Below are 57,671 nucleotides of genomic sequence, written 5' to 3'. Positions count from 1 at the left end.
CTGGCAGAGAAGTGCCGGGAGAAATACGGCGACGATGTGGTAGTTGATTTTGCCATGCGCTATGGGCAGCCGTCCGTGGCGTCTGCCATCGACAGAATGCTCAGTCAGGGCGTGAGAAAGCTGGTAGTACTGCCGCTGTATCCGCAATATTGTGCATCCACCACTGCGTCGACTTTTGATGCTGTGGCAGCCGATTTTACCCGCCGCCGCTGGATGCCGGAATTGCGCTTTGTCACGCACTACAATGACGAACCCGCTTACATCGAAGCGCTGGCTGCAAGTGTCAGGCAGCATTGGGAGGAAAACGGCAAAGCTGATTTGCTGGTTATGTCCTATCACGGGATCCCGAAGCGTTATCTGACCAATGGTGATCCATACCACTGCGAGTGTCATAAAACATCAAGATTGCTGGCTGAAGCGCTGGATCTGAAATCGGACGAATACATGACCACCTTCCAGTCCCGTTTTGGCCGCGAAGAGTGGCTTCAGCCGTACACTGACGAAACCATGAAAGGATTGCCGGGTAAAGGCGTGCGGTCCGTGCAGGTACTGTGCCCCGGGTTTTCTGCGGACTGCCTGGAAACCATTGAAGAAATCGGTGAGGAAAACAAAGACTACTTCATGGAAGCGGGCGGAAAGCGTTTTGAATATATCCCTGCGCTAAACGACTCACCGGCACATATAGATACGTTAATGACGCTCATCGAACGTAATCTGCACGGCTGGCAGGCATCTGCACAAAACCGTAAACGGGAAGCACTGGCGAAAGCCCTCGGTGCAGACAGGTAAGCTGTCCGGTGATAAAAGCCGGATCAGCCCGGCTATTTATCGTTGAACAGGAGAATGACCATGGACAGTAATGTAAAAGCTCCGGAAGAGCTGCTCAAGGCACAAAAATGGGCAAACATGCTGGATACGGCGATAAAGTTGCCTGTTATTCCCTTCCGTATCGGGCTTGATTCTATTATCGGTCTCATCCCGGGCGCCGGTGACGCAGCCATGCTCATTGCCGGTTTTCGTATTATCTCTCTTGGAAAAAAGATGGGCATGCCATCCGGCTTGCTTAAAACTATGGTACGTAATTCTATTATGGACTTCGCTCTCGGCTTCATCCCGTTTGTTGGCGATATTGCCGACTTCTTTTATAAATCTAACAGTAAAAATGTGCAGATTATGGAGAAGTGGTGGATAAGTAATAATAAGGCTGCGGTCGACCGCGCCACGCAGGAAAAATTGTCAGCCTGGCAGGAGCAACTCACCGACTGACCCGGCGTTCCGGCCCGGAACTGTAAACAAACCTAATCGCTTTTAGCTTTCCCGCCGTAGCACACCTTACCAGCTAGTAAACGTAAGGAGCGACAGAACGGAATGAAAGCCTCAGACCTCTTTGTTAAAGCGCTTGAAGCTGAAGGTGTGGAATACATCTTCGGTATTCCGGGTGAGGAAAACCTCGATTTACTGGAATCTCTCCGCACATCTGACATTAAACTTGTGCTGACCCGCCACGAACAGGGAGGGGGATTCATGGCCGCCACCTACGGCCGGCTCACCGGTAAAGTTGGCGTGTGTTTATCTACCCTCGGCCCCGGCGCAACGAATTTAGTGACGCCCGCCGCCTATGCGCAACTCGGCGCTATGCCGGTGTTAATGATCACTGGCCAGAAGCCGGTAAAAACCAGCAAACAGGGGCGTTTTCAGGTCATTGATGTGGTAGATATGATGCGTCCTATCACTAAATACACAACCCAGATTGTCAGCGGTGACCGTATCCCGTCTGTGGTGCGTGAAGCTTTTCGTCTTGCATCAGAAGAACGCCCCGGCGCAGTGCACATTGAATTGCCGGAGGACATTGCTGATGAAAGCACTTCAGCGTCCCTGTTGAAGCCCAGTTATACCCGCAGACCGATAGCAGAGTATAAAGCCATCCGCGAAGCTGTTGAGATGATTGAAAGGGCTGCGTCTCCATTGTTACTTATCGGTGCCGGCGCAAACCGTAAACTCACAGCAAAAATGCTCAGAGAGTTTGTAGATAAAACAGGGATCCCGTTTGTCACCACCCAAATGGGAAAAGGGGTGCTTAATGAAAGTGATCCTCTGTTTGCCGGAAACACTGCGTTATCCGACGGTGACTTTGTCCACCGTGCCATCAGCCGTGCTGATCTCATTATCAATGTAGGCCATGATGTGGTTGAGAAGCCGCCGTTTTTTATGCACGACGACGGAAAGAAAGTTATTCATACTAATTTTGAGCCGGCCGCTGTTGACCCTGTGTACTTCCCTCAGGCAGAAGTTGTCGGCGACATCGCTAACAGTATCTGGCAAATAAAGGAAAAGGTATCGCCTCAGTCCGGCTGGAAGCTGGATTTTTATAAAGATGTGCACGATGCCTATGTCAATCACAGGCGGGAAGCGGAAGATGATGACCGGTTTCCGGTTCTGCCGGAACGTTTTGTCCGCGATATCCGCAAAGTGATGCCGGATGAAGGTGTTGTGACGCTGGATAACGGCGTGTACAAAATCTGGTTTGCCAGAAACTATCCGGCCTACCACCCCAATACTTTACTGCTTGATAATGCCCTTGCCTCTATGGGGGCCGGTCTGCCTTCTGCTATTGCTGCAAAACTCGTTAATCCTGACAAGCCCGTAATCAGTGTATGCGGTGACGGTGGCTTTATGATGAACAGTCAGGAACTGGAAACTGCCGTCAGACTCAATCTCGATCTGACTGTCATTATTCTCCGGGATGACGCTTACGGCATGATCAAATGGAAACAGGCTCATATGTCTTTCGACAACTTCGGGCTGGACTACGGGAATCCTGACTTCGTGCAGTATGCCAACAGCTATGGCGCCAAAGGCTGGCGCATCGAAGATACCGCCTCACTCAGCGAGGTTATCACCCGGTGCATTAATACGCCCGGCGTTCATGTGGTGGACTGCCCGGTTGATTACAGCATGAATGATGAAACGCTGAATCAGACAATCCGCGAATTAAGTGACAAGCTTTAAGGAGTTCTTACATGTTGAATGAAAGCTATCCCTACTATCTTGCAAGCAAGCCTGTGTTTGCTAACACCGATCTGGACGTAACGAACAAGTATACCGGTGAAGTGGCAACCAGAGTGGCCAAAGCCGGTGCTGATGTTATCGACAAAGCCATTGCTGCGGCAGAAAAGACGCAACCAGCCATGGCGGCTATGAAGCCCTATGAACGCAAAGCGGTACTGGAACATTGCGTAAAACGCTTTACGGAACGTAAGGACGAGTTGGCAAAGGCGCTGTGTATTGAAGCCGGAAAACCGATAAAAGATGCGCAGGGAGAAGTAACCCGCCTGATTGATACTTTTCAGATAGCGGCTGAAGAATGTGTGCGTATAGAAGGTCAGGTACTGAATCTTGAGATATCCGCCCGCGCTTCCGGTTATCAGGGCATGACAAAACGGGTGCCCATTGGTCCCTGTTCGTTTATCTCACCGTTTAACTTTCCGTTAAATCTGGCCGCGCATAAAGTTGCGCCGGCGATTGCTGCCGGTTGTACGTTTGTTCTGAAACCTGCTTCAAGAACACCCATCGGCGCGTTGATTATCGGTGAAGTGCTGGCAGAAACAGATTTACCTGAAGGGGCATTTTCCATTCTGCCATGTAACCGTGACGGTGCGGATTTGTTTACTACTGATGAACGGTTAAAGCTGTTGAGTTTTACCGGCTCCCCCGATGTGGGCTGGGCACTTAAAGCCAAAGCCGGTAAAAAGCCTGTCGTACTGGAACTTGGCGGTAACGCTGCCTGCGTCGTGGATGAAGATGCTGATATTGATGATGCTATTAAACGCATTATCGTTGGCGCCTATTACCAGTCCGGTCAGAGCTGTATTAGTGTGCAGCGTATACTGGTACACAAAAACATTTATGAAACCTTCCGTGAAAAATTCGTTCACGAAGTATCGGCGTTAGTGGCCGGCGATCCTGCAGATGAAAACACGTTTATCGGCCCTATGATTTCAGAGTCTGAGGCGGAAAGGCTGGAGGATTGGATCCACGAAGCCAGAGAGGCAGGGGCAACGGTTCTGTGTGGTGGCACGCGAAAAGGCGCTATGCTCGATGCCACCGTTATGGAAGGCGTACCGGCAGACTGCAACGCCAGTGCTGAAGAGGCATTCGGGCCGCTTTCGGTATTAGTGCCCTTCGACGATTATGACGAAGCCTTAAAAGAGGTTAATAACAGCCGCTATGGTTTGCAGGCAGGTATTTTTACCCGTGATCTGTATAAAGCTCATAAAGCGTGGGATGTTCTGGAAGTCGGCGGCGTAGTGATCGGCGATGTGCCAAGCTGGCGGGTTGATAATATGCCCTATGGCGGAGTGAAGGATTCCGGCCTTGGCAGGGAAGGGATCCGCTATGCCATCGAAGATATGACCGAAACCAGGCTGATGGTTATCAGAACACCCTGATCCACCGTCAGTAGGGGAATAAACCCGGGCCGGTGTCACAACCGGCTGTAACCCTACGTGAGATTTTTTTCATTTGCTATCATCCGCCAGGCTGATTTAATAAAAGAAAAGTTGTCTCTATTATCCCTGATAACAGTGAACAGGCCTCAATATGTTAGATAAAAGTCAGTTAAGCCCACCGGTTGCTACAGCGAATGTGAACGCTCAGGAAATCGCCCGCTTTGATGCGCTGGCTGATGCATGGTGGGATCCTGACGGTAAATATAAAACCGCGCTGTCTTTCAATGCCGCGCGGGTAGATTTTATCGAACAGGCAATCAATAAGCATTTTCGCCCAAAGGGATTGGCCGATGCATTGTTTGAGGGCTTATCAGTATTGGATGTTGGCAGTGGCGGCGGGTTGATTTGCGAGCCTCTGGCTAAGCGTGGCGCAGACGTGACCGGCATTGATGCCAGTGCGACCAGTGTCGAAGTTGCAAGACGGCATGCACTGAAGCAAAACTTGCCGGTAAGCTACCACCATTGTCTGGCCGGTGAATGGGCAGATAAAGGACAACAGTATGATGTGGTCATCAATGCTGAGGTGGTAGAACATGTACCTGATCAGCAAACGCTGATTCAGGAATGCGCCTCCATGGTTAAACCGGGCGGGTTACTCATTCTGGCAACCTTAAACCGTACTTTTCGCAGTTTTATTGTTGCTATTGTGGGGGCCGAATATGTTATGCGCTATCTGCCGGTGGGTACGCACAGCTGGTCAAAGTTCGTGAAACCTGAGGAGCTTGACAGTTGGACAGGCAGTCAGTTTGTACGTCACACACAAAGCGGGTTTAAGCTTAACCCGCTCACCGGACACTGGAAAACCACGCCTTCCATGGCGGTAAACTATCTCTGCTGCTATAAAAAGCAGACCTGACAGTGCGGTCTTCCCGTCCGGTAGTGGGTTGGTCAGCTTAGCAGCTCAGGTTGGGTGAACCTGGCGGTATGGACACTGGCTATGTGCACATCTTCCGATGAAATAGTGCTTACGTATAACCAGTTAGCCTCTACCACCTGTGGTGTAAAGGTTACTGTCATGTATCCTCTCAGGTTCAGATTGCAGTATTCCAGATCCTTCACCAGCAGCGGCAGAGCCTGTGCCAGGCGGTGTGCCTCATTGTTATCCATCGTCAGATAACTCTCCATACCGGGAGACGAAACACTGGATGTGCCGAACTCTATACCCACGGCCTGATTGTCGCCGGTAGTCAGCTTGTTGCACCAGCCGTTGTGCGTATCGCCGGCAAAGACGATTGCCGCTTTCCCTTTTTCCCTGAACTGCTTATAAAGTGTTTCCCGCTCTGCCGGATAGCCGTCCCATGCATCGAGGTTGTATGCCATCGTGGTGTTTAGCCGCGCGGTTTCCTCATCGCTCACCGGTTGTCCGGCCATTTGTTTGCGGCGGATATCAGCAAGAGCATGGATTTTTGAAGGGATTTCTTCCCGTGGTGTGCTTGAGAATATTTCTGCCGGGAAGAACATTTTTCCCATTAATACCTGTTGCCCCAGCACCTGCCAGGTCGCTTTACTCTTTTCCAGGGATTCAAGTAACCAGTCCCGTTGTTGCAAGCCCAGTATAGTGCGGTCTTCTGCCATCAGCGCGGCAGTGAAGCCGATGTCATCAAACTGGCCGGTCTCTTCGTCAGTAAAAGCGGCGTAACTAAGTTGCTTATCCCGTCCGATAATACGGGTGTCCAGCATGTACAGTGACAGCAAGTCACCAAATTCGAATGTACGGTAGATTGTCGGATCGGTGTCGCTCACCGGTGGCCGGATGGGCAGCCACTCATAGTAGGCCTGTACCGCAGCGGCGCGGCGTTTAAAGAAGTCGCCTTCATCCGGCTGGTGGTTTTCGGCACCTGTGGTGTATGTATCGTTTGCCACTTCGTGGTCGTCCCACACTACAATCCAGGGCTTATTCTGATGCAGGGCTTTTAAGCCTTTATCAGTGCGGTAAATCGCGTACCGGTTCCGGTAGTCCGCAAGGGTGATAATTTCTTCATCGTTATCAGTGGCAAAGGTGCGACCTAATTCAGCTGCACGCTCTGTGGCGTAGCCGTCCCCGGCATATTCGTAAATATAGTCACCGAGATGCAATACAAAGTCGATACTCTCATCTGCAGACGCTGCCAGATAGGGGGTGAAAAAACCGGCAGGGTAGTTTGAGCAGGAGAACAATCCGAGTTTGACGTTGTCGACCTGTCCCGCCGGTAAAGTAAGTGTTTTCCCCACAGGTGATGTTTCTGTGGCAGTTGAAAACCGGTAAAAATAGCGGGTGGACGGTGATAACTCCCGTACATCAACTTTTATTGTGTAGTCACGGGCAGCGATGGCTTTGGCATGTCCCGAACGGATGATATCTGAGAAGTTACCGTCTGCTGCGATTTCCCAGAAAACCGTTGCCGAAGGGGAGTCGCCGGCAGGAACCGCTCTGGTCCATAAGATAATACTGTCCGCAGACGGGTCACCACTGGCAACACCATGAGAAAAAGAAACCGGATTCTCCGGTAAGCCTGCAGTTGCACTGCACCCGGTTAAACCGGTAGAAATAACCATACTGCCGCTTAGTGCGGCGGATAATTTAAGAAATAAACGGCGGTCCATGTGTCATCCTGAGCCGGGTAAAAGCTCATACTAGTCAGCATATATGACGAATTCGTGGCAGGTGGAGTTGGATAACTGTTGAACAGTGCAATGCTTTTGGCAAATAACTGTTATAATGGCGCCAAAGCAAAATCAATAAGTGAGTACATGAGCGACGATCCCCATTTTCAGCGAGAAAAAGAGAAATACGATAATCCGGTAGCCAGCCGTGAGTATTTAATGTCTGTCATGAAAGAGCAGGGCAAGCCCTTGTCTTTTTTAGAAATCTGCTCGCTGGTGGACGCGTTCGAAGAAGACAGCCGGATTGGCATTCAGCGCCGTCTGCGCGCCATGGAACGTCAGGGCCAGGTGCAGTTTACCAAGCAGAAGAAATATGCGCTGCAAAACCGTGATGAACTGATCCGTGGCCGTATTATCGGTCACCGTGACGGTTACGGCTTCCTTCGCCCTGAAGACAACAGCGGCGATTTATTTATCAGTACCGGACAGATGAATCTGTTCATGCACGACGATTTCGTTGAAGCCCGTGAAAGCGGTACTGACCGCCGTGGACGCCGGGAAGCTTTCATCAATCAGGTTATTGAGCCCCGCAGTGAGCCCATTGTCGGCCGGTTCTTCGTAGAAAAGGGCATTGCCGTTGTGATGCCTGATGACAGCCGTCTTCAGCATGAAATTGTGATCCCGCCGGAAGCAACGAAAGGTGCCCGTATGGGGCAGGTGGTGGTTGTTGAGATCACTCAGCGTCCCCGCCGCCGCATCAGTCCTGTCGGAAAAATTATCGAAATCCTCGGTGACCACATGGCGCCCGGCATGGAAATCGAAATGGCCCTGCGCACTTTCGATATCCCTCATGTCTGGCCTGACGCCGTTGAGCGCTACGTTAAACGGTTCACTGAAGACGTACCGGAAGAATCTAAAGAAGGACGCATCGATCTGCGTCAGTTACCACTGGTAACGATAGACGGTGAAGATGCCCGTGACTTCGATGATGCTGTGTTCTGTGAGCCGCTGGATGAAGGGGGCTGGCAACTGTGGGTGGCTATTGCCGATGTGAGTACCTATGTGAAGCTGGGTACGGCCCTCGATAAAGAAGCACAGAATCGTGGTAATTCCGTGTATTTCCCTGATCAGGTGATTCCCATGCTGCCGGAAGTGCTGTCGAACGGGTTATGTTCACTGAATCCGGAAGTAGACCGCCTGTGTATGGTCTGTGAAATGACGATTACTGAGCAGGGAAAGCTGGATAAGTATCAGTTTTATGAAGCGGTGATGAACTCTCACGCCCGTCTGACATACACCAAAGTGTGGCAGATTCTGGAAGGTGATAAGGAACTTCATCAGCGATACGAGGCTCAGGTGCCTCATCTGCGTAACTTGCATGATTTGTATCGGGCATTGAAGCGTGCCCGTGCCCAGCGTGGTGCCATTGAGTTTGAAACGCAGGAAAGTAAATTCGTTTTCAATGCTCAGCGCAAGATAGAAAATATCGTACCGGTAGTCCGTAACGACGCGCACAAAATGATTGAAGAGTGCATGATCATGGCGAACGTCAGTGCGGCAAAAATACTGGAGAAGCATAACCAGCCTGCATTATACCGGGTGCATGACAAACCTGATGCAGACCGTTTGACGGCATTTACCTCCTATTTAGGAGAAGTAGGCATTCCCCATCGTATCACTGAAGGGGCAAGCCCTGCAGATTTCACCGATGTGGTAGATAAGATCAGAGCCCGTCCGGACCAGGAGCTTATTCAAACCATGCTGCTTCGCTCTATGAAGCAGGCGGTTTACGATTGCGATAACGTAGGACACTTTGGTCTTGCGCTGGACGAGTATGCGCACTTTACCTCGCCAATCCGCCGTTATCCGGACTTAGTGGTGCACCGCGCCATTAAAGCGATTCTTAAAAAGCAGAAGCAAAAGGTTACCGGCCCTAAAGCGTATACCGTTGAGGAAGTGGAACAACTCGGTGAACAGTGCTCCATGACCGAACGTCGTGCCGATGATGCTACCCGTGATGTGGCCGACTGGCTCAAGTGTGAGTTTATGCAGGATCACGTGGGTTCTACCTTTGAAGGTGTTATCAGTTCAGTGACTAACTTCGGTTTGTTTGTGCGTATTACGGACTACCATATTGATGGCCTGGTTCACATTACGTCTCTGGACGATGATTACTACCGCTATGATGATGTTAAACAAACTTTGCAAGGTGAGTCCGGCGCACGGCAGTTCCGCTTAGGCGATACCTTATCGGTGAAAGTGGCAGCGGTGAACCTGGATGAAAGAAAGATTGATTTAATTCTCGACGGCACTATGCTGCGCGGCCGCGGTGGCAAAAAAGTACAGGTAAGAACGGCAGCATCAAAATCTGCCGGCGATCGCAGAAACACGACTGACCGCAGAGATGGCGGTAAATCGTCTGCCACCGGAAAAGGGCGTAAATCGCGGGAGAAAGGTAAAACCGAACGCCGTTCTGATAGTAAGAAGCCGGCAACCCGTGCGCCGAAGAAATCCCGTAGTAAATCAGGTAAAGGTAAGAAAAAGTAAATGGCGCAACAAGAATGGTTATATGGTCTGCATGCCATGCAGTCGGTATTGGAAAACGAGCCGGAGCGGGTACTGGAAGTACTGGTACTCAAAGGCCGTGATGACGACCGTCTCAAGAATATTATTAATCAGGCCAGACGGTTTGGGATCAGCGTGCAGTTTTGTCAGCGCAAGGTACTCGATGATAAAGTGCAGGGCGAACAGCATCAGGGCGTGGTTGCACGTGCCAAGCCTGCACGGGCGCTGGATGAAGCCGATCTTGATGCTATCCTGAGCCGTCACGCAGAACCTTTTCTGCTGGTGCTTGATGGTGTTACCGACCCTCATAACATTGGCGCCTGTTTACGTACCGCCGACGCTGCCGGTGTGCATGCGTTAATCGTACCCAAGGATAAATCCGGTGGCCTTACTGCAACAGCCAGAAAAGTTGCCTGTGGTGCCGCAGAGTCTGTTCCACTTATTCAGGTTACCAACCTTGCCCGTACGCTCAAGCATTTGCAGGAAAAAGGCGTGTGGATTGCCGGTACTGCCGGAGAAGCAGAACAGCTGATTTATGATGTCGACCTGAAAGGGCCTACAGCGCTGGTAATGGGCGCTGAAGGCAAAGGCATGCGCAGGCTCACCCGTGAACATTGCGACCAGTTAGTCAAATTACCCATGGCCGGCGCTGTGTCGTCACTCAATGTGTCGGTGGCGACGGGGGTGTGTTTGTACGAAATAGTCAGGCAACGCCAGAGCTGATTTTCAAATCAAGGCCACATTTTGTGGCCTTTTTTACACCCGCAGCCCGCACTCTTTCGGGTATTTACTCAAGTCTAATATTCACTTATTTTAAATATTTAATTAAATAGTTCTTAAAAAAATACTGAGAATCATTATTATTACCGCGTCAGGACCAACCAACAGGTAATAATCATTGTGAAAAAGTCTATTTTGTCACTCAGTATTCTCTCCGCCCTTTGTGTGTCAGGTAACGTCGTTGCTCAGGAACAGGCTAAGGTTGAGGCGCAGGAAGAAAGTGTAGAACGTATCACTATCCGCGGTGCCTTCTTCGGCCAGCAGGTCGCAGACGCGGTGAAAACACCCACGTTATTGCTGAATGTGCCGCAGTCAGCATCTATTATCGGTGAAGCACAAATTGAAGAGCAGGGTCTGTTCAGCGTTGCTGATGCTATGCAATATACCCCGGGTGTCAGTATCGGGTTGGGTGAAGATCACCGGGACCAGATCACTATTCGCGGTCAGAACACCACTGCTGACTTCTTTGTTGATGGTTTACGGGATGATGTGCAGTATTTCCGTCCGCTCTATAACGTAGAGCGTATTGAAATCATGCGCGGTTCCAATGCACTGTTATTTGGCCGCGGTGGTGGTGGTGGTGTGGTTAACCGCGTAACCAAAACCGCTGATGTATCATCAGACTTCACAGTTCTGAGCGGGAATATCGATACGTTCAGTGCCGGCGGTATTACCCTTGATACCAATGTCGTTATCGATAAAGACCAGGCATTCCGTCTGAATGCAGCGGCAGACAGTGTTGATAGTCACCGCGATTTCAAAGAGGGCAACCGTTATGCTTTTAATCCGACCTGGTATCTTGCGCTGAGCGACGTCACTTCTCTGAATGCATCTTATGAGTATGTGAATGATGACAGGCTGGTGGACAGAGGGATCCCGTCGTTGAACGGAAAGCCGTTAAACGGCGTTTACGATACATTCTTCGGTGATAAAGATTTCAACAACACCACGCTGGAAGCTCACATTGCCCGCGTAAAGCTGGATCATAAATTATCAGCTGAGTGGTCAGTGAATACTACTGTGCAGTTTGCTGACTACGATAAGGCTTATCAGAACTTGTATCCCACTGCCTTCGATGATGAATCGCAGTTTGTCACTCTCGACGGCTACCGCGATACCACACAGCGGGAAAACTTCCTGTGGCAGCTTAACGCTATTGGTCAGTTCGATACCGGGGCAGTTTCTCACACTGTACTGGCCGGTGCTGAATATGCTGATCAGAGCACAGAGAATGCGCGCATGGACAACCAGTTCCTTGAAAATGGCAGTGACAAACTGTCATTTATGTTCAGCGATCCCCTTGTTGTTCCGGCACACACATTAACGGCTCCGGTACGAGACCGTGCGTCTGATGTCAGTGTGGTTTCTGCATTTGTGCAGGATGAAATCGGACTGGGTGAAAACTGGGTACTGGTTGCCGGTTTGCGATACGACAGCTTTAATATTGATGTCACCGAGCAGATTGAAATTAACGATGGCGCAGAAGATGGCAACAACGGTTTGCTGTCCAGTGATGACAGTGAAATCTCTCCCCGCTTTGGTGTGATTTTTAAACCGGCGGAAGATATTTCACTGTACGCCAGTTACAGTGTGTCGTTCCTGCCACGCTCCGGCGATCAGTTCCTTACCTTGTCATTGAGTTCTGCGGCTCTGGATGCTGAAGAGTTCAGGAATACGGAAGTGGGCTTTAAATGGAACCTGACTGATTCACTGAACCTTTCTGCGGCCGCATTCAAAGTGGAAAGAGAAAACGGTGCCACAGTGGATCCGGACAATCCTGAGGTGTCACAACTGACCGGCACAGAAACACAGGGCTTCGAGTTGCAGTTGTCGGGATATATCACAGATTCATGGTCTGTGACCGGCGGTTACAGCTACCTCGATGGCAACCAGACCAGTGTTTCCGGCGCCGGTTCCGGTGAAGGTCAGCGACTGGCACAACTGCCGGAGCATATGTTCAGTGTATGGAACAAATTCCTGATTGACGAGAAGTGGCAATGGGGACTGGGTATTGTTCATCAGTCAGAGCAGTATGCGTCTTTGAGTAACAATGTGACTTTACCTTCCTTTACACGCTTTGATGCTGCTGTGTTCTATATTCACAGCGATGCATTGTCATTGCAGCTCAACGTCAATAACGTGCTTGATACGCAGTATTTCCCCTCAGCACACAATGACAACAACATCAGTACAGGCGCACCGCTGCACGCAAGAGTTGCAGCGGCTTACCGCTTCTGAGCTGATTAATAAGCTTATTTTCAGCATACAGTGAAACGGCCGGTGTTTACCGGCCTTTTTGTTGCATAAATGGATCAAATTGTTCGATTTTTCAGTTCAATGTAAACAGTGCAAAGATTGCGTAAATCGTCGAACTGACGCGGGTTTCAGAGAGACTTAACGGGGTAAAATAACGACGTTCCGGTTAATCCGGACATCAATCACTACTTTCAGTTAAGGATTTACGTTTTTATGGTATCCCGCACACTTAAGTCGCTTATTAAGTTGTTTGCTGCCGTTGGCGTTGCTGTTGGCCTGACCGCCTGCGGCGGGTCAGACAGCAGTTCAGACTACTCGTACGCATACATTCAGTTTTACAATGCTTCACCTAACGGGGCAACTGTCACAATGCGTGAAGTTGACGGCGACGATTTAGGTTCTGCACAATTCGGTGACACAACCTCACTGATTTCAGCTGATTCCGGTGACCTGGAATTGGAATTCATCCGCACCGATTCTGACGATCAGGAAATCCTGCTTGAAGAGATGACGGTCAACCTCAGCACCGGTTACAAAACGTTGATCGTTCTGAGCGGTGATTTCAGTCAGCCTGAATTCATCGAATACAAATTTGAGCGTGAGTCTTTAGATGACCACTTCCGTCTGTTCGTTACCAGCATGTTGGTGGATGAATCTCAGTACGATTTTTACCTGGCAGAAGACGGCGACCCGTTTGAAGCGGCAAACTATCTGGGTACTGTGTCTTATCAGGAATTGTCTGAAATGACTTTCTGGGATCCGGATGACGACAGTGAAGATTTTGATTCAGATGAATACACGATTTACCTCACAGAACCGGGCTCTACCGACGTGGTTTTCGAATCACAAACACTGGATTTCACTTACGATACTGAGTATGTGCTAGCTATTCGTGACGTCAGTGGTGCTATTCAGGCAGGTATGTCTATTGATACTATTTTGAATTCTTCATATGTGACAAATGTGACAGACGTAGATGCTGATGCACAATACCGTATCTACAACAGCACAGAATCCACATCACCGCTGACGGTTACCTTCGGTGGCAATGACGGTGAAGAAGACACAGAATTCACATTGTCTGCCGGTGAACTGTCTGATTTTACTGAAATCAAATACGGTGACTACCGTGTCACTGTGCAAACTGAAGACGGCAGTGCAACAGCGCTGACTAACAAGCTGATCACCCTTAATCAGGGCGAAAGTAAGGCGATTATGATTTACGAAGCTGACGGCAAACTGGCTGCAGCGACGTTTGTTGAAAGTGGTCTGCCCCAGTCTTACGACAAAACCGTTAACTTCATCAATCTGGTAAGCGATTTCGATAATATCGATTTCTATCTGGTGCGCAGCGATGAAACTATCGACACTGCCGATTACTACACCATGAATCTTGAGCTTGCTGAAAGCAGCACGCTGGTTCTGCCTTCTGACTACTACGAAATCATCGCAGTATATGAAGACGAAAACGATGAACAGGTACTGCTTGACCGTACTGCACTGTATGGTTTCACAGAAGAAGAAAACTACATCGTTACTGTAGAGCCTGCAGATACAGCAACAGGGTATGAAATCAACGTATTGTACTGATACGTGATTAACGAAAGCACCGGCGCCCCTTTCCGGTGAACAGCGGGGTGGAAACAGGGAATGTTTCCACCCCGTTTTATTTTGTGTGTTAATCTTTAAGGAGAGTCCTAAGCGTTCAAACGGGGCAATATGAAACTGATAAAAGCGCTACATGCTATTTCTGCAGACGGTAAAAGCTCGACTGAAGACAAATTAAAGCGGCTGTTACAGCTTGGTCTTGATGCCTTCGACATGGAGCTTGGCATTGTTAGTCATATCAAAGATGGCGTCTATACGGTCGTTTCTGCCCTTTCTCCAGAAGATGCGCTTCAGAAGGGCGACAGTTTTGAGCTGAAAAATACTTACTGCCGTGACACCCTGGCAGCTGACGGTATTGTCGCTTATCACGATGCTGAAAAATCCCCCGGCGTGTTTCATCCTGCTTATCAGGCTTTTGCACTTAAAAGCTATATCGGTATTCCTTATTTCGTCAACGGCGAACGCTACGGCACAGTGAATTTCTCCCGGGTTGATGCCAAAGAACGCCAGTTTGACAATGACGAGCTTGATTACATTGTGCTTCTGGCGGAGTGGGTGGGTACTGAGATTGCTCGTGAACATCAGCTTCAGGCCATCGTTGAACAACAAAAAGCATTACAACATCAGCATTTACTGCATTTACAGATGTCAGAGCTGGCGAGAGTGGGAACCTGGGAAATGAACCGCAATACCGGTGAAATCTCTCTGTCTGATTCTCTGGTAAAACTGTTTGAAATTCCCGAAGGGGATCACATCACCTTCGACACCATGCAACGGGTGGTAAAACACGATAAAGACGTGGAAATCTTGCGGGGACTCATGGAAAAGTCCGTTGAAGATGAAGCGCCCTGGTCTCATGAGTTCGAAACTGTTTCACTGGGCGGCCGGCAATTCTGGGTACAGACTCAGGGGGCCGTGGACACCAGTGATCCTGACAATATCCGGTTTTTCGGTGCTACGCAGGATGTGACCCACAGAATACAAGTGGCCAGGGAACTGGAGAGCCGCCGTCATGTGGCAGAGCAGGCACTGGAGTCACGGAGTCTTTTTCTGGCGAACATGAGCCATGAAATCAGAACGCCCATCAATGGTATTGTCGGTATGCTGGAGGCCCTGAAGAAAACATCGTTGACGGAGCAGCAAAACGAATTTTGTAAACTTGCGGGGCAGAGCGCGTCCAGTTTGCTGCAAATCGTTAACGATGTGCTGGATTTCTCAAAGATAGATGCCGGAGGTCTTGAGCTTGAAAGCATTCCGGTGAACTTAAGCCGCATTGCTGAAGAACAATACCGGCTGTTCTCTATGCCGGCTCAGAAAAAGCAACTTTCACTGACCCTCGATACCCGTGGTACTGACGATCTGGTCTTTCTCACCGATCCAACACGCATACGGCAAATTTTTACAAACCTCATCAGTAATGCGATTAAATTTACTGACCGTGGTGAAATAAATATCAAACTGAAAGCGATTAAGCAGGCCCGCCAGCAATATCTGGTTCAGATTATGATCAGTGATGAAGGCATAGGTATCGAACCGGAACATCAGGCGACCATATTCTCTCCGTTCAGACAGGGTGACAGCAATACGACAAGACGCTTTGGTGGCACTGGACTGGGCTTGTCTATTGTATCTCAGATAGCCGCGCACATGCATGGCGGTATTCGTGTTAACAGTAAACCCGGAGAAGGGGCAACGTTTATCGTTGCGCTGAAGCTGAATGAAGCGTCAGACCATGAAAATGAAACTGAAAACGCCGGTGACATACTGAGACCGGCGGACCTGGCAGGTAAGCGGGTACTGGTAGTTGAAGATAACGAAATCAATCAGATAGTCGTAAAAGAGCAGCTCAAAGAATTCAGTATCGTGAGTGATATTGCCGGCCATGGCGCTGAAGCCATTGAGATGGTGATCAGAAGCATCGCCGGTAACTACCCCTACGATTTGATATTAATGGATTGCCAGATGCCGGTCATGGACGGATACGAAGCATCGAAAAAAATTCGTCAGCTTGGCGGACAGGCGGAGATTGTCCCTATCATTGCACTGACTGCAAATGTGCTGGTGGGTGAACGGGAAAAATGCTTACTTGCCGGTATGAATGACTATTTAACTAAACCAGTCGATAAAGAACTGTTTACCCGCTGTTTGCATCGATATTTACTCGCCTAGCATACCTATTCACAGCCTCGGCCATTAAGGTGCACAGGCCCGGTACCACCGTAAGCAAATCGTCTAAAATTAATTCAAAAACGCACTATCACTTCCCAATCTTTTCTGTTATAGTTTCGCGCCCTTTTTATGGGGGTATGTACATAAAAGCGGCAATATCTGCTGCTTTTATCAGCGCAAACGACTCGAGAGAGTCTTAATTATCGAGCGGAGCACTAACATGATCCAAATGCAAACTAACCTGGATGTAGCCGACAACAGCGGCGCTCGCAGGGTTCAGTGTATTAAGGTTCTTGGTGGCTCGCATCGCCGTTATGCAGGTATCGGTGACATCATCAAAGTTACTGTTAAGGAAGCAATTCCTCGCGGTAAAGTAAAAAAAGGTGACGTACTGAACGCAGTGGTGGTGCGTACTAGAAAAGGCGTTCGTCGTGCAGATGGTTCTACCATCCGTTTTGACGCAAACGCGGCTGTATTGTTAAACAACAATAAGCAACCTATTGGTACGCGTATCTTTGGACCGGTTACACGTGAGCTGAGAAGTGACAACTTCATGAAAATCATCTCACTGGCCCCAGAGGTACTATAAGGAGTCACGATAATGGCTAGAAAAATTCGTCGTGATGATGAAGTAGTCGTATTAGCGGGTAAAGATAAAGGCAAACAAGGCAAAGTCCTGAAAGTGCTGGTATCTGAAGACCGTGTAGTTGTAGAAGGTGTAAACCTTGTCAAGAAGCACCAGAAGCCAAACCCTCACATGGGCGTAGCTGGCGGTATTGTTGAGAAAGAAGCATCTCTGCACGTTTCTAATGTTGCGGTAGTTAACCCTGCTACGGGTAAAGCTGACCGTATTGGTTTCCGTACTGAAGACGGTAAGAAAGTTCGTTTCTTTAAGTCTAACGGTGAACTTGTTTAATTAATTGGAGAGTACGATGGCGAAACTGCATGATTTCTATAAAGAAACGGTAGTAGCTGACCTTGCTAAGCAGTTCAGTTACCAAAGCGTCATGCAAGTCCCTCGGATTGAAAAAATCACCTTAAACATGGGTTTAGGTGAAGCCGTAGCTGACAAGAAAGTTCTTGAGAATGCGACTGCCGATATGGCTGCTATCGCAGGTCAAAAACCTATTGTTACCGTTGCGCGTAAATCTGTTGCGGGTTTTAAAATCCGTGAAGGTTATCCGATTGGCTGTAAAGTAACCCTGCGTGGCGAGCGTATGTGGGAATTCTTAGAGCGTTTGATTTCAATCGCAATTCCTCGTATCCGCGACTTCCGTGGCCTGAGTTCAAAATCTTTTGACGGTCGTGGAAACTACAGCATGGGCGTTCGTGAACAAATCATCTTCCCTGAAATCGATTTCGATAAAGTGGATAAAGTACGCGGTATGGATATCACTATCACTACCAGTGCAAAAACTGATGATGAAGCACGTGCTCTGTTGACCGCGTTCAACTTCCCATTCAAAAAATAAGGGGTGTAGGGTTATGGCAAAAGAATCAATGAAGGCCCGTGAAGTAAAGCGTGCAAAGCTTGTCGCTAAGTATGCTGAAAAACGTGCCGCACTTAAAGCGATTATCAGCGATGTTAACGCCTCTGAAGAAGAGCGTTGGGATGCTGTTCTGAAGCTACAACAACTGCCACGTGACAGTGCTAAATCTCGTCAGCAAAACCGCTGCCGCGTTACTGGCCGTCCACACGGTTTCCTACGTAAGTTCGGTCTGAGCCGTATCAAGTTGCGTGAAGCAGCGATGCGCGGTGAAGTCCCTGGCCTGAAAAAAGCCAGCTGGTAAGGAGTAGCTAAAAATGAGCATGCAAGATCCTATCGCGGATATGTTTACCCGCATCCGTAACGGCCAGATGGCACAGAAAGTTTCTGTTGTTATGCCTTCTTCAAAACTTCGCGTAGCAATCTGTGAAGTACTGAAAGCTGAAGGTTATATCACTGACTTCGCTGCTTCTGGTGACGTTAAGCCTACTTTAGAAGTTACTCTTAAGTACTTCGAAGGTAAGCAAGTAATCGACACAATTGAACGTGTAAGCCGTCCTGGTCTGCGCATCTATAAGAAAAAAGATGAGCTGCCAAAAGTAATGGGTGGTTTAGGCGTTGCTATCGTGTCAACTTCTAAAGGTGTGATGACTGACCGTGCTGCGCGTAAAGCAGGCATGGGCGGTGAGATCATCGGTTATGTAGCGTAATCGGAGGAGTTGAAATGTCACGAGTAGCAAAAGCCCCTGTTAACGTAGCATCTGGCGTTGAAGTTAAAATCAACGGTCAGGAAGTTACTGTTAAGGGTAGTAAAGGTACACTGGTACGTGTATTCAACGACGCTGTTGAAGTTGTACAAGAAGAGAACCAGCTGAAAGCACTTCCTCGTGAAGGTTTTGCTGATGCATGGGCTCAGGCTGGTACTGCGCGCGCGCTGTTGAACGGCATGGTTCTGGGTGTATCTGAAGGTTTCGAGAAAAAACTGCAGTTGCAAGGTGTTGGTTACCGTGCACAAGCACAAGGTGCCAAACTGAACCTGACTTTAGGTTTCTCACACCCTGTAGTTTATGAAATGCCTGAAGGCATTACAGTTGAAACTCCTACACAAACTGAAATCCTCGTTAAAGGCGCGGATAAGCAGGTTGTAGGTCAGGTTGCGGCAAACATTCGCGGCTACCGTCCACCAGAGCCTTACAAAGGTAAAGGTGTTCGTTATGCTGATGAAAACGTTCGTCGTAAAGAAGCTAAGAAAAAGTAGGTGGGTGATACGATGGATAAGAAAACATCACGTTTACGTCGCGCAACTCGCGCACGCGCTAAAATCCGTGAATTGGCCGCGCATCGCCTGGTAATTAACCGTACACCTCGCCACATCTATGCCCAGTTAATCGCACCTAGCGGTTCTGAGGTACTGGCGGCGGCTTCTACCGTTGAAAAAGGTCTGGCAGCAGATCTGAAAGCAACTGGTAATGCAGAAGCAGCTGCGGCAGTGGGTAAAGCTATCGCCGAGCGTGCAATCGAAAAAGGCATCAAAGTTGTTGCTTTCGATCGCAGCGGTTTTAAATACCACGGTCGCGTAAAAGCATTAGCTGATGCAGCTCGCGAAGCTGGTCTTCAGTTCTAGGAGTGAAGAATAATGGCTAAACAAGAAGTTCAAAACGGTGAATTTTTAGAGAAATTGATCGCTGTAAACCGCGTTTCTAAAGTGGTTAAAGGTGGTCGTATCTTTAGTTTCACTGCACTGACTGTAGTTGGTGACGGCAATGGCCGTGTTGGTTTTGGTTACGGTAAAGCACGTGAAGTGCCTGCTGCTATCCAAAAAGCGATGGAAAAAGCGCGTCGCAACATGGTTAACGTAGACCTGAACGGTCACACGTTGCAGCACCCAATTAAAGGTCGTCACTCTGGCTCTAAAGTTTACATGCAGCCTGCATCTGAAGGTACCGGTATCATTGCCGGTGGTGCGATGCGTGCAGTACTTGAAGTAGCTGGTGTACAGAACGTACTTTCAAAATGCTACGGCTCTACAAACCCAATCAACGTTGTTCGTGCAACAGTAAACGCGCTGACTGAGATGAACTCTCCAGCGGGTATTGCAGCGAAGCGTGGATTGTCTGTAGAAGAAATTTTGGGGTAATCAGACATGGCAACGATTAAAGTAAAGCAAACTAAAAGTGCAATTGGCCGTCTGCCAAAGCACAAAGCGACGCTTAAAGGCTTAGGTCTTCGTAAAATCAACCATGTCCGTGAACTGGAAGATACCCCAGCAGTACGTGGCATGATCAACCGTGTATATTACATGGTTGAGATCGTGGAGGAGTAAGACATGCGTTTAAATACAATTTCTCCTGCAGAAGGTTCAAAACCAGCAGCTAAGCGTGTAGGTCGTGGTATTGGTTCAGGTCTGGGTAAAACCGGTGGCCGTGGTCACAAAGGCCAAACCAGCCGTTCAGGCGGTTCCATCAGACAAGGCTTTGAAGGTGGTCAGATGCCAATTCAGCGCCGTCTGCCTAAGTTTGGTTTCACCTCTCGTAAGAGCTTTGTTACCGATCAGGTAACTCTGACTGAAATTGCTAAGGTTGAAGGTGATACGGTTTCTCTGGACTCTTTAAAAGCTGCTGGTCTTGTTAAGAAAGACGTGCAGTTCGTTAAAGTAGTTAAGAGCGGCGAAGTATCGCGCGCTGTTACAGTTAGCGGGTTAAAGGTTACTAAAGGCGCTCTTGCAGCGATTGAAGCCGCCGGCGGTAAAGTAGAGGAATAAGCTAGATGGCTAAACCAGGATTGGATTCAGGCGCGAAAAGCGGCTTGAGTGAGCTGAAGTCAAGGTTGTTGTTCGTACTAGGTGCGATCGTCGTATTCAGACTGGGCTCTTATGTGCCTCTTCCTGGCATCGATGCGGCAGTTCTTGCTGAGTTGTTTGAGCAACAAAAAGGTACCATCGTAGAAATGTTCAACATGTTCTCCGGTGGTGCGCTTGAGCGTGCATCCGTTCTGGCTTTGGGCATTATGCCATACATTACTGCATCAATTATTATGCAGTTGCTCACGGTGGTTCATCCACCGATGATGGAGCTTAAAAAAGAAGGCGAAGCAGGCCGTCGTAAAATCAGTCAGTATACGCGTTATTTGACGCTGGTACTGGCCACGTTCCAATCTATTGGAATCGCGACGAACCTGCCTAACCTGATTAATGGTTTGGTTATAAACCCTGGCTTCGGATTCTACTTTACAGCGGTAGTTAGCTTAGTCACAGGAACCATGTTCCTGATGTGGTTAGGTGAGCAAATTACTGAACGTGGTATCGGTAACGGTATCTCGATATTGATTTTTGCTGGTATTGTTGCCGGTCTGCCAACAGCGATTGGTCAGACTGCGGAACAAGCAAGACAGGGCGACATTAATCTGTTGTTCCTGATGTTGATTGGCGTGATTGTCATCGGCCTGATTTACCTGGTAGTGTTCGTTGAACGTGCCCAGCGTCGTATTGTTGTGAACTATGCTAAGCGTCAGCAGGGCCGTAAGGTTTTTGCAGCGCAAAGCACACACTTACCGCTGAAAGTGAACATGGCTGGTGTTATTCCACCAATCTTCGCATCCAGCATCATTCTGTTCCCGTCCACCATTGCTGGTTGGTTCGGTCAGAATGAATCTACAGCGTGGTTGCAGGATGTAGCATTAATGCTTTCTCCTGGTCAGCCGCTGTACGTGATGTTATACGCAACTGCGATTATCTTCTTCTGCTTCTTCTATACAGCGCTGGTTTTCAATCCGCGTGAAACAGCAGATAACCTGAAGAAGTCCGGTGCGTTCATTCCTGGTATCCGTCCGGGTGAGCAAACATCGCGTTATATCGATAAGGTAATGACTCGTCTGACTCTGGCTGGCGCACTATACATAACCTTTATTTGTTTAGTGCCTGAATTCATGTTGATTGCGTGGAATGTGCCGTTCTACTTCGGTGGTACGTCGCTTCTGATTATCGTGGTTGTTATCATGGACTTTATGGCACAGGTGCAGACACATCTGATGTCCAGTCAGTATGAGTCTGTTCTGAAGAAAGCTAATCTGAAAGGCTACGGCCGCTAAGATTAGTGCACTACGGAGTGATGTAATGAAAGTTCGTGCATCAGTAAAGAAGATTTGCCGTAACTGTAAAATCATCAAGCGCAACGGTGTTGTGCGTGTGATTTGCAGCTCTGACCCTAAGCATAAGCAGCGTCAAGGCTAATCTAAAACGCGGTTAAAATTCGAAATGTAAGCTGAACCTCGTACTGGGTTCAGCTTGCTCTATTTCGATTTTATGAACCTTAAGTTGCAATTTTGTCGTCGGGTAAGTATCCTATCGGGCTTTTTAGGTCGTCGACATTAAAATTAAGAGGAGTGCTGTTAATGGCCCGTATCGCTGGCATTAACATTCCTGAACACAAGCACACTGTAATCGCGCTTCAAGCGATTTACGGTGTAGGCGCAACTCGTGCAAAAGAGATCTGTGCTAACGCTGGTGTTGCAGAATCAACAAAAGTAAAAGAGCTTGACGAAGCAACTGTAGAGAAGCTTCGTGAAGAAGTGGCAAAGTTCACCGTTGAAGGTGATCTGCGTCGTGAAGTATCTATGAGCATCAAACGTTTGATGGACCTGGGTTGCTTCCGTGGTATCCGCCACCGTCGTAGCTTGCCTCTACGTGGTCAGCGCACTAAAACTAATGCGCGTACCCGTAAAGGTCCTCGTAAGCCAATTAAGAAGTAAGCGGGGAGATTAAGTTATGGCAAAAGCACCTACTCGTACTACGCGTAAACGCGCTAAGCGTCAGGTTGCAGACGGTATGGCTCATATCCATGCGTCTTTCAACAACACAATTGTGACTATCACTGACCGTCAAGGCAATGCATTAGCATGGGCGACATCAGGTGGTTCAGGTTTCCGTGGTTCACGTAAATCTACCCCTTTTGCTGCACAGGTTGCTGCTGAGCGTGCTGGCGTAGCCGCACAAGACTACGGTCTGAAAAACCTTGAAGTTTTCGTTAAAGGTCCGGGTCCAGGCCGTGAGTCTGCTATCCGTGCACTTAACGCAACTGGTTATAAGATCACAAACATTACCGATGTGACCCCTATTCCTCACAACGGTTGTCGTCCACCGAAAAAACGTCGCGTTTAATCGCCGGACAGTTGGAGAAAGAACATGGCAAGATATTTGGGTCCTAAACTCAAACTTAGCCGTCGCGAAGGAACTGACCTGTTCCTGAAAAGCGGCGTTCGCGCAATCGATTCTAAGTGTAAAATCGATAATGCGCCTGGTCAGCACGGTGCCCGTCGTGGCCGTCTGTCTGACTACGGTGTACAGTTGCGTGAAAAGCAAAAAGTTCGTCGTATGTACGGCGTTCTGGAAAAACAATTCCGTAACTACTATAAAGAAGCTGCCCGTCTGAAAGGCAACACCGGTGAAAACCTGTTGCAACTTCTTGAGCAGCGTCTGGATAACGTAGTTTATCGTATGGGATTCGCCAGCACTCGTGCAGAAGCACGTCAGCTGGTTAGCCACAAGGCGATCATGGTAAATGGTCAAGTTGTGAACATTCCATCGTTTAACGTTTCTGCCGAAGACGTGGTTTCTGTTCGTGAAAAGGCTAAAAAGCAAGCGCGTATCGTTGCTGCTTTGGAACTGGCTGACCAACGTGAGAAGCCAACCTGGATTGAAGTAGACAACAGCAAAATGGAAGGCACTTTCAAGCGCGTTCCGGAAAGAACTGACCTGTCTGCTGAAATTAACGAACAGTTGATCGTCGAACTTTACTCTAAGTAAAGCTAACTAAAGAGGAAGCATTGTGGGTTCTGTGACTGAATTCCTGAAACCGAGATTAGTTGAGATCGAAAACGTTTCTCCTACTCGTGCCAAAGTAACTTTGGAACCACTGGAGCGCGGCTTTGGCCACACTCTGGGTAACGCCCTTCGCCGTATCTTACTGTCATCCATGCCCGGATGTGCGGTAACTGAGGTCGAAATTGACGGCGTATTACACGAGTACAGCACCAAAGAAGGTGTGCAGGAAGATGTAATCGAGATTCTGCTGAATCTGAAAGGTTTAGCGGTTCGCCTTGAAGGTAAAACTGAGGCAACCCTGACAATAGTGAAATCTGGCGCTGGCCCTGTTGTTGCTGGTGATATTCAGCATGACGGTGACGTAGAAATCGTTAACCCTGAGCACGTTATCTGTACTTTAACCGGCGAAGCTGAAATCAGCATGCGCATTAAAGTTGAAACTGGTCGTGGTTACATTCCTGCTGCTACTCGTCGCTCCTCCGAGGAAGATGATCGTCCAATTGGTCGTTTGTTAGTTGATGCTTCATACAGCCCTGTTGAACGTATTGCTTATTCAGTTGAGTCTGCCCGTGTTGAACAACGCACAGACTTAGACAAACTGATCATCGATATGGAAACGAACGGTACTCTGGATCCTGAAGAAGCGATCCGCCGCGCAGCCACTATTCTGGCTGAACAATTAGATGCCTTCGTTGATCTGCGTGACGTTTCTGAACCTGTTCAGAAAGAAGAGAAGCCGGAATTCGATCCGATTCTGTTACGTCCTGTTGATGACCTGGAATTAACTGTACGTTCTGCAAACTGTTTGAAAGCAGAAGCTATCCAGTACATTGGTGACCTGGTTCAGCGTACTGAGGTTGAGTTACTTAAGACGCCTAACCTTGGTAAGAAATCGCTAACTGAAATCAAAGATGTTCTTGCATCTCGTGGATTGTCTCTGGGCATGCGCCTGGAAAACTGGCCACCAGAGAGCATCGCTGAGAAAGATTAATCAGGTTTTTATCAAACTGATTTGTAGAGAAGGATAAAACTATGCGCCATCGTAAGAGTGGTCGTCAGTTGAATCGCAACAGCAGCCATCGTCAAGCTATGTTCAAAAACATGGCCGGCTCACTGGTCAAGCACGAAGTGATCAAAACGACGTTACCAAAAGCGAAAGAATTACGTCGCGTAATCGAGCCTTTAATCACACTGGCTAAACAAGACAGCGTTGCAAACCGCCGTCTGGCTATGGCCCGTACAGGTGATAAAGAGGTAGTAGGTAAACTGTTCAACGAGCTTGGTCCTCGTTACGAAGCTCGCCCAGGCGGTTACACTCGCATTCTGAAATGCGGTTTCCGTACAGGCGACAACGCTCCTATGGCGTTTGTTGAACTGGTAGACCGTCCTGAAGTTGAAGTTTCTGAAGAAGCTGAAGCGACAGAAGAGTAAGAGATTACTTCATCGATTTATCGATATTAAAAAACCCCGCGAAAGCGGGGTTTTTTGTTTAAATGAAATTTACAAATAGGCGTTAAATAAATGTTCCCCGCGTGGATCAGTCATATGGTATGAATTTGGACTTAGGAAATGTTAAAGTAGTGCTAGCTTTAGCGATTAGTTCGAAGTCAATCTAGGTTAAAGAAATAGAACTATACATAGAATCAAACTTGAACAATTATTTATTTAAATATCTACCACAATGCAAGGATGACAAACATGCAGAGCTCTGAACTTTAGGCTGTGTTATGACGATTTTTATTACTATCACAAATACAAATCAATGGGATGAGATCGTTTCTTCCGCCGCAGAAGATAATGTTATCGAGCATTTGGACATACACTCGACTGCTGAAACTAAAATAGTTAAAGAAGCTGTAAGCTTAAATCACCTATCAAACTGTATTGATAGCTTTGAAAATTTAGTACTATTATATGAATCACCAGAGTCATATTTGTATCGAAGCATCGAAATGAATTTTGACGAAGGTTTCGTAATTGAGAATTGTCTATCTTATCTGAATGGGCTTGTCTCAATATTCAGAAATCATAGAGAGAAAATAAAATTACTAAACTTAGACAAAATTGCTAATTCTACTGAGCACGAAATTACTGCTCTAGATGGCCTCCATTTTCCACCACCACAAGCTCTTCAACCTGCTGATAGGGACTTTAGATACCTTGCAGCATATTACTTACTTAAAGAAGATGAATCGTTATCTGCAGCCGCAGAGCTTTTAGAAGCTTGTTCATTACCCGTATATAATTTTAAAAATACAGCAGAAATTTTAACTAAATTCAACGATTATTTAGTTGAAAATGAAACTGATAGAAAATTAAATGAAAAGTTCATTAATGACATAAGAAATAATGTTATAAAACTTGAAAAAGATAATGCGCTACTCAATAGTCATCTAATTGACTATAAAATAAAAAACTCTGCAAGAATTTTCGAACTAGAAGCGTCTTTATCTGAAAGTCTCGCAGAAGTGAAACTGTTAAGAATTAAAAATAAGGAATATTTTACTAATTTTACCAAGCTTAATTTATTGCTAGATAAAGAAATTACCAAAGTAAACAGGCTTACAACTTTAATCGATGATTTTGAATTAAATGAAAAGGAAATAAAATCAAAGATTTCTGAATTAGAAGCTAGTAATAACGATCTCACAATTCAACATAAAAAGACTAGAAATCAGCTCCAAGAATCTATTTTCAATTTTAACGCAATTAATAGAGAGCTAAAGACTGTAAAAGAATCGTTATATTGGCGAATTACGAGCCCTGCCAGATTGTGTTCTACCAAATTGAAGAGGAAAGACATACAAATAGGCGAAGCGTTAAAGCGTGATATAAAGCTACTCTATTCTACTAATTTTTTTGACGCTGATTGGTATTTGAGCGTTTACCCCGATGTAGCCGAAGCTAATATTGATCCAGCCGAACATTATCTGCTACATGGTGCATCTGAAGGTCGCTCACCAAGTTCAGCTTTCGATGGTCAATGGTATTTGCGTACTCATAAAGATGTCGAAGTGTCCGGAATTAACCCTCTGATACATTATCTGATGTATGGTATGGGCGAAAAAAGAACTATAAAGCCCAAGAAAGATGAAAATAGGCGATAGCATGTCGGATGTATATAATAGACTTGTTTGGCTTGGGGCTGGACTTGCCAAACATCCAAAACTTGATTTTCTTGCTTATAGCAGCGTGAGACTTTATGAAGCTCAAAGTAGTCTATGTAAACAATTAGAATTTGAATTAGCTGAATACGATCATGTTAAAATTATAAATAAATGTATTACAAATGTATCTGCTACTGAAAAAACTAAGTTTAATTTGTACTCTCCTAATATTTTATCCTCTTTATTACCTGTTACTGGGATAGAGGGGGTTTTTCCGGGCCTAAAGTTAAAGTCTTTGATAGATGTTGAATTTTTTGCTCTAACTGATTTATTCGCCGAGATCTTCCAAGATAATCAAGGGAAAATTGATTTAATTATAGATATGCCGTGTTTAAGTGGGCAGATTGTAGATTATTTTTGTAAGGTTGGTGTTCCTTCATGTTTAAATCGTATTACCGTAAATTGTACAATGCGAGAATTATATGAAGGCGGATATTTGTATGAAAGGATTAATGAAATTCTTGAGGAAAATTACTTCGTTTTCGATTATGCAGACAAGTCTGATCCTGATCTACCTCTCGTCACATATTATTTTGATAAAAAATCCAAACATATTGATGAATTGAAGGAAGATAATAAAAGGCTTATGGATATCGCAGCGGCCCTTACCGTGGAGAGAGATGATTATCAGCGCTCTTTTGAGGATAAAGCTGCTCACGTCGAGATCCTTGAAAAGAATCTCAGTGACCTGAAGCGAGACTATGAAAATCTTAAATCTAAGTTAACAGAATTTTCGAATTATAAAAAAGAAATAGAAATTAAACAACAAGAAATGCAGACGCAATTAGCCAAAGAAAAAAGTAAAATAGAAATTGATTTGGAGGATTTGCGTTATAAATATTTTGAAAAAATAAATCAGGAAAAGACTCATCGTCAACTCATCAGTAAACTTAATGAGCAGTTAGAGAGTGCAATAGATTTTTATTCAAGCCTAAAGTTGTCTGTAGCAGAACAGGTAGGCGATAAAAGTGAGTGATTTGGACTTTACCGTTTCCTTTTTAAGGGAACAATTAGAAGAGATGTTGCCTTTAGTTAATCCGACGAAATCAAAGTTACTACAAGAGCTTTCTAATAGTCCTTTTAACTATCAGGAAGCTGAGGACTTGATAAAGCGCTCTAAAAGAGCCATTGAAATAGACAAACCTGAGATAAGAATTATTCATCATATGGCTTGCAGTGGAGGCACATTGGTTTCTAAATGTTTAGCTGCATTGCCGAATGTTTTTGTATTGAGTGAGCTTCACCCTACATCTACTTTACATCAGGGAGGTGGCAAACCAAAGTTCTTACCTGCAGATATAACTACACAAGCTCGTTATGCCAAAGTTCCTGCTGTTGATGACCTTGCTTTGTCGCTATTTAAAATGAATATAGACTCTGCATATGAGCACATAGAAAATTATGGCGGCATACTTATTATAAGAGACCATAGTCATTCAGATTTCTGTGTTGGTGAAAGTTTTAAAGAAAGCTCAGTGATAGCTAACTTGTTAAAGAATGATTTTAAGCTATTAAGATTAGTCACTCTAAGGGATCCAATTGATTCGTATCTATCACTATGCAAAAACAATTGGGTTCATTTTAGTCCAAAGACATTTGATGAATACTGTAAAAGGTTATGGCATTTTCTCGAAGAATATAAATATACTGAAGTAGTTCGATACGAGGATTTTGTTTCCAAACCAGAAGAAACTATGGCCTGCATGGCTGACATTTTAAAAATTAGATATGATTGTCATTTCATTGATTTATTCCCAATTTTCAGAGTAACTGGTGACAGTGGCCGTTCTGGGGCCAGGATATCAGAAAGATCTCGGCGAGAGCTTACATTTGAAGAGACGGAAGAGATTAAAACTTCTAAATATTACAAGCTTATAGCAAAAAAATTTAATTATAATTCACTGGAGATGGTGCCGTGATTAATGTGTTTTTTCCTTATTATCAATGCGGAGATTCAGCGAGGCAGCGCGAAATTGATCTTTGCTTGAAGGAAAATGGTGAGAATCCATTCATAGATAATTTAATCGTTGTGATTGATGATGGTTCTGATGTTCCGCTCCAAACCTCAAATATGCGAGTTATCTATGTAAATGAACGGATGACCTATGCGCTTTGGGCAGACATGACAAATAAATACTGTGATCATGGTATTTCTGTCCTATGTAATTCAGACATTTATTTTGATGATTCAATTTTAAAACTAAGACAGGTTCTCGGGGCACCAAGATCATTTTTGGCATTATCCAGATGGGAATTAATTGGTCATGAAACATCAAAACACCCTAATCCTCATTGGTCGCAAGATACCTGGGCAATGAATGTTGGTGAAGCATTCTCGACAAGCTTCAAGCATCAACTGGACTTTCCTATGGGAGTTCCACGTTGTGATAATAAAGTGGCGTATTTGTTTGCTGTACAGGGTTGGTCCGTACACAACCCTGTAAATTTCGTAAAAAGTATCCATGTGCACGAAACACAAGTTCGCACATATAACAAAAAAATAGATGAAAGGATACTTGGGGGAGTTGCTTATGTGCGGCCGGGTGACGAACTAAATTCACCTGCAAGTTTAGACTTTGATGTCTGGGTTAAGGATTCGCTAAGTAAAATTAATGGCGTTAAAATTAATAACACTTTGGAACGTTGGAGAAAAGAGGCTGCAGAAGTTGGGATGCCGGACACTCTGCAGACTCTTGCAATAGAGTCCGTAAAAGAAGCTAGTGCTGCGGAACTATTACACGCAATTGAAAATGGCAGTACGATGCAACATGGGAGTCTCCATCTAAAAATGGCGTTTCATGGAGGCAAGGTTTATCCATATAGCTACTACGAAGATAATTATCGTATTACTGTGAGAGAACCCGAATATAAGTCTAATCGGGACTTTTACAAGCTCATCGGCTACGTTCCTCCGGTAATGACAACATTCGTGGATGAGATAAGTGACAAGGCGAAGGGCTCGGAAGACATAAATTTTTGGCAGTATCCTTGCGCTACCGAAAAGCAGGCGTACGAAAATCATCTGAGTATAAAGTTTTCTGAACATGTTGATGTGTCAGCAAGGATAATTAATATTTATGTACCACTTCCTTGGGCAACTTATATTGATAAAAAGCAGTTTCCGGATGAATACATCACTAAAATTAGCCAGTTACTGGCACAATACAAACAGTTAGCTGACACTGCTGGATTTACTCTCAAAAGCCATAGTGTTTGCCAGCATATCCATTGGGCTAGGGTTCTGAAGCAGGCTGAAACCCTTGGTATAACCGATCTTTATCTTTCTCATAAAGATTCTGCGAGCGAAGCAACTCAGCAGGAGGTCGGGACGTCGATTAAGCTTCATGGTTGGTCCCTTATCGCTGTAAATTATGAAACTCCTGAAAGAAGCGAAGGTATGGAGCGAAAGCCGATTGCGGAGCGAAAGTTACTTGCATCTTTCATAGGTGCTCACATGAATCATTATAGAGATGATAAGCGAGTTAAACTATTTGAAGCCGCCAAAGAAACTGGACGTGATGATGTGTTTGTTGATTTAGGTGATGAGTGGCATTTTAATAAGGTTGTTTACGAAGAGCAGGTGCTCAACAAAGAAATCGAAGCTCATCATATAGATGAACATCACAAACGAACATTTCGCTACAATTCCATACTTTCGGATTCTAAATTTTCTTTCTGTCCTGAAGGAGCAGGCCCTAATACATTAAGGTTTTGGGAGTCTATAGCAGTAGGTACAATTCCGGTTATATTCTCAGATGATTTAGCTATTTTTACTGAGTCTGACGAAGCCAAAAGTATATTAGATTGCTGCGTAATCTGGAAGAAGGACATTGCTTCAGACTTGTTTAGCTATTTAAGTTCTGTACCTGTCTACGAAGTTGAAAAGAGGGCTGGAAAATTAGTAAAGCTGTATGAAAAAATAAACAAATCAAAGACTATTTCCTTATGAAAATTGTAATTTATGGAGCTAGTGTAACAGCTCAGAAAGGTCGCACAGGTTATTTTGAACATTTAAAAGAAATATTAAATGAAAAATATGAAGTAGTTCGCTTACCATTTGGAGCTAGTCATCTACACTTCGCTGGTATCGCTATGATTCAGAAAGTTTTAGATGAGAAGCCAGACTTTTGTATTTTAGATTGGGTAACCCCATCTGCAAGCGTATTCCCAGACGATACGGTAACTAGAATTAATAATATTTTAATATCAAATAAAATAAGACCAATCTGGATTTTGCTGCCCAGAACTGATGACCCTTTCTCTGAAAGAAAAAGTTGTGAACAGGTCTTGGATTCAAAATCAGATATTGTCAAAGTCTTTAAATTTCAGGAATCATCTTGGGCTGTTGAGGATCTTTCATCCATAATTCGCGATGTGGTTCATACCAATGAAAATGGTGCGGTAAAATATGCTTCATTTATCAACGAAGTAATTGAGGAAGTGTGCAATCAAAAAATTAACTTTGTTGAGAAAAATAAAAGTTTAAGAATACCAAAAATTATAGCTTGTGATGGAACTATAAAAGAAGATTCGCCATTAACAATCGCATTTTCTCATGAAAGAGGAAATCTTTCATTATATTCATTGTCACTAATTGGCCCAGCTTCACCAATTTTACAGTTAGATCTAATGGAAAATGACAGAATAGTGCAAAGCCATTTTAGAAATGTTGTTGATCCTTGGTGTTATTATGAAAGAACGATGCTCATAAACTTTCCAAGTTTTAAAAATATTGAATCTGGATTTTACAAACTTAGGATAAGTATTGTTAATGAAGATCCATTTGAGAATGTTAAAACTCTAAAGTCAATTTCCAGTGAAGATCTGCTAGAAAATCACTTAGATAGATTTTTAAAGGTTGAAGAATTTACAATTGATGGCGATGTAAAAGTAGAAGGATATCATTATGGCTTATAAACCCTCATATACATGGCCTAACCCAGCGTTTCCATTTAGAGTTTATTATGATGGACCCGAATGTCGAGTTTTTATTATAGAGAATATTCAGCACAACTGGAATTGGTTGTCTGAATATCATACGAAGATTAGACAGAACGATTACTTTTTTGTTTACTGCGGTTGGTATCATAGTGAGCATTTTGCAAGAGAGGCTAATCAAATATTTACTGAGTTACAACTTAATAAAGATAGATTTTTTATAATGTTTAACTCAGAGAAGGAGATGGATAACTTTCTTCCTTTTGGATTTCAAGGAGACTTAATTAATCATAATGCATGGTTGGATGAGAACTTAGTTATGAAAGTTCTTCCTTCAGAAAAAAAGATTTTCGATGCACTTTATATTGCTCGCTTGAGTTCATTTAAAAGACACGAATTAGCTTCTGATGTGTCAAATCTTGCTCTAATAGCAGGAATCAATCATGGTAATCCAGAAAATGAAAAATTGCCTCAGTATGTTTACAAAAATACTCAACCTCTAGCACCTGAAGAAGTTTGCGAAAAAATAAATCAATCAAAATGTGGTTTGTTGCTATCTGCAGCAGAAGGAGCTTGTTTTTCATCAAGTGAATATTTGTTATGTGGTATACCAGTAGTATCAACTTTTAGCGAAGGTGGTCGAGATGTTTGGTATAATGATTATAATTCTAAGATTGTAGATTCTAATACGAGATCTGTCGCTGAAGCTGTAGAATTTTTTATCGAAAATCCTCGGGACCCATATAGAATACGCAATGATCATATTGCACAAGCACAAATCTTCAGAAATAGATTTATCAGAAAACTTGGTCAAATTTTCTATGATAATAGTGTTAATATTGACGCTAGAGAGTATTTCAACGAAAACTATTTTCATAAATTGAGGAAATCGTACAGGCCAAATTTTCAGGAAATTTTTGAGAGGTAGTAGAGATGAATTTGTGTACATATTTTGTTGCAGACTCCGAGGGTGATGAATCAATTTTTCCTCAAGCCGGAAGTATGCACAGTTCTTCTTCAAATGAATTTCAAGAGATATATTATCGCTGCGTTGTAACTTTTTTCACCTCTTTACGAGTCTTTTCAGAAAATCAAAATCTGTATTTTTTTTCCAATCATATACCAGATAGACTTTCTGATGGTTTTAAGTTTAGAGATTATTTGGTTTCAATTGGTGTAAATGTCATCGAACTTGAATTTACTAAAAGGCTGCCCATAAAGCAGGCGCATTTTGGCAACGTTTTTTATGTTTTAGATGTACTCGAGTATTGTAGAGATAATAATATTTCACCGATAATAGCTTGTGATAATGATTGCTTGGTTTTAAGCGATATCAGTGAGTTAACAAATTCGGTATTAGAGAATACTATTCTAGCTTATGGTATGCCACTTAGAGGCGATAAAGAGCTTAACGGATTAACACAAGCGGACTGTAAAGATATTGTATCAACTGTTTTTTCACAAGCTAGAGATCAAGAATTAAAATTTTACGGTGGAGAGTTTTACGCTTTCGGTTCAAATGCACTTAATAGAGTAGTTGATTGTTTTTTACCCCTATTTGCAAAAAATCGTGAATTTTGTCGTAAAGGTGAGAGGTATTTTAAGACCGAGGAGCAGTTACTAAGTTCAGTTTTTCATTGTATTGATCTTCAAGTGAATGATGTTTCTGGTGTTGTTCAAAGATTGTATAATAGTTCTTTAGGTAATTCAGAGATGGTATCTAAAGTAAAACTTGCTCATTTGTTGCAAAAGAAAAACACTGGTTTAAAAAAGTTATACCAGTTCATTAAAGATGGGATTATGTCAATCAACTCTACCCCAAAGGCTTGGGATGACTGTTTGTATAGGCATATCATACCTGAAGCACAAGAACTTCCACTTATAAAAATTAATCATAAAGATTTAGGTCCTGAATCACTGGTTAGTGTTAGTTCTATTTATCAAAACATGGATCCTAATTGTTGTTTAGATGAAAACTGGACGCTTACTAATTTTTTGCATACAAATGATGAAGTTGAACCTTGGGCCTTGTTCGATTTGCAGAATGTTTGCTTTATAGATTCTGTTCACCTAGTGGACCGTATCGGCTTTGCTGAAAGATCTAATACTTTAATAATTGAGATAAGTTCGGATGCTACTAATTGGGAAGTGGTGTTTAACCGGAAAGATCAAGCGATTGAGAATGATGGAAGAGTCAAAGTATATAGTGCTAAATTAGATTCTGAGGCTCGTTTTGTTAGGGTCAGGCTTGCTGCAAGAGGATGTCTGAACTTTCATAAAATTGTTATAGATGCTGTACAAAAAACACACTAATTTTTTTGAAGAAGATTTGTTAATGAAAAAAGCACTTATTACGGGCGTAACCGGTCAAGATGGCTCCTATTTAGCGGAGTTTTTATTAGAAAAGGGATATGAAGTACACGGTATTAAGCGCCGTGCTTCTTTATTTAATACAGAACGTGTTGATCACATCTATGAGGATCCTCACAACGATAATCCTAAATTTCACCTGCATTACGGTGATTTAACAGATTCGTCTAACCTGACCCGTATCATCTCTGAAGTACAACCAGATGAAGTTTACAATTTAGGTGCGCAATCCCACGTAGCTGTCTCTTTCGAATCTCCGGAATACACCGCTGATGTAGATGCCATGGGTACACTTCGTTTACTTGAGGCAATTCGTTTCCTTGGTCTAGAGAAAAAGACAAAGTTTTACCAGGCATCCACTTCTGAGCTTTATGGGTTAGTGCAGGAAATACCACAGAAAGAAACTACACCTTTCTATCCGCGTTCACCATATGCCGTAGCGAAGATGTATGCGTACTGGATTACAGTTAACTACCGTGAGTCATACGGCATGTATGCATGTAATGGCGTTCTGTTCAACCACGAATCTCCGCGCCGTGGAGAGACCTTTGTTACCCGTAAAATTACCCGAGCGATTGCAAATATTGCACAAGGTCTGGAGAAGTGTCTTTTCTTAGGAAACATGGATGCGCTTCGTGACTGGGGCCATGCTAAAGATTACGTTCGCATGCAATGGATGATGTTGCAGCAGGAGCAGCCTGAAGATTTCGTCATCGCAACGGGTAAACAGATATCTGTACGCGAATTCGTACGTATGTCAGCTAAGGAAGCCGGTATTACTCTGGAATTCAGTGGTGAAGGTGTAGATGAGATAGCTACGGTAACAGCAGTGGATGGCGATAACGCCCCAGGCGTTAAAAAGGGTGATGTGATTGTAAAAGTTGACCCGCGCTATTTCCGTCCGGCAGAAGTCGAAACGTTATTGGGTGACCCCTCCAAAGCAAAAGAAAAGCTGGGTTGGGTACCTGAAATTACCGTTGAAGAAATGTGTTCGGAAATGGTTCAAAGTGATCTAGAGAAAGCAAAACAACATGCTTTATTAAAAATGCATGGCTACTCGGTAGCGGTTGCTAAAGAATAACATGCAAGCGAAAGCTCATCTTGTCAGTTTTGCTGACGGCGCATTTAAAAATAGAAGACAAGGTTTCACTAATGAAGCCTTGTCTATGAACTTTTTTGAATCAGTTAATGTTTTAGACAGGAAGTCCCTTGATACATGTTATTTCGAAAAGCATGGAAGATACATACTGTCCCAGAAACGCGGATTCGGTTATTGGATTTGGAAATCCCAGGTTGTACATCAATCGCTTGCAAACCTGCCTGAAAATGATGTGTTGGCTTTTTCCGATGTAGGGTTTAAATTTAATCCTGATGGCCGGTACAGGTTACTGGAATATGTTGAGATGTGCTGTGATTCTGAGTTTAAGAACCTCGGTTTTTCCAATACGCATACAGAATACTGTCGAACGAAAGCTGATCTAGCTTGTAGATTAAATGTTGACCTTAGTTCGATAGTAATGAGAAGTACTCAATTATCGTCTGGCTTCTTTTTTTTAATTAATAATAAGAGAAACAGAGATTTGGTGAAGAGTTGGGTTGATATTTCTATCGAAAATAATTACCACTACTCTAATGACTCGCCATCAGAATTGCCTAATCATCCCCAATTTATTGAGCACAGGCACGACCAAAGTATCTTTAGTTTGCTTCGAAAGTTAAGTGGCTGCGAAGTCACTCATTATGAAGTGCAGAGTTATCCTCATTTCGATAATTTAAAAGGCATCTTACCTTTGTTTGCCGCTAGGCAAGGTCGCGATAAATCTTATGTTCCAGAAATGTAATTTAAACTACTAGAGAGTTGGTATGTCATATTTAAAAGAAAAATTTTCTTTTTTTAAAACGGTTAATTTAGCGGCGCACATTACCGCAGATGATTTTAAAGAATGTATATTAGGTAGAATAGGGAACATAGATTACATATCTGAAGGTTACACTGAAGAAGATCTTCCTCAGCAACGTGATTTAAGTATAAAGTTTCACTGGGGTCATAGTCACGATTTTGGTGATTTTCAAGTCGATGGCTTGATGAAAAATAGACATATTGAACTTCTGGAAAAATTTATAGATATATTCCCCGTCACAGTCGAAAGCTTTAACGATAAGTCTATATTGGATATCGGTTGCTGGACTGGCGGTACCTCATTGCTTTTGAGTACTATTTGTAGAAAAGTTACTGCTGTTGAAGAAGTTCAAAAATATGCCAAGACTGCCTCTTATCTTATGGAGGCCTTCGGTGTAAAAGGTGAAGTTCTTTCACGCTCATTATATTCTTTGAATGATCAAAACTATTACGACTCGTTCGATAGAGTCTATTTCCCAGGTGTAATCTATCACCTTTCAGATCCTGTTTTAGCGTTACGCATACTCTTCAATACACTGGTTGTTGGTGGCGATATTTTAATTGAAACAGCGGGGTTTGATTCCGATGAGCCGATTTGTAAATTTGAAGGGAATTATATCTATCATCCGAATGGCACTAGAGAGGAGCTTAACAGAGGTGGTTGGAACTATTTCAAGTTTTCTGGTCCAGCGCTGGAAAGCATGATGAAAGAAGCAGGCTTTGAAGACATTCAATTTCACTGGGATAATTCTTGGGGTAGATTATTTGCGTACGGAAAAAAGAACTCACAAATCCCTATTTGTAAGGCTGGATTATCAGTCCCTGGCATCCGATGATTATTCGTCAATAGAAGAATTACATTGGGGAGTAGATATATGAAAACCGTTTTTATAGCCGGCCACAATGGCATGGTCGGTTCAGCAATTGTCAGGGCACTCAGTGCCCGTGACAATGTTGAAATCATTACCCGCAGCAGAAAGGAACTAAATTTACTTTCACAACACGATGTGAATACGTTTTTTGCTGAGAACAAAATTGATGAAGTTTACCTTGCTGCTGCAAAGGTTGGCGGTATTCACGCAAACAATGAATATCCGGCAGACTTCATTTATGAAAACCTGATGATTGAGTCGAACATCATTCATGCAGCTCACACTACCGGTGTACAAAAGCTGTTATTCCTGGGCTCATCCTGTATCTATCCCAAAATGGCTGAACAGCCAATGACAGAGTCAGCGTTGTTGACCGGTACACTCGAGTCGACCAACGAACCCTATGCTGTTGCTAAAATAGCCGGTATCAAGTTGTGTGAAAGCTATAACCGTCAGTTTGGACGGGACTACCGCTCAGTAATGCCAACCAATTTATATGGCCCTAATGATAATTTTCATCCTGAAAATTCTCACGTTATCCCTGCATTGTTACGCCGTTTCCATGAAGCCGCGCAAAGCAACGCTGAAGAAGTCGTTGCCTGGGGCAGTGGTAAACCTATGCGCGAATTCCTGCATGTCGACGATATGGCAGCAGCCAGTATTCACGTGATGGAGCTTGATAAAGAAACCTATGAAGTAAATACTCAGCCCATGCTCAGCCATATCAATGTAGGAACGGGTGTGGACTGTACCATCAGGGAGCTGGTTGAGACGGTTGCAAAAGTAACGGGCTTTAAGGGCGCCATTAAATGGGATACTTCAAAGCCTGACGGTACACCCAGAAAGCTGATGGATGTATCGCGACTGAAAGCGCTCGGGTGGCAATACTCCGTATCACTTGAAGATGGTCTCGCCCAGTCTTATCAATGGTTTCTCGAAAATCAGGACAGCTTCAGAGGTTAGTATGTTTCTGCCGGATGAGACCTTCAGGACTGTTGTCGATAGTACACCACTGGTGTCTATCGACCTTATCGTCAAAAATTCTGAAGGTCAGGTTTTGCTCGGAAAGCGAAACAACAAGCCTGCTAAGGATTTTTGGTTTGTGCCTGGCGGTCGCATTCAGAAAAATGAAACGATGGCTGATGCTTTTACACGGCTCTGTAAAGAAGAGTTGGCTTTAGAGAAACGGATATCCGATGCTGTTTTCCTTGGACCATATGAGCATTTCTACAATGACAGTATCTTCGGCGATAACGTTAGTACGCATTATGTTGTTCTTGGTTACCAGATTACTTTGGACCGGCCATTAGGAAAATTACCGGATAAGCAGCATTGTGATTATAAATGGATGAACGTTGAAGAAGCTGTGCGCTCAGAGAGTGTCTATAAATACTCTCGCGACTATTTTGTAAATTGATATGCACGAATTAAATATCAAAATACTAGGAACATCCAACGGAATTATAAAGGGAGGGTATGCAGCCCATCTTTTTGAAAATGCAAGAGTTAATGTTCTGCAAAACCTGTCCATAGGTTCAAGCCATCCCACTGTTATTGCCCACGCACTGGAAAGAAGTGATTTATCTCAGCGTGAAGAGTTTCTGTTGCTGGATGTTTGTGTAAATGAGCAACGGGCAATGTCAAAAAATAGATATGAGCAAAGCATTTCAGTATCGATGTTCAGACATTTCCTTTCTTACTGTTCTGAAAACGGTGTCACACCCGTTGTTTTATTACTACCGGTACTGGGAGAGGATGGCCAGTTAATTGCAGAAACTACTGAGCGATGGAAAAGTCTCTGTGATCAATATTTTGTAAGGTATTTAGATGTGTTTGAGCTTGCAAACCGCTTTGGCACTGCAAAAGACTTGTGGAGAGATTCTAATCACCCATCTATTGAGTTTTCTGAAAAAATAGCAGAAGAGACTTTTCATATTTTCAGTAAGTTGCATCGTGGGAATAAGAAGCATGGTTTGTTTAATATGGCAAGGAAAGCTATAAACATATTCCGTAGTTCAAGCCGAAATCCTGTAAAAGAGGGAATATCCAGTAAATTAGACATCATACATCTCAATTCTGAAAGAAAGGTGGTAAGGAAAACGAATCTATTGAGCGTAGATTTTTGTGTTTACTACGAAAATTCAAAGCTCGTTATATCTTCTGGAGGGGATTTCAGAATTCTGGGGTTCGCACTGGACATGGCTCATACTCATGCCGCGCTAAAATTATCAGGGAAAGACGAAGTAATACAGCGCTTTGACAATAGTTTCTACGATGAAAGTAAAAAGTTATGGTATGTGTCCTGGTCGTTACTCAAACCTGTTTACTCTCAAGAAGGCAAGGTTGAGGTTTCTTTCCTCAAGCCCAAAAGAGATGGCGATTTTTTACTCAACGATCATACTCCATTTCAGCCTGAACAACGTTCAGTGATAGCAGAACTTGAGTCAGTTTTGGTTGAGTATGTCTGATGAAATGGACATCGTAATAAATGAATATGAACTTCTTTGTGGGTTTATGCACTAAAATTGAAATTTAACAATATTCATGCAGTGTTGAATACCATCCTGAAGCCGTTTATCCTGTTCCGCTTTTGAAGAAAATCAGTCCCAACATTTTTCATTTCGACTCAAAACAATAGGGTCGGTTCCTTTGAGTCGGGAATAAGTTCGCTAATAGTTCCTGGAGGATCGTACATGTCAGCAACCCAAATTGATGGTGTCTTTTACATTAACCTGGATTTCAGGACCGACAGACAGGAAAACATGGCGCGTCAGCTTAAAAACTGCAAGTGGCCGGTAAGCCGAATTTCTGCAGTGAGGCTAGAAAATGGTCCGCAGGAAGCAGGGATAAAACTTCAGCCTCAACTAGCCGAGCGTATACATGTCGCAAGTATCTGGCTTTCGCATAAAGTTGCCATTGAAAATGCAATTGAAGTGGGTCAGGGTGGGGCATCAATATTACTTGAAGATGACGTAAGGGTTGCCGATTCATTTTGGTCTGACGAATTAAATTTACCAGATTCCCTGCCAGAGGATTGGGAAATTATTTTCTACAGTCCCCGCTATCGCGTGAACAAAAATGGTCCTTTGAAAGACTATAAGGGTAAAAAATGGATGGATGCTCCACATGGAGATAAGCCTGTTTTACTTAAGAAGCTGCGGGGAACTTATATCATGACCGGAGCTCATTTTGTCGTCTTTAAAAACAGGTCTGTTATGGGATCAGTATTGGATAAAATGATCGCTACAGAAGAGGTCTATGATGTAGATAGATTTTATATGGCTGAATTTAATACTTACGGGATCGATTCCAAGCTCATAGGTACCGGCCCGTTCGGCTCGGACCACGACTAAACCTCAAACTTGATTGTATCGTTAGGTTCTGCCATTTCGTTAGGTTAGAGCTTAGGTTTTAAAACTTGAATAATAGTAGTAATAGCCGGATGTTCAATATGCTTAAAATTCCTGGACTTTCTATCCACTTAGAAAAACGCTTACTTCGTAATCAGGCAAACTTGATTAGAGAGTCAGGGCTCTTTGATGAGAATTGGTACTTAGACAAATATGCAGATGTTAAAGAGTCAGAAATTGATCCGGTAATACATTTCCTCAAGTTCGGAACATCAGAAGCCAGATATCCCAACCCGGAATTTGATACGGAATGGTACCTCAACGAATATTCTGATGTTCGTTCATCGGGTATTAATCCGTTAATACACTATATCAAACACGGGAAGGATGAAGGGCGAGCAACAAGTGCCGGGACAACCGTAAAGCAACGTAGTAGCAGTAAGTCGGTGGTCAACGACCTCTGTACGAAGATATGGGGTGGCTTTAGCAAATATGCAGTAAAAGATCTGGAGCGACTAGTCGAGGACCAGAGCGTTTCGGCTGCAGATCGAATAACAGGACTTTACACTCTGGCAAGATGGCATGCTTCAAATTCAAATTGGTCTGAAGTTACAAAACTCATCAAAAGCACGCGCATTATCGATATGAAATTTTATCGTTCTAAGCGCACAAAGCTCTTGCTTATCGAAAGCTATATACAGCAAGGAATGCATGAAAAGGCGATTGAATTTATAGAGCCTTCATTAGAAGTAAACTTCGACAGTGATTTGGTTTGCGCATTAGGCAATATCGGCGAGACATGTGAAAGTAGACTCAAGATAATAAATAGAATTTATGAGTACTATGGATTAGCGAAGCTGGAATTTATCAAACCCGATAGGGGAATGACTTTTGGCAACGTGGATGTTTTAGAAAAATTAACTACGATAAATGACGGCCCAAAAGTAAGCATATTAGTACCCGTTTACAAAGCAGAAGAATTTATAGGGGTTGCAATAAAATCGTTGTTGGCTCAAACGTGGTCTAATCTTGAAATTATTGCTGTAGACGACTGCAGTCCGGACCGCTCTCTTGAAATATTGAAGGAGTTCGCTGAAGCTGATTCCAGACTGAAAGTCTATAAAAATGAGGAAAATCTTGGAGCATATGGCACCAGAAATAAGGCGTTGAGCCTTGCAACTGGTGACTATATTACTGTGCATGACAGTGATGACTGGTCTCATCCTCAGATGTTAGAAGTCCAGCTTGGCGCTATGTTTAGTGATCCGAGACTAAAAGTCACGTGTTCAATGATGGCAAGAGTATTGCCGGACATGAAATTTCTACTTCGCCCTCAGCGTAATAACTTAGATTATGTACACCGAAGTTATCCTTCAGTGTTAATCCGAAAATCTGACCTTGACGATCTAGGGATGTGGGACGGTGTTTCAGCTAATGCAGACGACGAATTTGTTCAGCGGGCTCGGATTCTTTGGGGGAAAAATTCTGTCAAAGATATCCTTACGGGCGTACCTTTGTCATTCTTCCTGGTTCATGAAAATTCTCTGACTCAAAGCAAAAAAACCAGCCTGAACAGTCTGACCTTCGGCGTCCGGTACGAATACTCACGTCAAGCGAAGTTTTGGCGGGAGAATGTAGTAGCGAGTGATGCGAAAAGTATTGTTACTGATAGAATATCGCTTAAGGCTCCCTTCCCAATCCCGGCTGGTTTAGCGCCTAATAATTGGAATATAAACTCCCGATACGATTTAGTCATTGTGTCTGATTTGAGTTTATTAGGTGGTACAAGAAGATGCAATGAAGGTTATATTAATGCTGCAATAAACTCGGGCTTGAGAGTTGGACTCTTTCACTGGCCGCGTTATGATTTGGCGTTAGCAGAAATAGCGCCAGAATATACCGAACTTTCTTACCATAATAACGTTGATATACTGGTACATGAAGATGAGATTACAGCTAATCTTATAGTCATACACCACCCCCCCATTCTTAAATATGAACTGGATGCATTTCCTGATATCGAGTGTAAAACAGTTGGTATCCTGGTTAATCAGTCTCCAATGCAATTGTGGTCAGAACAACCTCACTATTACTTCGAGAGCGAAGTAAATGAGCAGTGCCTCAGGTTATTTAAGCAGAAACCCGTGTGGATCCCTATATCCTCTGTTGTAGAAAAAACATTGAAGTTAGCCGGCGGAGGTGAACATCTCCATGATGAGATTTGGTATCCACCATACAGTAAAGCGTTACCTTCAAAGATGCCTGCGGTAGCTGCAGATTTTGGAACAGATGCACGTCCTATTATTGTTGGCCGGCATAGCAGAGACCACTGGACTAAGTGGCCTGCTTCTTCCCGGGAGCTTAAAGCTGCATATTGTGCAGGTGAATCTGGTATCGATATGCGACTTATGGGAGGTGTAAGAACACCTCGCAAGCTTTTGGGGCGCATTCCATCTAACTGGCAGGTTTTTGATTTTGATTCAATCGACGTGAGTGATTTTATCAGTGATTTGGATTTTTTCCTTCATTTCACACATGATGATTACATTGAAGAGTTTGGTCGAAATATCATGGAAGCAATGGCTGCCGGGAAGGTGACTATTTTACCTCACGTCTATAAAGATGTGTTTGGTGATGCAGCTGTGTACTGCAAACCAAATGAGGTGTCTGCAACAGTCCTCCAGCTTTGGAAAAATCATGAGCTGTATTCAGAACAGGCTCTGAGAGGCTTTAACTTTGTAAGGGATAACTGTGAACCGCTTGTTGTTGAAGAAAAGTTACTACGGCTATTAAACCGGTAATGAACAACTCACAAATATTCAGTTAGATTTAAAGTACAATTTATGCGTTCCCTGACAAAAAAAATATTAAGCAAGTTATCCGCTGAAAAGCAGACTTCTCAAAATCTGAAGTTTCTTCTTGAAAGCGATTGGTTTGATGAAGGTTACTACGTCAAAGAGAATGATATACCTGCTGAGAATCAAGTCGAGTGTCTGACCAGAGTTGGAGCTATAAAGCACTATTTGAATCATGGGGTAGATTTAGGGTTTAATCCTTCTGCTAAATTTAATACAGCTTGGTATCTTGAACGTTATAAAGACATCAGGAAAAGTAAAACAAATCCTCTCATCCACTTCTTACGTTACGGTGTGAATGAGGGGCGTATACCCAAACCCCCTTTATTAGAGGATTTGAACAACGCTGCCTGTAATGACAAGAATCCAAAAATAACTTTTTATTCGACACGTTCAGATGGTTTTGGTGAACGCATAAAATCCATTCTAAACGGTCTGGTTCTCGCGGAATATTTTAACTGCGACTTTCGGTTTAGCTGGCCTGCCTCTTCTCATTTAGGTGACTCTCACTCTGTAGCCAGCGCAAAAGAAACGTTTTCAGACGAATTTCTGGCTAAGTATTTTGTTAGCGATATACCTGATGACATTTCAAACTTTGATTCTGTTGAAAATTTATCCGGTAACGGCGGGACGATTTCTTTAAGAGTTTCTCAGGCCAATATTTTCAATCAATTTCCATTTTTACAAGAAAAGCTTTCCCGGGATGTATTCGGCAAGGCCTTTTCAAGCATAGATTTTTCTGACGAAATAACATCTGCTATAAATACTGCAAAAAGCATTGAAATAAATTCGCCTAGCATTTCTGTACACTTGCGTAGTGGCGATATTGTCTACGGGCGCTATCGTTTTGATGACCGGTATACAAACAAAGTCATTTCTTATCCGCAAGCTGATTTTATATGTGGTGCAGCGAATAGTGATAATTTCCAAGTAATCATCTTTGGTGAGAATCAAGATGTTTGCCGTAAACTGGCTGACCGGAATAATAGTAGTTACTTCGGTGATTGGGCTGGGCTTCGGAAGATGACACAGTTGCAGAAAGCTATTTTCGATATAGTCCTCATGTCCCGGACAGATAGGATTTATGCTGGAAACAGCGGTTTTTCTCAGTTAGCAGAATGGATAGGACATACTCCTATTTGCTCTCCTGACGATAATTTTAACCGCCATGCTATGGCGAACCATATTATAGATGTGCTCGAAAGTAGTGTTTCAGAATCATTCGACGATTTTCAAAATGGATTTGGTTCCTGGCACCTAGTCTTTAACTATAAGGACATTATAGGAAGGAGCAATGCAATCCTGCATTTGGAAAAAGCATTATTGTATACACCTGACTGCTTATTTTATCACGCTGTACTGGCATCACTTTATTTTGAATCTGGTGCGATTTCCAAAGCAAACCATCATCTGGATATTCTGATTAGTAGCAAACCTAAACCTGAAGGGGTTGGTAGCTATGAATACCTCACTGAATATAAATATTCCGACGGAAAAAAACCTTTGCACAAGTATCGGGGTAATATGCTGGCAATGAGTAAAAATGGCGTTTCTAAAGCCGGAGATGTATTCAGAGCGTTGGCCCATTAACGGGGGCTGTTTTTAAAGTTACCAGCCAAGCTTTATGGATGAAGACCTTCATTTACTTCAAAATTATCATAAAAAGCAATCGTGGTTTTTGAAGGGCTCCAACTTGGGTCATTTCCACCATAAAAGGAACTATAAAGAAAATATTCTATTTTCTTATTTAAATTTCCGGACAGATTTAATCCATTAGCTTCTGCCTGTTTGGTTTCGTCAATATACAGAGATACTATGCCGTCTCTTGAACCAATTGCAGAATTCAGCTTCACGTATAGTGAAATTTTGTACCATGTTTCCGGTTTGAAGTTGAACTCAGAAAAGACAGGAGTGTCATCACCGCATCGGGCCTTTCGATCCTGATGATAGATATAAAGAACCGGTCTGCCTGCTTCTCTCCACATCATTCTCACAGACCATCCGTTGGGATCCACCGGACTGCAGCCTGTAGTGGCGGTCCCCCCGGCCAAACCATGCATTTTGCCTCCTTTGATAAATTCAAAATCTTTATCAAGCTTCATATCAAAGGTTAGTGTAGCCTCACTGACAGGATGAGAAAGATTAAAACGACGGCCGACATAAGGTGTTCCCGAAGAACTGGGTATGTATGAATGTTCTATTATATGATCATATGTTCCCGGTTCAGTTGCAGAGATTACTCTAAGTTTTTGATCAAACCAAGTTTCTCCTAAACTCATTGTCTCAAAGTCTTCTGAATACAGCAGTGTATTATGCTCCGTATACTTGGGCGCTAGCTCATTAAGAACAAGTAAAACAGCTGACAATAATACAAGCAGAAGTATTTTTTTTAGTGTCGGCGATGAGATCATTTTGATTTAACTTTTCCTTTCATTGCTCACTTTCTCATTCTCAGCTATGCATGAAAAAGCGTTTGTTTTAATTTTCTTGCTATCACAGTTGAGTCGTATTTCTCCTTAACGACAGCGAGAGCTCTACATTTCATAGCTTTCAATGTTTTTCTATCTTTTGATAGTTTTTCAAGGTGGGTTAAAATTGATTGCCAGTCTTTGATTTCAGCAAGGCAACCAAAGGAAGAGTCAACTGTCTCACGAAGAGCGCCCCACGAGTAGCAGACTGGAACGCAACCACTAGCCATCCCTTCAATAATTGTTCTTCCGAAAGACTCTTGAAAGTGCGATAGATTAAGTACGACGTCTTTGTCACTTAGGGCATTAACGGGTGACTCAGCATAACCACAAAAATTAATGTTGCCTTCAGAGTAGTTCGACATAAGCGTTTTGAGCTCTTTTGTTTCGGGCCCATAAAGGTAAAACTCAATTTCTAATTCGCGCCTGGAAGCCTCGCCGGCTAAGTAGAAAAAATCCTTTATACCTTTTTTGATACCATTACTACTAAGCATTGCCACTTTAAGGGGATTGTCACTTTCGTCGACTGCTCCCGGATTAAAGTCATTTATGTTAATCGCGTTTTGTATAACAGTGGTTTTGCTACCAAGGCTTATATAGTCTGCAGTGGCTTGTGAGTTAGCGATAATTACATCTGCAGTCTTATCGATATGGTTCCTGATCTGGTCAGGGTCAGCTTTGAGCCTTATACACAAATCTGGGTCATGGTTCGGTAACTCTCGTATATGAACCACAGTTTTAAGGCCTGAATTTCTTGCTGCGATACTTGGTTCCAAAAGAGTCAATGTGTTGATATATACGAGATCGGGCTTGGTAAAATTGATGACTTGCATCACGTTTTTTGTCAGTTCCGTTTGTTCATCACGGCCCCGTCGCCACCAGATTAAAGGCATATAGTAAATAGCTTCAACATAATTAAGTAGTCCTGTACAGTACTCACTGTTTTGTGCACTCGGGAGTATTGCTACGACACCTACACCAGATTCTGACAGCATTCGGGCACAATCAACAAAACTCTTTTCCGCTCCGAATACTTTATCACCAGCAAGATGAGCAACCATTAAAACCCGATTTTCTTTTGCAGTGTTTTGTAACCCACGTTGAGATAACGGAAAGGTATAATCACCAGTGTTTGATGCCCATTCAGAAATGGCCTCCAGGTTACTTATATTTTTTATTTTAGCCAGCGCGCTTATGCTGACTGAAGGTGTCGCATCTCTGCCTTCGGAAATGCCAAATCTGATGAAGTGTTTTAACGGTTCAACTTTTGCTTCGGCGATATCTGGATAAGCATTTAAATACCAGGAATCGTCAAATAAATTGCGAGTTTTTAAGTAGCGATAAAGATTATCTAGTCTTACCTGGTTACTTCCACGACATATATGCGGGGGGGCAATAAACTTCCGTATGCCATCTTTCGGCATATAAAGTCTTCTTTTTAGCGTATGCCAGCATATTGCAGCTTCGTGGTAATCCTTCCTAATACCGTTGAATTGTGTTCTGAGGTGGGTTGCACTGGTCTGAGTAAGAGAGTTCCTGTCTACTCTCCCGAACGAAAGAGGAATACCAGGATAAACTTCTAAGACAGAAGAATTGCCAAATTTTTTTAAAATTCTGAGATAATATTCTGTGTCAGCATTGACGGATACATTGTCCCAAAAACCTAATTTCCTGAAAACAGAACGCTTAAACATCAGGCTGGATACATTTCTGTATATCCATCCTTCTTCCATTCTCCATCGTTCAAAACATAAGTCAGGGTCGGTTCTGACCCAATGGGATATAGTTGCTTTTGTTTTTCTGTTTTTTGAAAACGCACTAACCTGCAATTGTATTTTCTGGGGGTGAGACCAGTCGTCAGCATCATGAACAGTTATAAGACGACCATTACAAGACTGTAGTCCTTCATTTCTGGCGTAATAAGCACCACTATTTTTCTTTAGTCTGATGTATTTTATTCTTTTATCTAGCTTTGACAGAGAGCGAACAATATTTCCGCTACTATCGGTAGATGCGTCATCAACGACTATAATTTCTATTTTAGTATATGTCTGGTCGGTAAGACTTCGCAGAGCAGTTGAAATAGTTTTTTCTGCATTGAAACATGGGATAATTATTGATACCAAGGGACTGTAAAATGATGTGCTAACTTTGGGAGCTTCGCCAGACAATTTTTCTAAAGTTGGCCGGTCGACAATAGAAAGCTCTGCGAGATTATTCTTGGCAAAAATTTCATTAATAGACTTTATTTTAGCTTTGTCATTTTTGAGCATGGATGCAGCAAGAGTTTTGTTATTGGAGGATCTCCAACTCGAATTTGACAATACTTCTGCTGCTTTCTCTAGCAGATTGCATTTAAAGTAAATGCTGAACCCCAGCAAATAAGGACCTTCATGATTTATGTAGAGGATAAGCTCCTTTGAGTACATCATAGCCTCTACATACGTCAAAGCCTCTTTCCAATTCCCCCAACTGGCAAGCCAACGGCATAAGAACCAACTGGCTAAAGACTTCTCTGGCTCTCCTGCATTTACCGCTAAATGTTGTAGTCGCGCAAACGCTTCTCTATGGTCTTTTGTTGACCAAAGCTCGTTATCTTGTTGAACTGCTTCGATAAAACACGGCCAACGACCTTCCCTCCAGCCATGGTTTTTGAAATGAGTTAAAGGATCAACACCTGCTTTGGCAATATCAGGATAAGTGCTTAGGTACCAGGACGTGTCAAAAATATTCAATAGATCTTGAGGAGCTGTTTCGAGCATAACAAATTTAAAGGTATGTGATTTCACAATGGTATTAGTCATGCAGGGTGAATGTCTACCTGAATTAACTGAATGCGCCTGTGCAATCTGTATGTGTAATGTGGTCTAATACGGCAATGTTTATCGGGATGCTGGGTAGCATAATTACTCTCTGCATTGTGAACCCCTTGTCAGTCCATGCCTCTACAATGCTGGTAGAAAGATAGGGTATAAGAACCGCGTGGTTCAGAGTTTGATTTATTATGAAGGTAGTTTTTCATTTCGGGCCGCCTAAGTCAGGTACTTCGGCTATTCAAAAGTGGTTATTGTCAAATCGTGACTGGTTATTATCGCAACATATTTATTATCCCGATCATGTCCTGGACGTAAATGGAGTTAGCTCCGGTAACTTGAGATCTGCGTTCGAGTTTGTGAATGAGGATTTTTACTTTTCCAAGAAGCTGTTCGATGAACAAGTTAATAACGCACAGATAGCGGGCTGCCATACGATTGTCTTTTCTTCTGAGTTTTTTTTTCGTAGGTTGGAAGAAATAAGTTTGAATGTACCCAATGCGCTTTTTATCGGTTATATACGTTTTGGGTTAGAGGTTTTACAATCTTCTTATAACCAATCTGTAAAAAGACATGGAAAAGTTGAAAAATTTGAACCGCTTGCCCAGGTTCAGTCAACACTCAGAACGCTTAGTTTAACTGTAAAGCAGTTAGATGAGGGTAAATTCGAGCTTCGGCCGTATTGCAAAAAATTATTTAAAAACAATAGTATAGTTGCTGATTTTCTAGATTTTCTTAATCTTGAATTTAACAGCGTTGATTTTGATGTTGGTCGTGTAAATCCGTCATATAGTCTTGAAAGTATTGAGGTTAAGCGCTGGTTCAATCAACTGGAAGTTGGTGCGTTAGAAACACAACTAGATTTGGCATTACAGAATTATGGAGATCCGAGGCCGTATTCACTGATGTCTGATCAACTGTTTGAAGAATGCAAAATTATATATATCAGACAACTCAAGGACTTTCTTCGAAGTCATGATGTCTTAAAGTCTTCCGAGTTTTATAAAGAGTGCTCTTGGTTGAAAAATAAGCCTTATAAAGAGCAAGAGCTATCTCTGAGTGAATTTGAGAGTGTATTACGAGATCTATTACAGCGGAAAGAGATTTCCAGGCATGCTGTGCAAGCAGCGTACACGGAAGGAATGAAGCAGAGGTTGCATCTTGAATATCCGGAAAGGTTAGAAATACTCCATCGGATTGCACCTCCCTGGAGAGTTCTTTTTGAGAGAATAGCGAAATTCATAATGTAAGCTCTGAAGCACCGACTGAAAGTTAATATGAGCGTTTATTTAGGTGAACCATTGATAGTGTATGGGGCTGCTGTTTAACTGAACCAAAATGATGAGAAGTTGGAGAATTAGGTTGAGAAAAGGAATAATACTGGCCGGTGGCTCAGGCACACGCCTTCACCCGCTAACTAAAGTCGTCAGCAAGCAACTGATGCCGGTTTACGACAAGCCGATGATCTTCTATCCGCTGGCGACACTGATGATGTCCGGTATACGCGACATTCTTATCATAACCACACCGCAGGAGCAGGCCCGGTTCATAGAACTGATTGGTGATGGCTCTGCATTAGGTATCAATGTGCAGTATGCGGCACAACCTTCCCCGGACGGCCTTGCACAAGCTTTCCTCATTGGTGAAGAGTTCATCGGAAATGATGCCTGTACGCTTATTCTCGGTGATAACATCTATTATGGTCACGATTTAAAAGTCTCGCTGAAGAATGCCTATGAGCAAGATTCTGGTGCTACAGTTTTCGGCTACCACGTGAACGACCCTGAACGTTACGGCGTAGTTGATTTTGACGATGACTGGAATGCACTGTCTATTGAAGAGAAGCCTGCTAAGCCTAAATCAAACTATGCAGTAACCGGTCTGTATTATTACGACAACCGCGTGGTGGATTTTGCTAAGGCTGTTAAGCCTTCTCCCCGTGGTGAGCTTGAAATTACCGACCTGAATAACCTCTATCTGCAAGATGGCTCGCTTAAAGTTGAACTGATGGGGCGTGGTTCTGCATGGTTGGATACCGGTACGCTGGACAGCCTGCTGGATGCTGCCAACTTTGTGGCTGCTATCGAAAAACGTCAGGGCCTGAAAGTCTGTTGTCCTGAAGAAGTCGCTTACCGTATGGGCTATATAGATGCTGCTCAGGTTGAGAAGCTGGCCAGACCTTTGATTAAAAGTGGCTACGGTGAGTATTTAATGAAGATCATCAGTGGTCGGGTTAAGAGCTAAGCGCGTATCTTCAACGTTCGATTTTTGGGAATAGCATTTCATGCAAGTAGTATCGACAGACATCCCGGATGTCAAAATCATTGAGCCCCGCGTCTTTGGTGACGAGCGTGGCTTTTTCCTGGAAACCTTCCGCACTGACTGGTTCAAACAGGAATGTGCCGATGTGGATTTCGTACAGGACAACCATTCAAAATCTAAGCAGGGCATTCTCCGTGGTCTGCATTATCAGCTGGAACAGACTCAGGGCAAGTTAGTCCGTGTGGTCAGCGGCGAAGTGTTCGATGTGGCGGTGGATATGCGTAAAGACTCGCCCACGTTTGGCAAATGGGTCGGCGTAATGCTGTCAGCTGAAAACAAACGTCAACTGTGGGTGCCGGCCGGTTTTGCGCACGGTTTTTATGTGACCAGTGAATCGGCAGAGTTCGTGTACAAGTGCACGGATTATTATCATCCTGCCTCAGAAGTGTCGGTGAAGTTTGATGACCCGACTATCGGTATCAACTGGCCGCTGGTAAACGGCGAAGCGCCGTCGCTGTCTGCAAAAGATGCGGAAGGCCTGGCCTTTACCGACGCACCGGCATTTTAAGGAAAGCCCATGTCAATTGTTGTAATAGGGAAATCCGGACAACTGGCTTACGAGCTTCAGCAGGCAGGCGGTGGCAACATTGTTTGTCTGGGTCGTGATGATATCGACATCACGAATCCGGCAGCTCTCGCCGAAACGCTGGACAGCATTAAACCTGAAGCTGTCATCAATGCTTCGGCCTACACCGCGGTAGATAAAGCAGAATCTGAACCGGAAACGGCGGCGCTGATTAACACACAGGGTGTGGCAAATCTGGCTGACTACTGCAAAGCAAACGGTATCTTCCTGGTGCATGTGTCTACCGACTATGTATTTAACGGTAAGAAAGGCTCACCTTACACAGTAGATGACACCATCGAACCGCAGGGCGTATACGGCAAAACCAAAGCCGACGGCGAAAAAGCACTGCTTAATACTATTCCGGCTTCAAGCTGCTTAATACGCACCGCCTGGGTGTACTCGACCCACGGCAATAATTTTGTTAAAACCATGCTGCGCCTGATGGCAGAAAAACCACAGCTTACTGTAATTGATGACCAGATTGGCTCGCCTACACTGGCAAGCGGGCTGGCACAGGCCTGTTTGTTTGCCGCACAAAACAAAACGGCAGGGGTATTCCACTGGACAGACGAAGGCATAACCAGCTGGTACGATTTTGCACTGGCCATTCAGGAACTGGCAATTGAAAAAGGCCTGCTCGAAAGCAAGACCCCTGTCCTGCCTATCCCGTCGTCACAATATCCTACACCGGCGAAACGTCCGCATTACAGTGTGCTGGATAAAACCCTGACCCGCGAAACCTTTTCTTCATTGCAACCTGCCCACTGGCGTGCACAACTCTCCGCCATGCTGGATGCACTGAAATCAGAACAGAGCAAAGAACAATGAGCAAAACTATACTAGTCACCGGCGGTGCCGGCTTCATCGGTTCGGCGGTAGTCCGACACCTGATTAACGACACAGAGCATACGGTTATCAACGTAGATAAACTGACTTATGCCGGTAACCTGGAGTCATTGACTACCGTATCAGACAGTGACCGCTACTTCTTCGAGAAAGTCGATATCTGCGATGCCGACGAAGTAAAACGTGTATTCACCACACACCAGCCTGACATCGTCATGCACCTGGCAGCAGAATCACACGTTGACCGCTCTATCGACGGCCCGGGTGAATTTATCCAGACTAACGTCGTCGGCACTTACACGTTGCTGGAGCAGGCCCGCGCGTACTGGTCAAAGCTGGAGGGCGATAAGAAAGACGGCTTTAAATTCCACCATATCTCCACCGATGAAGTGTACGGCGACCTGCCACACCCGGATGAAGTGGAAGAGGGCACCGAACTGCCGCTGTTTACTGAAACCACACCGTACGCACCTAGTTCACCCTATTCTGCAAGTAAAGCGTCTTCAGACCAGCTGGTCCGTGCCTGGCTGCGCACCTACAAACTGCCAACACTGGTGACCAACTGTTCGAACAACTACGGCCCGTATCACTTCCCGGAAAAACTCATTCCGCTGGTCATCCTGAATGCCCTGGCCGGAAAAGATTTACCTGTCTATGGTAAAGGCAATCAAATCCGTGACTGGCTGTATGTGGAAGACCATGCCCGCGCACTGGTTGTGGTAGCCCTGAACGGTGAAATCGGTGAAACCTATAACATTGGCGGCCATAACGAGAAACAGAACATCGACGTGGTGAAAACCATCTGTACCATTCTGGATGATGTTAAGCCAAAAAGTACCAAGTACGCAGAGCAAATCACATACGTCACAGACCGTCCCGGCCACGATATGCGCTATGCTATCGACGCCTCAAAGATTCAGAAAGAACTGGGCTGGACCCCGCAGGAAACCTTCGAAAGCGGTATCCGCAAAACTGTCGAATGGTATCTGAACAATGAAGCCTGGTGGAAAGCGGTGTTAGACGGCAGCTATCAGGGTGAGCGTCTTGGGGCCGGAAATTAATTCTTTCCGCTATTCCGTGTTAGTATAAAAGCCGCATTTCCATGCGGCTTTTTTAATGTTCGATGATTAGCAGGTTTAAATGAAGAAGATTGCAATGCAATCCGTGCAGATGGCTATTAAGTTGGTGCCATCCCCAATTCGTGAAAAGGTAAAACGTAGTGAAAGATTGACCACGTTTTACAGTCAGTCAATCCGGCGTTCTGGTCTCACATATGGTGAGCCAACTAAGCGGACGAAGAAGAAACTTTATCGGGAGTTTGTTTCTCATCACAATAAACTGATTGAAAATGTGTCTTTCCGCGATAAGTCTGCAGATCTTCTGGTTGTGGTAGCCGGAGAGTCTGGTCACGAAAAAACTATTCAAAATCTCAAATCGTTGAACCTTCCTTATGTAATCTGGCCTGCGAAAAAGGATGAAAAGGGTTGCCCGGAATTTAATGATTTCCTGCGAAATCAGAACACTGGCAGCTATGTGCTGTTGATAAACGCAGGAGATATATTGCGTCCCCAATCTTGCTACATGATGTCTGCGTTGTTACAGCAGGATTCTTATGATCTCGTTTATTGTGATACAGATATTACTGCAGACCCCAAAAAGCCAGGTTCACCTCATTTCCTGCCTGACTGGAATCCCGAGCTGCAACTTTCTGCCGGCTATGTTTCGACAGGAGTACTGATTAAACGTGAGCTCCTGAACACTGTTCAGCTTAGTGCTGTCTCTATTGCAGGTTTAACGTCAGAGCTCTGGTTAACGAAATCTGATATGCGTGTTGGCCATATTCCTTCAGTCTTGGTAATACGTGATGATGAAGCTCATGCGAGACAGGAAGTGTCTGCATTAGAAGACATCGCAAGACTGACAAAGCAGCACTCAGATGCTGTCCCGGCATTAAATGTTGAACAAAAAATCAACCATGTGCAATGGCCTGTTAAAAAGCAGCCTCTGGTTTCTTTAGTCATACCTACAAAAAATGCAAAAGAACTGGTTAAAGCTTGTATCGATTCGATCAGGGAAAAAACACTTTATAAAAATTATGAAATCATCCTTATAGACAATGGCTCGGATGAGAAGGAAAGCCTTGAGTATTTTGCTTCTCTTGATGCTTTACCTGAAATCAGGGTGATCAAATACCCCGGCCCATTTAACTATTCGGCAATAAATAATTTTGGCGTGTCGCACGCGAACGGTGAGATCATTGGCCTTATCAATAACGACATAGAAGTTATTAAGCCTGACTGGCTCACTTATATGGTCGGACATGCGATGAGGGACGATGTTGGGTGTGTAGGCGCTAAATTGTTGTATTCGGACGGATGCATTCAACATGCAGGAGTAGTTTTAGGCTATGGCGGTGGTGCAGGGCATGCGCATAAGTACTTCCCCCGATATCATCCCGGATACATGAAAAGATTACTGGCCACTCAGAATTACTCGGCTGTGACTGCAGCCTGTTTACTGGTTAAAAAGTCCAAATTTTTGGAAGTCGGTGGTTTAAACGAACAGGATCTGGCCGTTGCTTTTAACGATGTAGACTTTTGTTTGCGAGTCAGAGAAACTGGTGTCAGAAATGTATTTTGTGCCGAAGCCGAGCTTTATCATCATGAATCGGTCAGTCGTGGCCTGGATGTTGCTCCTGAAAAAGCGGCACGTTTTAATCGCGAACTCGAATATTTGCGTAGTCAATGGCATGGTTATATCAGTCATGACCCGGCATACAGCCCTAATTTGACACTTAAGAGAGAGAACTTTTCTATTAAGCGTCGTGAAGAGTTTACCGCCCTTGGGCCCCCAACTTTTTAGAAACAGTATTTATACCTTTAGATAGTGAGAAAAAATGGAACCGACGAATAAGAAATTCAAAGTCGCAGTAGCCGGGACTGGCTACGTAGGATTATCAAACGCAGTGCTGCTTGCCCAGCACAATGAAGTTGTTGCTGTTGACTTAGTTCCTGAAAAGGTAGAAATGCTCAACGCACGGAAGTCGCCTATTGAAGATAAAGAAATTTCTCAATATCTGGCGGAGAAGGAACTTAATCTCAGAGCGACCCTTGATGCTGAAGAGGCATACCGCGATGCAGATTTCGTGGTTATCGCAACGCCTACTGATTACGACCCGCAAACAAACTATTTTAATACTGGCAGTGTTGATTCAGTCATCAAAACTGTAATGAAAGTAAATCCGAAAGCAGTAATGGTAGTGAAGTCTACAGTACCTGTTGGCTTTACCCGTGAGGCAAAGGCTGAGCACGGTACCGACAATCTTCTATTCTCACCTGAGTTCTTACGTGAAGGTCGTGCGCTTTACGACAACCTTTATCCAAGCCGTATTATTGTGGGCGAAAGAAGTGAGCGGGCAGAAGTGTTTGCTGGCTTACTCAAGCAGGGCGCAATTAAAGAAGATATCGAAGTGCTGTTTACCGACAGTACTGAAGCAGAAGCCATTAAGCTTTTTGCCAACACTTATCTGGCCATGCGGGTTGCGTATTTTAATGAGCTGGACAGCTATGCTGAAAGCCATGGTCTGGATTCAAAACAGATTATTGAAGGTGTTGGTCTTGACCCTCGAATCGGCAAGCACTACAACAATCCAAGTTTTGGTTACGGCGGCTACTGTTTACCTAAGGATACGAAGCAGCTGCTGGCTAATTACAGTAATGTGCCTAACAATATGATTCAGGCTATTGTCGATGCCAACCGTACCCGTAAAGATTTTGTGGCCGATTCGATTATCAGTCGCCGTCCTAAAATTGTCGGTATTTTCCGTCTGATCATGAAGTCCGGTTCGGATAACTTCCGCGCCAGTGCGATTCAGGGGATCATGAAACGTATTAAGGCCAAAGGTATTGAAGTGGTGGTCTATGAACCGGTTATTAAAGAGGATGAGTTCTTTAATTCCCGTGTAATTAATGATTTGAATGCGTTTAAAGAAATGTCAGATGTTATTGTTGCTAACCGTGTGACAGATGATATCCGTGATGTTCTTGAAAAAGTCTACAGCCGCGATTTGTTCGGTGCAGACTAATTAAGAAAGAAAACAAGAAGGGGAGCGTTTGCTCCCCTTTGTTTTATCTGTTCAGTACTATCTGTATGTCTTCGTCAGTTAAACCTATGGACTGGCCATATTCAGCCAGCTTATCGTCACTGACACCATAACTTTGAGCTGTTTCCAATATCCGGATTGCCTGCTCTTTCTCTGCATGAGTTTGCTGCAGGGCGGTGGTAATTACCTCATCCGACTGGGCAGGGAACACTGCAAGCAATGCATCAACAACATACTCGCCTACATAGGGTACAGTATTAAGTGCGGTTGACAGGATCTCAATTACCTTATTGGGATGCTCCTGAGATAACGTCTGCACAATACGATCGGCCGAGTCAGGTTCAGTTTGTACTGCTACACGAACGATTTCATCCAGCTCTTCCGGAGTCGTGTCGGCTGCGGCCTGAACAACAAAATCTACATAACTGGGTTCAGCGCGAATTGCCAGCTTAACGATATTAGTACAGGTACTGACATCTTTCTCAATTGCCATCTGCACAATATCCTGAGTAGAAGCGGGCTGTGCTGAGATGGCGGCAAAGATAATTTCGCGGTATTTATCAGGATAAGTATCCAGTGCAACATCTACAATAGACACCACATCCTGGGGATAGTGGCTGGCAATCGATCGGATAGCCCGGCCAATAGACATGTTTTGATCAACCTGACGTTTCAGAAACTGGATCTGAAAATCATCATTATTATTCTTAACTGTGTCTGCGTTAGATGCTGCGAAACATAGTGCGGGTAAACACATAGCTACTACAAAAAACGGTATGCTAACTCTGGGAGTCATACTCCACCCTCATTAAATTGCGTCCCTAATGGACGCTATTATTGCTCTTATAATAGAGCTATCGTATTCGCAATTAGTTCAAATTGTCTAATTATTGTATGTATAGTCTATAAAGTAATCATTCGAACGCATAAACACAACTTTTTTAGGTATAGGTGTTGACGTGCGATTATAAATCTCTAGAATGCGCCCCACTTCTGACGGGGAGTCACGAAAGAGACTACTAAAGAAGTGTTATAACACAGAGCAAACGTGATGAGTTATAACAGTTTTCACTGAAAACACTTGAGAAATTAAATTTCAAAAAGATGTTGACACTGGAAACGAAGCGCGTAGAATGCGCATCCCGCTTCAGGGAGAAACACTGAAGCAGCTAAGAAGATTCTTAGCATTGTTCTTTAAAAATTTATAACAAGACAATCTGTGTGGGCACTCGTTGAGAGTGTCAACCGACGATTCATAAAAGTTTTTCGATATATTTAATTGAAGAGTTTGATCATGGCTCAGATTGAACGCTGGCGGCAGGCCTA

54 protein-coding genes (1 of these 54 running past the window's edge) are annotated in these 57,671 nt (G+C 44.1%); 50 read left to right on the top strand and 4 right to left on the bottom strand.

Going from position 1 to position 57,671, the window contains the following annotated elements; translation table 11 throughout:
* The 5 genes from hemH to ubiG all read left to right on the top strand — a co-directional run.
* Positions 1-789, top strand: the 3' portion of a protein-coding gene (gene hemH / locus ACXAGR_RS06725) for a ferrochelatase (RefSeq protein WP_474848904.1). It extends 291 nt beyond the left edge of the window; only the last 789 of its 1,080 coding nucleotides appear in the window; its start codon lies beyond the left edge, outside the window; its stop codon occupies positions 787-789.
* A gap of 60 nt (positions 790-849) precedes the next feature.
* Complete coding sequence (locus tag ACXAGR_RS06720) at positions 850-1,266, top strand: DUF4112 domain-containing protein (protein WP_474843535.1); 417 nt, start codon at positions 850-852, stop codon at positions 1,264-1,266.
* 102 nt (positions 1,267-1,368) lie between these two features.
* On the top strand, positions 1,369-3,009 hold the full coding sequence (locus tag ACXAGR_RS06715; RefSeq protein ID WP_474848902.1) for an acetolactate synthase large subunit: 1,641 nt from the start codon (positions 1,369-1,371) through the stop codon (positions 3,007-3,009).
* An 11-nt stretch (positions 3,010-3,020) separates the two neighbouring features.
* Positions 3,021-4,448, top strand: a complete 1,428-nt coding sequence (locus ACXAGR_RS06710) for an aldehyde dehydrogenase family protein (RefSeq protein ID WP_474848900.1) — start codon at positions 3,021-3,023, stop codon at positions 4,446-4,448.
* Positions 4,449-4,599: 151 nt separating this feature from the next.
* Complete coding sequence (ubiG, locus tag ACXAGR_RS06705) at positions 4,600-5,364, top strand: bifunctional 2-polyprenyl-6-hydroxyphenol methylase/3-demethylubiquinol 3-O-methyltransferase UbiG (protein ID WP_474848898.1); 765 nt, start codon at positions 4,600-4,602, stop codon at positions 5,362-5,364.
* A gap of 32 nt (positions 5,365-5,396) precedes the next feature.
* On the opposite strand, the gene ACXAGR_RS06700 is transcribed toward ubiG, so the two are convergent.
* Positions 5,397-7,091, bottom strand: a complete 1,695-nt coding sequence (locus ACXAGR_RS06700; protein ID WP_474848896.1) for an alkaline phosphatase D family protein — start codon at positions 7,089-7,091, stop codon at positions 5,397-5,399.
* A 147-nt stretch (positions 7,092-7,238) separates the two neighbouring features.
* Here ACXAGR_RS06700 and rnr point away from each other — a divergent pair, with 147 nt between their 5' ends.
* The 38 genes from rnr (at position 7,239) to ACXAGR_RS06510 (ending at position 44,816) form a co-directional block, all read left to right on the top strand.
* Entirely contained in the window at positions 7,239-9,638 is a 2,400-nt protein-coding gene (gene rnr / locus ACXAGR_RS06695; RefSeq protein WP_474848894.1) for a ribonuclease R, read from the top strand.
* Positions 9,639-10,379 (top strand): 23S rRNA (guanosine(2251)-2'-O)-methyltransferase RlmB, encoded by a 741-nt coding sequence (rlmB, locus tag ACXAGR_RS06690; protein WP_119499863.1) that lies wholly within the window; start codon positions 9,639-9,641, stop codon positions 10,377-10,379.
* Positions 10,380-10,556: 177 nt separating this feature from the next.
* Positions 10,557-12,674 (top strand): TonB-dependent receptor, encoded by a 2,118-nt coding sequence (locus ACXAGR_RS06685; RefSeq protein WP_474848892.1) that lies wholly within the window; start codon positions 10,557-10,559, stop codon positions 12,672-12,674.
* A 231-nt stretch (positions 12,675-12,905) separates the two neighbouring features.
* Entirely contained in the window at positions 12,906-14,282 is a 1,377-nt protein-coding gene (locus tag ACXAGR_RS06680; RefSeq protein WP_474848890.1) for a DUF4397 domain-containing protein, read from the top strand.
* A 129-nt stretch (positions 14,283-14,411) separates the two neighbouring features.
* Positions 14,412-16,469, top strand: a complete 2,058-nt coding sequence (locus ACXAGR_RS06675; protein WP_474848888.1) for a GAF domain-containing hybrid sensor histidine kinase/response regulator — start codon at positions 14,412-14,414, stop codon at positions 16,467-16,469.
* A gap of 220 nt (positions 16,470-16,689) precedes the next feature.
* Positions 16,690-17,058, top strand: coding sequence for a 50S ribosomal protein L14 (gene rplN, locus ACXAGR_RS06670; RefSeq protein WP_070125772.1), 369 nt, complete (start codon positions 16,690-16,692; stop codon positions 17,056-17,058).
* Between the two features lie 12 nt (positions 17,059-17,070).
* A complete protein-coding gene (gene rplX, locus ACXAGR_RS06665; RefSeq protein WP_119499867.1) occupies positions 17,071-17,385 on the top strand; it encodes a 50S ribosomal protein L24 in 315 nt (104 codons plus the stop codon).
* 16 nt (positions 17,386-17,401) lie between these two features.
* Complete coding sequence (rplE, locus tag ACXAGR_RS06660) at positions 17,402-17,941, top strand: 50S ribosomal protein L5 (protein ID WP_119499868.1); 540 nt, start codon at positions 17,402-17,404, stop codon at positions 17,939-17,941.
* A gap of 13 nt (positions 17,942-17,954) precedes the next feature.
* A complete protein-coding gene (gene rpsN, locus ACXAGR_RS06655; protein ID WP_070125769.1) occupies positions 17,955-18,260 on the top strand; it encodes a 30S ribosomal protein S14 in 306 nt (101 codons plus the stop codon).
* Positions 18,261-18,273: 13 nt separating this feature from the next.
* Positions 18,274-18,666 carry a 30S ribosomal protein S8 gene (gene rpsH / locus ACXAGR_RS06650; protein WP_119499869.1) on the top strand — a complete coding sequence of 131 codons (393 nt, stop codon included), beginning with the start codon at positions 18,274-18,276 and terminating at the stop codon, positions 18,664-18,666.
* Positions 18,667-18,680: 14 nt separating this feature from the next.
* Positions 18,681-19,214: a 50S ribosomal protein L6 gene (rplF, locus tag ACXAGR_RS06645; protein ID WP_474843514.1), complete on the top strand. Its 534-nt coding sequence runs from the start codon at positions 18,681-18,683 to the stop codon at positions 19,212-19,214.
* A gap of 12 nt (positions 19,215-19,226) precedes the next feature.
* Entirely contained in the window at positions 19,227-19,580 is a 354-nt protein-coding gene (rplR, locus tag ACXAGR_RS06640; RefSeq protein ID WP_119503270.1) for a 50S ribosomal protein L18, read from the top strand.
* Positions 19,581-19,592: 12 nt separating this feature from the next.
* Positions 19,593-20,093, top strand: a complete 501-nt coding sequence (gene rpsE / locus ACXAGR_RS06635) for a 30S ribosomal protein S5 (RefSeq protein ID WP_119499871.1) — start codon at positions 19,593-19,595, stop codon at positions 20,091-20,093.
* A 6-nt stretch (positions 20,094-20,099) separates the two neighbouring features.
* Entirely contained in the window at positions 20,100-20,279 is a 180-nt protein-coding gene (gene rpmD, locus ACXAGR_RS06630; RefSeq protein ID WP_014950907.1) for a 50S ribosomal protein L30, read from the top strand.
* 3 nt (positions 20,280-20,282) lie between these two features.
* Entirely contained in the window at positions 20,283-20,717 is a 435-nt protein-coding gene (gene rplO, locus ACXAGR_RS06625) for a 50S ribosomal protein L15 (RefSeq protein ID WP_474843511.1), read from the top strand.
* 5 nt (positions 20,718-20,722) lie between these two features.
* Positions 20,723-22,042 carry a preprotein translocase subunit SecY gene (gene secY, locus ACXAGR_RS06620; RefSeq protein WP_119499873.1) on the top strand — a complete coding sequence of 440 codons (1,320 nt, stop codon included), beginning with the start codon at positions 20,723-20,725 and terminating at the stop codon, positions 22,040-22,042.
* 25 nt (positions 22,043-22,067) lie between these two features.
* The gene (gene rpmJ / locus ACXAGR_RS06615) at positions 22,068-22,184 is read left to right on the top strand and encodes a 50S ribosomal protein L36 (protein WP_073325329.1); all 117 of its coding nucleotides are present in this window, start codon (positions 22,068-22,070) and stop codon (positions 22,182-22,184) included.
* Between the two features lie 161 nt (positions 22,185-22,345).
* Positions 22,346-22,702 carry a 30S ribosomal protein S13 gene (gene rpsM / locus ACXAGR_RS06610; protein WP_119499874.1) on the top strand — a complete coding sequence of 119 codons (357 nt, stop codon included), beginning with the start codon at positions 22,346-22,348 and terminating at the stop codon, positions 22,700-22,702.
* A 16-nt stretch (positions 22,703-22,718) separates the two neighbouring features.
* Positions 22,719-23,111, top strand: coding sequence for a 30S ribosomal protein S11 (gene rpsK, locus ACXAGR_RS06605; protein WP_070125761.1), 393 nt, complete (start codon positions 22,719-22,721; stop codon positions 23,109-23,111).
* Between the two features lie 24 nt (positions 23,112-23,135).
* Complete coding sequence (gene rpsD, locus ACXAGR_RS06600; RefSeq protein ID WP_119499875.1) at positions 23,136-23,756, top strand: 30S ribosomal protein S4; 621 nt, start codon at positions 23,136-23,138, stop codon at positions 23,754-23,756.
* Between the two features lie 19 nt (positions 23,757-23,775).
* Entirely contained in the window at positions 23,776-24,765 is a 990-nt protein-coding gene (locus ACXAGR_RS06595) for a DNA-directed RNA polymerase subunit alpha (RefSeq protein ID WP_119499876.1), read from the top strand.
* 41 nt (positions 24,766-24,806) lie between these two features.
* Positions 24,807-25,205, top strand: coding sequence for a 50S ribosomal protein L17 (gene rplQ, locus ACXAGR_RS06590; RefSeq protein ID WP_119499877.1), 399 nt, complete (start codon positions 24,807-24,809; stop codon positions 25,203-25,205).
* Positions 25,206-25,501: 296 nt separating this feature from the next.
* Positions 25,502-26,881, top strand: a complete 1,380-nt coding sequence (locus ACXAGR_RS06585; protein WP_474848886.1) for a hypothetical protein — start codon at positions 25,502-25,504, stop codon at positions 26,879-26,881.
* Between the two features lies 1 nt (position 26,882).
* A complete protein-coding gene (locus ACXAGR_RS06580; RefSeq protein WP_474848883.1) occupies positions 26,883-27,917 on the top strand; it encodes a hypothetical protein in 1,035 nt (344 codons plus the stop codon).
* Complete coding sequence (locus ACXAGR_RS06575; protein WP_474848881.1) at positions 27,910-28,860, top strand: hypothetical protein; 951 nt, start codon at positions 27,910-27,912, stop codon at positions 28,858-28,860. Before ACXAGR_RS06580 ends, ACXAGR_RS06575 begins: the two co-directional genes overlap by 8 nt.
* Complete coding sequence (locus tag ACXAGR_RS06570) at positions 28,857-30,890, top strand: exostosin domain-containing protein (protein ID WP_474848879.1); 2,034 nt, start codon at positions 28,857-28,859, stop codon at positions 30,888-30,890. The genes ACXAGR_RS06575 and ACXAGR_RS06570 overlap by 4 nt, the downstream gene beginning before the upstream one ends.
* Entirely contained in the window at positions 30,887-31,858 is a 972-nt protein-coding gene (locus ACXAGR_RS06565; RefSeq protein ID WP_474848877.1) for a hypothetical protein, read from the top strand. The genes ACXAGR_RS06570 and ACXAGR_RS06565 overlap by 4 nt, the downstream gene beginning before the upstream one ends.
* The gene (locus tag ACXAGR_RS06560; protein ID WP_474848875.1) at positions 31,848-32,807 is read left to right on the top strand and encodes a glycosyltransferase family protein; all 960 of its coding nucleotides are present in this window, start codon (positions 31,848-31,850) and stop codon (positions 32,805-32,807) included. The genes ACXAGR_RS06565 and ACXAGR_RS06560 overlap by 11 nt, the downstream gene beginning before the upstream one ends.
* Before the next feature lie 5 nt (positions 32,808-32,812).
* On the top strand, positions 32,813-34,192 hold the full coding sequence (locus ACXAGR_RS06555; RefSeq protein ID WP_474848873.1) for a discoidin domain-containing protein: 1,380 nt from the start codon (positions 32,813-32,815) through the stop codon (positions 34,190-34,192).
* Positions 34,193-34,214: 22 nt separating this feature from the next.
* Complete coding sequence (gene gmd, locus ACXAGR_RS06550) at positions 34,215-35,330, top strand: GDP-mannose 4,6-dehydratase (RefSeq protein ID WP_349583654.1); 1,116 nt, start codon at positions 34,215-34,217, stop codon at positions 35,328-35,330.
* Position 35,331: 1 nt separating this feature from the next.
* The gene (locus ACXAGR_RS06545; protein WP_349583656.1) at positions 35,332-36,090 is read left to right on the top strand and encodes a hypothetical protein; all 759 of its coding nucleotides are present in this window, start codon (positions 35,332-35,334) and stop codon (positions 36,088-36,090) included.
* Between the two features lie 22 nt (positions 36,091-36,112).
* Positions 36,113-36,985 (top strand): class I SAM-dependent methyltransferase, encoded by an 873-nt coding sequence (locus tag ACXAGR_RS06540; RefSeq protein ID WP_474848871.1) that lies wholly within the window; start codon positions 36,113-36,115, stop codon positions 36,983-36,985.
* Between the two features lie 39 nt (positions 36,986-37,024).
* Positions 37,025-37,984, top strand: a complete 960-nt coding sequence (gene fcl / locus ACXAGR_RS06535) for a GDP-L-fucose synthase (protein ID WP_474848869.1) — start codon at positions 37,025-37,027, stop codon at positions 37,982-37,984.
* Between the two features lies 1 nt (position 37,985).
* Positions 37,986-38,438: a GDP-mannose mannosyl hydrolase gene (locus ACXAGR_RS06530; RefSeq protein ID WP_474848867.1), complete on the top strand. Its 453-nt coding sequence runs from the start codon at positions 37,986-37,988 to the stop codon at positions 38,436-38,438.
* Position 38,439: 1 nt separating this feature from the next.
* Complete coding sequence (locus tag ACXAGR_RS06525; RefSeq protein ID WP_474848865.1) at positions 38,440-39,489, top strand: hypothetical protein; 1,050 nt, start codon at positions 38,440-38,442, stop codon at positions 39,487-39,489.
* Between the two features lie 225 nt (positions 39,490-39,714).
* Positions 39,715-40,374: a hypothetical protein gene (locus ACXAGR_RS06520; protein WP_474848863.1), complete on the top strand. Its 660-nt coding sequence runs from the start codon at positions 39,715-39,717 to the stop codon at positions 40,372-40,374.
* Positions 40,375-40,472: 98 nt separating this feature from the next.
* Positions 40,473-43,172 (top strand): glycosyltransferase, encoded by a 2,700-nt coding sequence (locus tag ACXAGR_RS06515; protein ID WP_474848861.1) that lies wholly within the window; start codon positions 40,473-40,475, stop codon positions 43,170-43,172.
* A 42-nt stretch (positions 43,173-43,214) separates the two neighbouring features.
* Positions 43,215-44,816 (top strand): hypothetical protein, encoded by a 1,602-nt coding sequence (locus tag ACXAGR_RS06510; protein ID WP_474848859.1) that lies wholly within the window; start codon positions 43,215-43,217, stop codon positions 44,814-44,816.
* A 32-nt stretch (positions 44,817-44,848) separates the two neighbouring features.
* On the opposite strand, the gene ACXAGR_RS06505 is transcribed toward ACXAGR_RS06510, so the two are convergent.
* Together ACXAGR_RS06505 and ACXAGR_RS06500 are read right to left on the bottom strand one after the other, a co-directional pair.
* A complete protein-coding gene (locus tag ACXAGR_RS06505; protein WP_474848857.1) occupies positions 44,849-45,637 on the bottom strand; it encodes a polysaccharide lyase in 789 nt (262 codons plus the stop codon).
* A gap of 44 nt (positions 45,638-45,681) precedes the next feature.
* Complete coding sequence (locus ACXAGR_RS06500; RefSeq protein ID WP_474848855.1) at positions 45,682-48,498, bottom strand: glycosyltransferase; 2,817 nt, start codon at positions 48,496-48,498, stop codon at positions 45,682-45,684.
* A gap of 200 nt (positions 48,499-48,698) precedes the next feature.
* On the opposite strand from ACXAGR_RS06500, the gene ACXAGR_RS06495 reads away from it, so the two are divergent.
* From ACXAGR_RS06495 to ACXAGR_RS06465, 7 genes are all read left to right on the top strand, one after another.
* Positions 48,699-49,757, top strand: coding sequence for a hypothetical protein (locus tag ACXAGR_RS06495; RefSeq protein ID WP_474848853.1), 1,059 nt, complete (start codon positions 48,699-48,701; stop codon positions 49,755-49,757).
* Between the two features lie 112 nt (positions 49,758-49,869).
* Complete coding sequence (rfbA, locus tag ACXAGR_RS06490) at positions 49,870-50,751, top strand: glucose-1-phosphate thymidylyltransferase RfbA (RefSeq protein WP_474848851.1); 882 nt, start codon at positions 49,870-49,872, stop codon at positions 50,749-50,751.
* 40 nt (positions 50,752-50,791) lie between these two features.
* Entirely contained in the window at positions 50,792-51,337 is a 546-nt protein-coding gene (gene rfbC, locus ACXAGR_RS06485) for a dTDP-4-dehydrorhamnose 3,5-epimerase (RefSeq protein WP_303575284.1), read from the top strand.
* A gap of 9 nt (positions 51,338-51,346) precedes the next feature.
* The gene (gene rfbD, locus ACXAGR_RS06480) at positions 51,347-52,225 is read left to right on the top strand and encodes a dTDP-4-dehydrorhamnose reductase (protein ID WP_474848849.1); all 879 of its coding nucleotides are present in this window, start codon (positions 51,347-51,349) and stop codon (positions 52,223-52,225) included.
* Positions 52,222-53,304 carry a dTDP-glucose 4,6-dehydratase gene (rfbB, locus tag ACXAGR_RS06475; RefSeq protein ID WP_474848847.1) on the top strand — a complete coding sequence of 361 codons (1,083 nt, stop codon included), beginning with the start codon at positions 52,222-52,224 and terminating at the stop codon, positions 53,302-53,304. Before rfbD ends, rfbB begins: the two co-directional genes overlap by 4 nt.
* 79 nt (positions 53,305-53,383) lie before the next feature.
* Positions 53,384-55,105, top strand: a complete 1,722-nt coding sequence (locus ACXAGR_RS06470) for a glycosyltransferase family 2 protein (protein WP_474848845.1) — start codon at positions 53,384-53,386, stop codon at positions 55,103-55,105.
* Positions 55,106-55,139: 34 nt separating this feature from the next.
* Positions 55,140-56,327: a nucleotide sugar dehydrogenase gene (locus ACXAGR_RS06465; RefSeq protein ID WP_474848843.1), complete on the top strand. Its 1,188-nt coding sequence runs from the start codon at positions 55,140-55,142 to the stop codon at positions 56,325-56,327.
* Between the two features lie 43 nt (positions 56,328-56,370).
* Here ACXAGR_RS06465 and ACXAGR_RS06460 read toward each other — a convergent pair whose 3' ends face one another.
* The gene (locus tag ACXAGR_RS06460; protein ID WP_474848841.1) at positions 56,371-57,141 is read right to left on the bottom strand and encodes a hypothetical protein; all 771 of its coding nucleotides are present in this window, start codon (positions 57,139-57,141) and stop codon (positions 56,371-56,373) included.
* Between the last annotated feature and the right edge of the window lie 530 nt (positions 57,142-57,671).

It is taken from the genome of Alteromonas sp. ABH4_457 (genome assembly GCF_056160625.1).
This window is presented reverse-complemented; position numbering and strand designations above follow the sequence as displayed.

What these genes read in the sequence shown, in the direction of transcription:
- ACXAGR_RS06680 (WP_474848890.1), top strand. Translation starts at nt 12,906, where the DNA reads ATGGTATCCCGCACACTTAAGTCGCTTATTAAGTTGTTTGCTGCCGTT.
- fcl (WP_474848869.1), top strand. Translation starts at nt 37,025, where the DNA reads ATGAAAACCGTTTTTATAGCCGGCCACAATGGCATGGTCGGTTCAGCA.
- rpsE (WP_119499871.1), top strand. Translation starts at nt 19,593, where the DNA reads ATGGCTAAACAAGAAGTTCAAAACGGTGAATTTTTAGAGAAATTGATC.
- ACXAGR_RS06555 (WP_474848873.1), top strand. Translation starts at nt 32,813, where the DNA reads ATGAATTTGTGTACATATTTTGTTGCAGACTCCGAGGGTGATGAATCA.
- ACXAGR_RS06720 (WP_474843535.1), top strand. Translation starts at nt 850, where the DNA reads ATGGACAGTAATGTAAAAGCTCCGGAAGAGCTGCTCAAGGCACAAAAA.
- ACXAGR_RS06585 (WP_474848886.1), top strand. Translation starts at nt 25,502, where the DNA reads ATGACGATTTTTATTACTATCACAAATACAAATCAATGGGATGAGATC.
- ACXAGR_RS06530 (WP_474848867.1), top strand. Translation starts at nt 37,986, where the DNA reads ATGTTTCTGCCGGATGAGACCTTCAGGACTGTTGTCGATAGTACACCA.
- ACXAGR_RS06700 (WP_474848896.1), bottom strand. Translation starts at nt 7,091, where the DNA reads ATGGACCGCCGTTTATTTCTTAAATTATCCGCCGCACTAAGCGGCAGT.
- ACXAGR_RS06515 (WP_474848861.1), top strand. Translation starts at nt 40,473, where the DNA reads ATGCTTAAAATTCCTGGACTTTCTATCCACTTAGAAAAACGCTTACTT.
- ACXAGR_RS06540 (WP_474848871.1), top strand. Translation starts at nt 36,113, where the DNA reads ATGTCATATTTAAAAGAAAAATTTTCTTTTTTTAAAACGGTTAATTTA.
- rplR (WP_119503270.1), top strand. Translation starts at nt 19,227, where the DNA reads ATGGATAAGAAAACATCACGTTTACGTCGCGCAACTCGCGCACGCGCT.
- ACXAGR_RS06495 (WP_474848853.1), top strand. Translation starts at nt 48,699, where the DNA reads ATGAAGGTAGTTTTTCATTTCGGGCCGCCTAAGTCAGGTACTTCGGCT.
- ACXAGR_RS06460 (WP_474848841.1), bottom strand. Translation starts at nt 57,141, where the DNA reads ATGACTCCCAGAGTTAGCATACCGTTTTTTGTAGTAGCTATGTGTTTA.
- rplF (WP_474843514.1), top strand. Translation starts at nt 18,681, where the DNA reads ATGTCACGAGTAGCAAAAGCCCCTGTTAACGTAGCATCTGGCGTTGAA.
- ACXAGR_RS06545 (WP_349583656.1), top strand. Translation starts at nt 35,332, where the DNA reads ATGCAAGCGAAAGCTCATCTTGTCAGTTTTGCTGACGGCGCATTTAAA.
- rpsM (WP_119499874.1), top strand. Translation starts at nt 22,346, where the DNA reads ATGGCCCGTATCGCTGGCATTAACATTCCTGAACACAAGCACACTGTA.
- ACXAGR_RS06580 (WP_474848883.1), top strand. Translation starts at nt 26,883, where the DNA reads ATGTCGGATGTATATAATAGACTTGTTTGGCTTGGGGCTGGACTTGCC.
- rfbD (WP_474848849.1), top strand. Translation starts at nt 51,347, where the DNA reads ATGTCAATTGTTGTAATAGGGAAATCCGGACAACTGGCTTACGAGCTT.
- rplN (WP_070125772.1), top strand. Translation starts at nt 16,690, where the DNA reads ATGATCCAAATGCAAACTAACCTGGATGTAGCCGACAACAGCGGCGCT.
- ubiG (WP_474848898.1), top strand. Translation starts at nt 4,600, where the DNA reads ATGTTAGATAAAAGTCAGTTAAGCCCACCGGTTGCTACAGCGAATGTG.
- ACXAGR_RS06520 (WP_474848863.1), top strand. Translation starts at nt 39,715, where the DNA reads ATGTCAGCAACCCAAATTGATGGTGTCTTTTACATTAACCTGGATTTC.
- rplQ (WP_119499877.1), top strand. Translation starts at nt 24,807, where the DNA reads ATGCGCCATCGTAAGAGTGGTCGTCAGTTGAATCGCAACAGCAGCCAT.
- rfbB (WP_474848847.1), top strand. Translation starts at nt 52,222, where the DNA reads ATGAGCAAAACTATACTAGTCACCGGCGGTGCCGGCTTCATCGGTTCG.
- ACXAGR_RS06525 (WP_474848865.1), top strand. Translation starts at nt 38,440, where the DNA reads ATGCACGAATTAAATATCAAAATACTAGGAACATCCAACGGAATTATA.
- rplX (WP_119499867.1), top strand. Translation starts at nt 17,071, where the DNA reads ATGGCTAGAAAAATTCGTCGTGATGATGAAGTAGTCGTATTAGCGGGT.
- rpsK (WP_070125761.1), top strand. Translation starts at nt 22,719, where the DNA reads ATGGCAAAAGCACCTACTCGTACTACGCGTAAACGCGCTAAGCGTCAG.
- ACXAGR_RS06565 (WP_474848877.1), top strand. Translation starts at nt 30,887, where the DNA reads ATGAAAATTGTAATTTATGGAGCTAGTGTAACAGCTCAGAAAGGTCGC.
- ACXAGR_RS06715 (WP_474848902.1), top strand. Translation starts at nt 1,369, where the DNA reads ATGAAAGCCTCAGACCTCTTTGTTAAAGCGCTTGAAGCTGAAGGTGTG.
- secY (WP_119499873.1), top strand. Translation starts at nt 20,723, where the DNA reads ATGGCTAAACCAGGATTGGATTCAGGCGCGAAAAGCGGCTTGAGTGAG.
- ACXAGR_RS06510 (WP_474848859.1), top strand. Translation starts at nt 43,215, where the DNA reads ATGCGTTCCCTGACAAAAAAAATATTAAGCAAGTTATCCGCTGAAAAG.
- rplE (WP_119499868.1), top strand. Translation starts at nt 17,402, where the DNA reads ATGGCGAAACTGCATGATTTCTATAAAGAAACGGTAGTAGCTGACCTT.
- rplO (WP_474843511.1), top strand. Translation starts at nt 20,283, where the DNA reads ATGCGTTTAAATACAATTTCTCCTGCAGAAGGTTCAAAACCAGCAGCT.
- ACXAGR_RS06675 (WP_474848888.1), top strand. Translation starts at nt 14,412, where the DNA reads ATGAAACTGATAAAAGCGCTACATGCTATTTCTGCAGACGGTAAAAGC.
- ACXAGR_RS06500 (WP_474848855.1), bottom strand. Translation starts at nt 48,498, where the DNA reads ATGACTAATACCATTGTGAAATCACATACCTTTAAATTTGTTATGCTC.
- rpmJ (WP_073325329.1), top strand. Translation starts at nt 22,068, where the DNA reads ATGAAAGTTCGTGCATCAGTAAAGAAGATTTGCCGTAACTGTAAAATC.
- rfbC (WP_303575284.1), top strand. Translation starts at nt 50,792, where the DNA reads ATGCAAGTAGTATCGACAGACATCCCGGATGTCAAAATCATTGAGCCC.
- rpmD (WP_014950907.1), top strand. Translation starts at nt 20,100, where the DNA reads ATGGCAACGATTAAAGTAAAGCAAACTAAAAGTGCAATTGGCCGTCTG.
- rpsN (WP_070125769.1), top strand. Translation starts at nt 17,955, where the DNA reads ATGGCAAAAGAATCAATGAAGGCCCGTGAAGTAAAGCGTGCAAAGCTT.
- ACXAGR_RS06560 (WP_474848875.1), top strand. Translation starts at nt 31,848, where the DNA reads ATGGCTTATAAACCCTCATATACATGGCCTAACCCAGCGTTTCCATTT.
- rpsH (WP_119499869.1), top strand. Translation starts at nt 18,274, where the DNA reads ATGAGCATGCAAGATCCTATCGCGGATATGTTTACCCGCATCCGTAAC.
- ACXAGR_RS06470 (WP_474848845.1), top strand. Translation starts at nt 53,384, where the DNA reads ATGAAGAAGATTGCAATGCAATCCGTGCAGATGGCTATTAAGTTGGTG.
- ACXAGR_RS06710 (WP_474848900.1), top strand. Translation starts at nt 3,021, where the DNA reads ATGTTGAATGAAAGCTATCCCTACTATCTTGCAAGCAAGCCTGTGTTT.
- rpsD (WP_119499875.1), top strand. Translation starts at nt 23,136, where the DNA reads ATGGCAAGATATTTGGGTCCTAAACTCAAACTTAGCCGTCGCGAAGGA.
- ACXAGR_RS06505 (WP_474848857.1), bottom strand. Translation starts at nt 45,637, where the DNA reads ATGATCTCATCGCCGACACTAAAAAAAATACTTCTGCTTGTATTATTG.
- gmd (WP_349583654.1), top strand. Translation starts at nt 34,215, where the DNA reads ATGAAAAAAGCACTTATTACGGGCGTAACCGGTCAAGATGGCTCCTAT.
- rlmB (WP_119499863.1), top strand. Translation starts at nt 9,639, where the DNA reads ATGGCGCAACAAGAATGGTTATATGGTCTGCATGCCATGCAGTCGGTA.
- rnr (WP_474848894.1), top strand. Translation starts at nt 7,239, where the DNA reads ATGAGCGACGATCCCCATTTTCAGCGAGAAAAAGAGAAATACGATAAT.
- ACXAGR_RS06465 (WP_474848843.1), top strand. Translation starts at nt 55,140, where the DNA reads ATGGAACCGACGAATAAGAAATTCAAAGTCGCAGTAGCCGGGACTGGC.